The 57,671-nt window shown below is 60.7% G+C and carries 36 protein-coding genes and 12 pseudogenes (1 of these 48 running past the window's edge); 29 read left to right on the forward strand and 19 right to left on the reverse strand.

Annotation, left to right across the window (positions count from 1 at the left end):
* From JFV26_RS07705 to JFV26_RS07720, 4 genes and pseudogenes are all read left to right on the forward strand, one after another.
* Nucleotides 1-739, forward strand: a pseudogene (locus JFV26_RS07705) (metal ABC transporter solute-binding protein, Zn/Mn family) (it extends 199 nt beyond the left edge of the window).
* Between the two features lie 86 nt (nt 740-825).
* Nucleotides 826-1,584, forward strand: coding sequence for a metal ABC transporter ATP-binding protein (locus JFV26_RS07710; RefSeq protein ID WP_201191683.1), 759 nt, complete (start codon nt 826-828; stop codon nt 1,582-1,584).
* Nucleotides 1,584-2,483, forward strand: a complete 900-nt coding sequence (locus JFV26_RS07715) for a metal ABC transporter permease (protein ID WP_201191169.1) — start codon at nt 1,584-1,586, stop codon at nt 2,481-2,483. The genes JFV26_RS07710 and JFV26_RS07715 overlap by 1 nt, the downstream gene beginning before the upstream one ends.
* Nucleotides 2,484-3,464: a metal ABC transporter substrate-binding protein gene (locus tag JFV26_RS07720; protein ID WP_201191177.1), complete on the forward strand. Its 981-nt coding sequence runs from the start codon at nt 2,484-2,486 to the stop codon at nt 3,462-3,464.
* Nucleotides 3,465-3,610: 146 nt separating this feature from the next.
* On the opposite strand, the gene JFV26_RS07725 is transcribed toward JFV26_RS07720, so the two are convergent.
* From JFV26_RS07725 to JFV26_RS07735, 3 genes and pseudogenes are all read right to left on the reverse strand, one after another.
* Entirely contained in the window at nt 3,611-3,838 is a 228-nt protein-coding gene (locus JFV26_RS07725) for an MbtH family protein (protein WP_201191179.1), read from the reverse strand.
* Nucleotides 3,839-3,920: 82 nt separating this feature from the next.
* Nucleotides 3,921-5,332, reverse strand: a pseudogene (locus JFV26_RS07730) (diaminobutyrate--2-oxoglutarate transaminase).
* A gap of 107 nt (nt 5,333-5,439) precedes the next feature.
* Nucleotides 5,440-5,913 (reverse strand): GNAT family N-acetyltransferase, encoded by a 474-nt coding sequence (locus JFV26_RS07735; RefSeq protein WP_342215441.1) that lies wholly within the window; start codon nt 5,911-5,913, stop codon nt 5,440-5,442.
* Here JFV26_RS07735 and JFV26_RS34425 point away from each other — a divergent pair.
* The gene (locus JFV26_RS34425; protein ID WP_342215438.1) at nt 5,800-6,051 is read left to right on the forward strand and encodes a hypothetical protein; all 252 of its coding nucleotides are present in this window, start codon (nt 5,800-5,802) and stop codon (nt 6,049-6,051) included. The genes JFV26_RS07735 and JFV26_RS34425 overlap by 114 nt on opposite strands.
* A gap of 107 nt (nt 6,052-6,158) precedes the next feature.
* On the opposite strand, the pseudogene JFV26_RS07740 reads toward JFV26_RS34425, so the two are convergent.
* Together JFV26_RS07740 and JFV26_RS07745 are read right to left on the reverse strand one after the other, a co-directional pair.
* Nucleotides 6,159-7,480: pseudogene (locus JFV26_RS07740) on the reverse strand (ATP-binding protein).
* Entirely contained in the window at nt 7,480-8,160 is a 681-nt protein-coding gene (locus JFV26_RS07745) for a response regulator (protein WP_201191181.1), read from the reverse strand. Before JFV26_RS07745 ends, JFV26_RS07740 begins: the two are co-directional and overlap by 1 nt.
* A gap of 153 nt (nt 8,161-8,313) precedes the next feature.
* Between JFV26_RS07745 and dsbD the strand changes: the two genes are divergently transcribed.
* The 3 genes from dsbD to dsbG are packed head-to-tail and all read left to right on the forward strand — an operon-like array spanning nt 8,314 to nt 11,662.
* The gene (dsbD, locus tag JFV26_RS07750) at nt 8,314-10,050 is read left to right on the forward strand and encodes a protein-disulfide reductase DsbD (RefSeq protein ID WP_201191190.1); all 1,737 of its coding nucleotides are present in this window, start codon (nt 8,314-8,316) and stop codon (nt 10,048-10,050) included.
* Nucleotides 10,050-10,916: a TlpA family protein disulfide reductase gene (locus JFV26_RS07755; RefSeq protein WP_201191193.1), complete on the forward strand. Its 867-nt coding sequence runs from the start codon at nt 10,050-10,052 to the stop codon at nt 10,914-10,916. Before dsbD ends, JFV26_RS07755 begins: the two co-directional genes overlap by 1 nt.
* On the forward strand, nt 10,892-11,662 hold the full coding sequence (gene dsbG, locus JFV26_RS07760) for a thiol:disulfide interchange protein DsbG (RefSeq protein WP_201191195.1): 771 nt from the start codon (nt 10,892-10,894) through the stop codon (nt 11,660-11,662). The genes JFV26_RS07755 and dsbG overlap by 25 nt, the downstream gene beginning before the upstream one ends.
* Nucleotides 11,663-11,758: 96 nt before the next feature.
* Here dsbG and JFV26_RS07765 read toward each other — a convergent pair whose 3' ends face one another.
* Together JFV26_RS07765 and JFV26_RS07770 are read right to left on the reverse strand one after the other, a co-directional pair.
* The gene (locus JFV26_RS07765; RefSeq protein WP_201191197.1) at nt 11,759-12,571 is read right to left on the reverse strand and encodes an alpha/beta fold hydrolase; all 813 of its coding nucleotides are present in this window, start codon (nt 12,569-12,571) and stop codon (nt 11,759-11,761) included.
* A gap of 167 nt (nt 12,572-12,738) precedes the next feature.
* Nucleotides 12,739-25,720 (reverse strand): annotated as a pseudogene (locus JFV26_RS07770) (non-ribosomal peptide synthetase).
* Nucleotides 25,721-26,090: 370 nt separating this feature from the next.
* Here JFV26_RS07770 and JFV26_RS07775 point away from each other — a divergent pair.
* Nucleotides 26,091-26,639, forward strand: a complete 549-nt coding sequence (locus tag JFV26_RS07775) for an RNA polymerase factor sigma-70 (RefSeq protein WP_133838209.1) — start codon at nt 26,091-26,093, stop codon at nt 26,637-26,639.
* 134 nt (nt 26,640-26,773) lie between these two features.
* Here the strand turns inward: JFV26_RS07775 and JFV26_RS07780 are convergent, their stop codons facing one another.
* From JFV26_RS07780 to JFV26_RS07790, 3 genes are all read right to left on the reverse strand, one after another.
* The gene (locus tag JFV26_RS07780) at nt 26,774-27,787 is read right to left on the reverse strand and encodes a GNAT family N-acetyltransferase (protein WP_201191199.1); all 1,014 of its coding nucleotides are present in this window, start codon (nt 27,785-27,787) and stop codon (nt 26,774-26,776) included.
* 100 nt (nt 27,788-27,887) lie between these two features.
* Nucleotides 27,888-28,682: a substrate-binding periplasmic protein gene (locus tag JFV26_RS07785; protein WP_201191201.1), complete on the reverse strand. Its 795-nt coding sequence runs from the start codon at nt 28,680-28,682 to the stop codon at nt 27,888-27,890.
* 90 nt (nt 28,683-28,772) lie between these two features.
* On the reverse strand, nt 28,773-29,399 hold the full coding sequence (locus JFV26_RS07790; RefSeq protein WP_201191203.1) for a TetR family transcriptional regulator: 627 nt from the start codon (nt 29,397-29,399) through the stop codon (nt 28,773-28,775).
* A gap of 190 nt (nt 29,400-29,589) precedes the next feature.
* On the opposite strand from JFV26_RS07790, the pseudogene JFV26_RS07795 reads away from it, so the two are divergent.
* From JFV26_RS07795 to ppnP, 8 genes and pseudogenes are all read left to right on the forward strand, one after another.
* Nucleotides 29,590-31,378 (forward strand): annotated as a pseudogene (locus JFV26_RS07795) (acyclic terpene utilization AtuA family protein).
* A gap of 12 nt (nt 31,379-31,390) precedes the next feature.
* Nucleotides 31,391-32,259, forward strand: a pseudogene (locus JFV26_RS07800) (SDR family oxidoreductase).
* 3 nt (nt 32,260-32,262) lie between these two features.
* Nucleotides 32,263-33,879, forward strand: a complete 1,617-nt coding sequence (atuC, locus tag JFV26_RS07805; protein WP_201191207.1) for a geranyl-CoA carboxylase subunit beta — start codon at nt 32,263-32,265, stop codon at nt 33,877-33,879.
* 22 nt (nt 33,880-33,901) lie between these two features.
* Entirely contained in the window at nt 33,902-35,059 is a 1,158-nt protein-coding gene (gene atuD, locus JFV26_RS07810; protein ID WP_201191209.1) for a citronellyl-CoA dehydrogenase, read from the forward strand.
* A pseudogene (locus JFV26_RS07815) lies at nt 35,056-35,852 on the forward strand (enoyl-CoA hydratase/isomerase family protein). Before atuD ends, JFV26_RS07815 begins: the two are co-directional and overlap by 4 nt.
* 124 nt (nt 35,853-35,976) lie before the next feature.
* Nucleotides 35,977-37,938 carry an acetyl/propionyl/methylcrotonyl-CoA carboxylase subunit alpha gene (locus JFV26_RS07820; RefSeq protein WP_201191211.1) on the forward strand — a complete coding sequence of 654 codons (1,962 nt, stop codon included), beginning with the start codon at nt 35,977-35,979 and terminating at the stop codon, nt 37,936-37,938.
* A gap of 263 nt (nt 37,939-38,201) precedes the next feature.
* Entirely contained in the window at nt 38,202-38,744 is a 543-nt protein-coding gene (locus JFV26_RS07825) for an exonuclease domain-containing protein (RefSeq protein WP_201191213.1), read from the forward strand.
* A gap of 69 nt (nt 38,745-38,813) precedes the next feature.
* Nucleotides 38,814-39,098 (forward strand): pyrimidine/purine nucleoside phosphorylase, encoded by a 285-nt coding sequence (gene ppnP / locus JFV26_RS07830; RefSeq protein WP_201191215.1) that lies wholly within the window; start codon nt 38,814-38,816, stop codon nt 39,096-39,098.
* 72 nt (nt 39,099-39,170) lie between these two features.
* Here ppnP and JFV26_RS07835 read toward each other — a convergent pair whose 3' ends face one another.
* Together JFV26_RS07835 and JFV26_RS07840 are read right to left on the reverse strand one after the other, a co-directional pair.
* The gene (locus tag JFV26_RS07835; protein WP_201191217.1) at nt 39,171-39,977 is read right to left on the reverse strand and encodes an MOSC domain-containing protein; all 807 of its coding nucleotides are present in this window, start codon (nt 39,975-39,977) and stop codon (nt 39,171-39,173) included.
* 186 nt (nt 39,978-40,163) lie between these two features.
* Nucleotides 40,164-41,099 carry a chemotaxis protein CheV gene (locus JFV26_RS07840; protein ID WP_054052105.1) on the reverse strand — a complete coding sequence of 312 codons (936 nt, stop codon included), beginning with the start codon at nt 41,097-41,099 and terminating at the stop codon, nt 40,164-40,166.
* Between the two features lie 442 nt (nt 41,100-41,541).
* Between JFV26_RS07840 and JFV26_RS07845 the strand changes: the two are divergent.
* The 3 genes and pseudogenes from JFV26_RS07845 (at nt 41,542) to JFV26_RS07855 (ending at nt 44,077) form a co-directional block, all read left to right on the forward strand.
* Nucleotides 41,542-42,011 (forward strand): annotated as a pseudogene (locus JFV26_RS07845) (hypothetical protein).
* A 516-nt stretch (nt 42,012-42,527) separates the two neighbouring features.
* Nucleotides 42,528-43,421, forward strand: a complete 894-nt coding sequence (locus JFV26_RS07850; RefSeq protein WP_201191688.1) for a sensor histidine kinase — start codon at nt 42,528-42,530, stop codon at nt 43,419-43,421.
* Entirely contained in the window at nt 43,418-44,077 is a 660-nt protein-coding gene (locus JFV26_RS07855) for a response regulator (RefSeq protein WP_201191221.1), read from the forward strand. Before JFV26_RS07850 ends, JFV26_RS07855 begins: the two co-directional genes overlap by 4 nt.
* On the opposite strand, the gene yegS is transcribed toward JFV26_RS07855, so the two are convergent.
* Nucleotides 44,061-44,978: a lipid kinase YegS gene (yegS, locus tag JFV26_RS07860; protein ID WP_201191228.1), complete on the reverse strand. Its 918-nt coding sequence runs from the start codon at nt 44,976-44,978 to the stop codon at nt 44,061-44,063. The genes JFV26_RS07855 and yegS overlap by 17 nt on opposite strands.
* 235 nt (nt 44,979-45,213) lie before the next feature.
* Here yegS and JFV26_RS07865 point away from each other — a divergent pair, with 235 nt between their 5' ends.
* Nucleotides 45,214-45,480: a hypothetical protein gene (locus JFV26_RS07865; RefSeq protein ID WP_242487766.1), complete on the forward strand. Its 267-nt coding sequence runs from the start codon at nt 45,214-45,216 to the stop codon at nt 45,478-45,480.
* A 68-nt stretch (nt 45,481-45,548) separates the two neighbouring features.
* Here the strand turns inward: JFV26_RS07865 and JFV26_RS07870 are convergent, their stop codons facing one another.
* Together JFV26_RS07870 and moaB are read right to left on the reverse strand one after the other, a co-directional pair.
* Nucleotides 45,549-46,736, reverse strand: a complete 1,188-nt coding sequence (locus JFV26_RS07870) for a molybdopterin molybdotransferase MoeA (RefSeq protein WP_201191692.1) — start codon at nt 46,734-46,736, stop codon at nt 45,549-45,551.
* A gap of 22 nt (nt 46,737-46,758) precedes the next feature.
* The gene (moaB, locus tag JFV26_RS07875) at nt 46,759-47,298 is read right to left on the reverse strand and encodes a molybdenum cofactor biosynthesis protein B (protein WP_201191230.1); all 540 of its coding nucleotides are present in this window, start codon (nt 47,296-47,298) and stop codon (nt 46,759-46,761) included.
* An 81-nt stretch (nt 47,299-47,379) separates the two neighbouring features.
* Between moaB and mobA the strand changes: the two are divergent.
* Both mobA and JFV26_RS07885 read left to right on the forward strand, forming a co-directional pair.
* Nucleotides 47,380-47,981 (forward strand): annotated as a pseudogene (mobA, locus tag JFV26_RS07880) (molybdenum cofactor guanylyltransferase MobA).
* Between the two features lie 77 nt (nt 47,982-48,058).
* Nucleotides 48,059-48,280: a YgdI/YgdR family lipoprotein gene (locus tag JFV26_RS07885; RefSeq protein WP_201191232.1), complete on the forward strand. Its 222-nt coding sequence runs from the start codon at nt 48,059-48,061 to the stop codon at nt 48,278-48,280.
* Nucleotides 48,281-48,359: 79 nt separating this feature from the next.
* On the opposite strand, the gene JFV26_RS07890 is transcribed toward JFV26_RS07885, so the two are convergent.
* The 3 genes from JFV26_RS07890 to JFV26_RS07900 form a co-directional block, all read right to left on the reverse strand.
* The gene (locus JFV26_RS07890) at nt 48,360-49,250 is read right to left on the reverse strand and encodes a pseudouridine synthase (protein ID WP_201191234.1); all 891 of its coding nucleotides are present in this window, start codon (nt 49,248-49,250) and stop codon (nt 48,360-48,362) included.
* 71 nt (nt 49,251-49,321) lie between these two features.
* A complete protein-coding gene (locus tag JFV26_RS07895) occupies nt 49,322-49,642 on the reverse strand; it encodes a transcriptional regulator (RefSeq protein ID WP_201191236.1) in 321 nt (106 codons plus the stop codon).
* Between the two features lie 152 nt (nt 49,643-49,794).
* Entirely contained in the window at nt 49,795-50,031 is a 237-nt protein-coding gene (locus JFV26_RS07900) for a glutaredoxin family protein (RefSeq protein ID WP_201191238.1), read from the reverse strand.
* A gap of 214 nt (nt 50,032-50,245) precedes the next feature.
* On the opposite strand from JFV26_RS07900, the pseudogene JFV26_RS07905 reads away from it, so the two are divergent.
* Nucleotides 50,246-51,957 (forward strand): annotated as a pseudogene (locus JFV26_RS07905) (cation:proton antiporter).
* On the opposite strand, the pseudogene JFV26_RS07910 reads toward JFV26_RS07905, so the two are convergent.
* A pseudogene (locus tag JFV26_RS07910) lies at nt 51,954-53,161 on the reverse strand (ammonium transporter). The pseudogenes JFV26_RS07905 and JFV26_RS07910 overlap by 4 nt on opposite strands.
* Nucleotides 53,162-53,467: 306 nt before the next feature.
* On the opposite strand from JFV26_RS07910, the gene JFV26_RS07915 reads away from it, so the two are divergent.
* From JFV26_RS07915 to JFV26_RS07935, 5 genes and pseudogenes are all read left to right on the forward strand, one after another.
* Nucleotides 53,468-53,782, forward strand: coding sequence for a DUF883 family protein (locus JFV26_RS07915; protein ID WP_201191240.1), 315 nt, complete (start codon nt 53,468-53,470; stop codon nt 53,780-53,782).
* A gap of 1 nt (nt 53,783) precedes the next feature.
* On the forward strand, nt 53,784-54,173 hold the full coding sequence (locus JFV26_RS07920) for a phage holin family protein (protein WP_201191242.1): 390 nt from the start codon (nt 53,784-53,786) through the stop codon (nt 54,171-54,173).
* Nucleotides 54,170-54,511: a hypothetical protein gene (locus tag JFV26_RS07925; protein WP_201191244.1), complete on the forward strand. Its 342-nt coding sequence runs from the start codon at nt 54,170-54,172 to the stop codon at nt 54,509-54,511. The genes JFV26_RS07920 and JFV26_RS07925 overlap by 4 nt, the downstream gene beginning before the upstream one ends.
* A gap of 122 nt (nt 54,512-54,633) precedes the next feature.
* Nucleotides 54,634-55,796, forward strand: a pseudogene (locus JFV26_RS07930) (EAL domain-containing protein).
* Nucleotides 55,797-55,864: 68 nt separating this feature from the next.
* A complete protein-coding gene (locus tag JFV26_RS07935) occupies nt 55,865-57,196 on the forward strand; it encodes a deoxyguanosinetriphosphate triphosphohydrolase (RefSeq protein WP_201191245.1) in 1,332 nt (443 codons plus the stop codon).
* The last annotated feature ends 475 nt before the right edge of the window (nt 57,197-57,671 follow it).

Below are 57,671 nucleotides of genomic sequence, written 5' to 3' on the forward strand. Positions count from 1 at the left end.
CCGGGTTCAACCCCCACGCTTATGAGCCACGCGCCGAAGATATCAAGCGCATCAGCGGGCTGGATGTGATCGTGCTCAACGGCGTCGGCCATGACGACTTCGCCGATCGCATGATCGCTGCCGGCGAAAAACCGAACATCCCGGTGATCGAGGCCAACGAAAACGTGCCGCTGCTGGCCGCCACCGGGACCGCCGCGCGCGGCGCCGGCAAGGTCGTCAACCCGCACACCTTCCTGTCGATCAGCGCCTCGATTGCCCAGGTTAACAACATCGCCCGGGAACTGGGCAAGCTCGACCCGGACAACGCCAAGACCTACACCCGGAACGCTCGCGCCTACGGTAAACGCCTGCGGCAGATGCGCGCCGAGGCCCTGGCCAAACTGACTCAGGCACCCAACGCCGAACTGCGGGTGGCTACGGTCCACGCGGCCTACGACTACCTGCTGCGCGAATTTGGCCTGGAAGTGACCGCCGTCGTCGAACCGGCCCACGGCATCGAACCGAGCCCGAGCCAGTTGAAAAAACCATCGATCAACTGCGCGAGCTGGACGTGAAGGTGATCTTCTCGGAGATGGATTTCCCGTCCACCTACGTCGAGACCATTCAGCGTGAATCCGGGGTGAAGCTGTACCCGCTGTCGCACATCTCCTACGGCGAATACACCGCCGACAAGTACGAAAAAGAAATGACCGGCAACCTCAACACGGTGGTGCGGGCGATTCAGGAGTCCGGTTCATGACGGCTAAAGAAACCATCAGTTCGACCAACCCCGAATCCCCTGTGGGAGCGGGCTTGCTCGCGAAGGCGGTGGGTCAGTCCACATCAATGTTGAATGATGAACCGCTTTCGCGAGCAAGCCCGCTCCCACAGGTTTCGGGGCCGACTCTGGATTTCGCGGAGGTTAGCCTGACGCTGGGGCGTACGACGATCCTCGACAAGGTGACCTTCCAGGTCCAGCCCGGCAGCGTGCATGCGCTGGTCGGCCCGAACGGCGGCGGCAAGAGTTCGCTGATCAAGACCTTGCTCGGACAGATGCCGCATCAGGGTCGTTTGAGCCTGCAATGGCCGGGTAATCCGGGAACCATCGGCTACGTCCCGCAAGCGCTTGAATTCGACCGTGGCTTGCCGATGACCGTCGATGACTTCATGGCCGCCATGTGTCAGCGGCGCCCGGCGTTTCTCGGTTTGAGCAAGCACTACGCGGCGGCGATTGGCGAAGCGCTGGAGCGGGTCGGCATGCAGGACAAACGCAAGCGCCGCATGGGCGCGCTGTCTGGCGGTGAGCGCCAGCGGGTGTTGCTGGCCCAGGGCCTGATCCCGGCACCGAACCTGCTGGTGCTCGACGAACCGATGTCGGCGCTGGATGAAGCCGGGATTCAGGTGTTCGAGCGACTGCTGGGTGACTGGCGCCAAAGCGGCATCACCGTGCTGTGGATCGAGCATGATCTGGAAGCGGTGGCACGCTTGGCCGATCGGGTCACCGGGCTTAACCGCCGGGTTCTGTTCGATGCCACGCCGAAACAGGCACTGACACCGGAGCGCCTGCTGACCCTGTTCTCGCCCCATCCACGGAGCGCTGCCTGATGAGTTATGAAGCCTTTCGTTTGATGGTCCAGGGCTGGGCCTCTTCGGGTTATTTGCCGGAGGCGCTGGCCTATGGTTTTGTGGTTAACGCGCTAATCGCCGGCCTTTTGATCGGCCCGGTGCTGGGCGGGTTAGGCACGCTGGTGGTGGTCAAGCGCTTCGCGTTTTTCTCCGAAGCGGTGGGTCACGCAGCGCTGACCGGCGTGGCCATCGGCATCCTGCTCGGCGAACCTTATACCGGGCCTTATGGCAGCCTGTTCGGCTACTGCCTGCTGTTCGGCATCCTGCTCAATTACCTGCGCAACCGTACCGGCCTGACGCCCGATACGCTGATTGGGGTGTTCCTCTCCGTGTCGTTGGCCTTGGGCGCCAGCCTGCTGTTGATTCTGGCGGGCAAGATCAACGTGCATATTCTGGAGAACGTGCTGTTCGGTTCGGTACTGACGGTCAACGGTAACGACCTGTTGGTGCTGGCGATTGTCGGTTCGCTGGTCATGGCCCTGGCCCTGCCGCTGTACAACCGCATCATGCTCGCCAGTTTCAACCCGCAACTGGCGGCGGTGCGTGGTGTGGCGGTGAAGACCCTGGATTACCTGTTCGTGATTCTGGTGACGCTGATAACCGTCGCGGCGGTGAAAGTCATCGGCGCGATTCTGGTCGGTGCGCTGCTGGTGATTCCGGCAGCGGCCGCGCGGTTGCTCAGCCAGTCGCTGAAGGGATTCTTCTGGTGTTCGGTGTTGATCGCCACGGTCAGCACGCTGTGCGGCATCCTTGCGCCGATTGTCTTCGACCTGCCGATCCCGTCCGGCGCCGCGATCATCCTGGTCGCCGGTATTGCTTTCGCCCTGTCCGCCATTGCGCGTGGCGTTGTCCCCAGTCTGAAAGGGAATCTCGGATAAATGTCTTCTTCTCTGCGTCAATTGACCCTCGCCATAGCCCTGTGCGGGCTGGCCGTACCTCACGCGTTCGCGGACGACAACTTCGAACCGATGCGCCTGGTGGCCAATCACGGTGTCGGCAATACGCCGCTCTTCGCCTCTTCATCGGCGCACAAAGTCCTGGTGCTCGCGTCGCTGCCGGTGACTTATGGCCTGGGCTCGGTGCTGCTGCAAGGCACCGATGTTGCCATTGCGCGCGCCGCGCCGGCCAACCTGCCCGGCTCCCGGCAGGCCGCCTACTTCACCGGCCGTGGCGCAGCAGAACTGGGCACGCTGGCGACCGACGCCGATGCGGTCATCGGCTTGCGCTCACTGTGGCCGGACGATCCGCTGTACCCGAATGCCCGCCGCGGCAACATCCGCATCATTGAAATCGACGCCGCCCGCCCGGTGGACGGCGCCCTGCCCGGCATCGCCGTGCAGCCGGGCAACAAGGTCGACGGCTTGAACAGTCAGCCCTGGCTGGCGAGCAACAACATGGGGCGCATGGCGGACGTAATGGCCGCGGACCTGGTGCGCCTGGCGCCTGAGGCCAAGCCGAAGATCGAAGCGAACCTGGCGGCACTCAAGCAACGTCTGCTCAAGCTCAGCGCCGACAGCGAAGCGCGGCTGGCCAGCGCCGACAATCTCACGGTGATGAGCCTGAGTGATCACTTCGGCTACCTGATCGGTGGGCTCAACCTGGAACTGGTCGGCCTCGATGCACGGCCGGATGCCGAGTGGACGCCGCAAGCACTGAAGCATTTGGGCGCGACGCTCAAGGCCAATGATGTGGCGGTGGTGTTGCATCATCGTCAGCCATCGGAGGCGTTGAAAGCGGTGATTACCGAGGCTGGGAGTCGGTTGGTGGTGTTGAGTACCGATGCAGAAGATCCGGTGGCCGAATTGGAGGGGAATGTGGATTTGCTGATCAAGGGGTTGAGCGGCGGGCCTTCGGCCTAAGATCAAAAGATCGCAGCCTTCGGCAGCTCCTACAGGGGAATGCGGTCGGCGTAGGAGCTGCCGCAGGCTGCGATCTTTTGATGTTCAACGCCAACAAAAAGCCCGTTGACCTTACCGGCTCAACGGGCTTCTTATTACACGGTGACTTACTGAGCCACAGCCGCCTGTTCTTCCATCTTCTGCCGCAAGCTCAGCGGACGCATGTCGGTCCAGGTCTCTTCGATGTAGGCCAGGCATTCCTTCTTCAGCCCGCTCTTGCCCACGGTGCGCCAGCCTTGCGGTACGGCTTTGTAGTCGGGCCAGATTGAGTATTGCTCTTCGTGGTTGACCACGACCTGAAAGAGGATGTCCTCGCGGTCGAATACTGACGTCATGCTATGTCTCCATCGCTATAGGGGTGGGCTGCACCGCGGGTGCAGCCGGTATGTAGAAGGAACGTTCGAGTCGCTGAAAAATTTAGAGGCTGGCAGTAGCAGCCGCCAACGCCCGGCTGAAAATCTCCGCGACCTGGTCGATTTCAGCGGCGGTGATCACCAACGGCGGCAGGAAACGCACCACCGCGCCATGGCGGCCGCCCAGCTCGAGGATCAAACCGCGCTTGAGGCATTCACGCTGAACCAGCGGTGCCAGGCAACCGAACGCCGGTGGATGACCTTGCACGTCCGGCGCGCCGCTCGGGTCGACCAATTCGACGCCGAGCATCAAGCCGCGACCCCGAATGTCACCCAACTGCGGGAAATCCCGCTGCAGGATTTTCAGGTGTTCGCTCAAGCGTTCGCCCATGGCCGCAGCGTGCGCACAGACATCGTTTTCAACCAGGTAGCGCATTACCGCCGAACCGGCGGCCATGGCCATCTGATTGCCACGAAAGGTCCCGGCGTGAGCACCCGGCAACCAGGTGTCGAGCCAGTCGCGATACACCACCACCGCCAACGGCAGGCTGCCGCCGATGGCCTTGGACAGCACCACCACGTCCGGAATGATCCCGGCATGTTCAAAGGCGAACATCTTGCCGGTGCGGGCAAAACCGCTCTGGATTTCATCAACGATCAGCGCCACCCCAGCCTGCTCGGTAATACGCCGCAAGCCGCGCAGCCGGTCGAGATCCGCCGGGATCACCCCGCCCTCGCCCTGCACCACTTCGACAATCACCGCCGCCGGCAATTGCACGCCTGCCTCGGGGTCCTTGAGCAGGTTGTCCAGGTAATTGAGGTTGACCTGAACCCCTTGCGCACCGCCGAGTCCGAACGGGCAGCGGTAGTCGTAAGGGTACGGCATGAACTGCACGCCATTGCTGAGCAAGGCGCCCAACGGTTTTTCGGCCCCAGGCTGCCCATCAGGCTCAGCGCGCCCTGACTCATGCCGTGGTAACCGCCCTGGAACGACAACACGGTGCTGCGCCCGGTGGCGGTACGCACCAGTTTCAACGCCGCTTCCACGGCGTCGGTACCGGTGGGGCCACAGAACTGGATTTTCGCTTCAGCGGCCAGGGCCGGTGGAAGCAGGCCAAACAGGTCCTGGACGAATTGATCCTTGACCGGCGTCGTCAGGTCGAGAGTGTGCAGCGGCAACTCATCGGTCAGCACTTGCTGGATCGCTTCAATCACCACCGGGTGGTTATGCCCCAGCGCGAGCGTCCCGGCGCCGGCCAGGCAATCGATAAAACGGCGGCCCTCGACATCTTCGACATAAATGCCCTTGGCACGCTTGAGCGCCAGGGGAATCCGTCGCGGGTAGCTGCGGGCATTCGATTCCTGCTGGCTCTGCCGGACCAGCAATGGCGATTCGTTGAACTGGTAAAGCGTCTCGGCAGGCGCCGGGGTGACCCGGGCCGGCTGATCTTCGATAAGGCTGGTAGCGACTGACATCTTTCGACCCCTCAATACGCTGTTGATAGTGACCAAAACTGCACACCGGACAGGTGCGCGTTCCGGTCACGGGGCGCACTTGCAGGTTTTCCTGTTCTGGAAACGCATCAAGGCCTTGAGGATTTAGACCCGCGATCAGCTTTCCATGATGGTGGCGTCAGTGCCTTGTGCATCGGAATGGCTTGTAGCCCCGCCACGCTGAAGGTTTCGGCGCTGGGGCGATAACCCAGGTGCCGATAAAAGGCTTCGCTGGTGCGGGTGCTGTTGAGTCGCGCCTGGTGCAGGCCCTGATCAAGCAACCAGGCTTCCAGGTTGTGAATCAGGGCCTGCCCGGCGCCGCGTCGAAACCATTCCGGTTGCACGTAGCAGAAAGCGACCTGGCCGCTGAGCGCTGCCATGGCGACGCCGACTGGTTTGTCCTGAAGCAAGGCAATGTTCAGGTACAAGCGCTGGTCGGTGAGCCAGGTGTGAACGTGTTCGGCGGTTTTGTTGTGGGTCCAGGCGGCGACGATTTTCGCGTCGTTGCGGTGATCGAGCGCGCAACCGACCCGAATCGAGCGTTCGACGATCCGGCTGATAATGCCGGCGTCGGCAGGCGTTGCCTTACAGATGTGCAGGGGGCATCCATGGCGCTGTTACCTCAATCCATTGAGTCAAAGCTGCGGGGGACGATAGCGCTGGCACGGGCAGGAATGCCAATGGAGAGAGGTTACATTTAGTGTACGACGCAGCTCCCATGTAGGCGCTGCCGAAGGCTGCGATCTGTTGATCTTCATGTGTAGAAGCCAGATCAAAAGATCGCAGCCTTGGGCAGCTCCTACAGGGATTAGGCCGGTTGCAACGGCATGGTCAGCTCGACCCGCAACCCGTCCGGGCGACTGTCGAAACGCAAGGTGCAGGCGCAACGCTGAACAATTGCCTGAACAATCGCCAGCCCCAGGCCGCAACCGGTGCTCTGGCCATTGCGCCAGAAGCGTTGGGTCAGGTGCTGCAGATCATCTTCAGCAATTCCCGGCCCATGGTCGCGCACCACGAACCGCACACGGTTATCGGTGGTTTCAAGGCTCAGTTCCACGGCCCCGTCGCTCGGCGTATGACGCAAGGCGTTGTCCAGCAAGTTGCGCAGCGCTGCAATCGACAACACTGCGGGCATTTGCACCGGGGCGGCCGAGACTTTCGTCGGTACTTGGAACCTGATGCGCTGGCGATCACCGCTGGCGGCATCCTGAATCGCCAGTTTCGCCACTTGCTCGGCGCTGCACTGAACGCCGTCATCGAACGACAGACTGCCCTCGACCCGCGCCAGCAACAGCAATTGTTCAAGGGTGCGGTGCAGACGGTCGGCGCCCTCCTCGGCCCGAGCCAGGGATTGATCCCGGCTGCGCCGTCGGTCATGCGAGCCACTTGCAGGTGGGTCTTGATCGCGGTCAAAGGGCTGCGCAACTCGTGAGCCGCATCGCCGGTCAGGCGTCGCTCACGTTCGATGGTCCGGCCGATGCGCTGGAACAGCTGATTCTGGGTATCCAGCAAGGGTTGCAACTCGCTGGGTAGCGGCTGGATCTGTAACGGCTCAAGGGAATCGGCACTGCGGCGCATCAAGGCATCGCGCATGCGATTGAGCGGCGCCAGCCCCTGGCCGATGCCCAGCCAAAGCAGGCACAGGCAACCGAGCAAGGCCACGCCCACCGGCACCGACGCGGCCAACAGGATCGACATGTTCAGCGCCTCGCGCTCGATCTGCCGATCCGCCGTGGTAATCCGCAGATCACCACGCGCCAGGGTAAAACTGCGCCACGGCGCGCCATCAATCATCTGGTCGTGGAAACCCATTTTCTCGGCTTCCAGGGTTTGTTGCGGGTCGGTGTGACTACGGGCGAGGATTTCGCCACGCAACGAACTGACCTGACAGGCCATGCCTCCGGGGACGTTCAATTGCTCGGCACTGAAATGGGTGCCCTCACCCTTGGTCGGCAGCGCCGGCAATTGCTCCATCAACCCGGCGACCATCCGTGCCGACGCCACCAGCCGCTGATCAAGGGAAAACATCATCTGGTTTCGCAGGTCGCTGAGCATCCAGGCGGCTGCCAGCGCCCAGATCAGCGCAAAAGCGGCGCCGAGGGTCAGGCTCAGGCGCAAACGCAGGCTCATCACTTCGATTGATCTCCGCCATCCGCCGGCCCCAGGCGATAGCCCAGTCCGCGCACCGTCTCGACGATGCCATTGCCGAGTTTACGCCGCAGGTGATGGATATGGACGTTGAGGGCATTACTTTCCAGTTCATCGTTGAAACCGTAGACGCTGTCCTTCAACTGCTCGGTGGACAGCACCCGGCCACGGTTGTGCAACAGGGCCTGCAGCAGCGATTGCTCGCGGCGCGACAGGTCAACCGGCTGGCCGCCGAGCATGGTTTCGCGGCTGCTTGGGTCGTAAGTCAGCACGCCATGTTCGATCAGGTTGACGCTGCGCCCGGCCACTCGCCGCAGCAACGTGTGCAGGCGCGCGGCGAGTTCACGCAGGTCGAAGGGTTTGAGCAGATAGTCGTCAGCACCGGCTTGCAGGCCGTCGACGCGGTCGGTGACCGAATCCCGGGCGGTGAGAATCAGTACCGGGATCTCCAGACCGCCATTGCGCAGCTGTTGAAGCAGCTTGAGGCCGTCTTCGTCCGGCAGGCCAAGATCGAGCACCATGACATCGAATTCGGCGACCTTGAGCATCGCCCGCGCAGCAGAAGCGGTGGCGACGTGTTCCACGGTCAGGCCCTGGGCGGTGAGGCCGGCGACGATGCCGCTGGCGATCAGCTCATCGTCTTCGCAAACCAGTACGTGCATATAAAGCCCCGTAGAAAAAAGCTGATTAGGCCGGTGGCCGATTAAGCGGACATTATGCTCCGATCGTCGGAGCCACAAGACCGTGATGGTTAATCATCGGTTAATCGCCGCGCACCATTGTGCAACTCACTTGCACAGGGATAAGGCTTACCCATGCGTCGACTGTTTCTATTCTTTGTTTTCTTGATCTCGGGTGCCGCCCAGGCAGGGACCAATCCGTTCGATACCAAACCCGAGTTTCTTCCAGTCGAGAAGGCGTTCATCTTTACCTCCGAACGCCTGGAGTCCGGTGAAACCCAACTGTATTGGCAAATCGCCGACGGTTATTACCTGTATCAGAAGCGCCTTAAATTCGACGATCTCGCCCCGGAGCAGCATCCCGCGTTGCCTGAGGGCGAGTCGCACAGCGATGAGTTCTTCGGTGAGCAGCCCGTCTATCGCCAGGGACTTGAGCTGAAGATCCCGGCCGGGGTCACGGGCCAGGTCAAAGTTGGCTTCCAGGGCTGCGCCGATGCCGGTTTGTGTTATCCGCCGCAGACTCAGGTGGTCGACCTGGGCAATGGCAACAGGGCGAACATGACCAACGAAGCACCCGACCAAACCCTGGCCAGTAACCTGCAACAGCGGGCACTGGGCTGGAGTTTGCTGGTGTTCTTTGGCTTGGGTCTGCTGCTGGCCTTCACCCCCTGCACCTTGCCGATGCTACCGATTCTGGGCGGTTTGATCGTTGGCAGCGGCGCCACGCCCAAACGTGGTTTCGCGCTGGCCGGCAGCTATGTGATCTGCATGGCGCTGGTGTATGCGGCGATGGGCGTTTTGGCGTCTCTGCTTGGGGCCAACCTTCAGGCGCTGCTGCAAAACCCCTGGTTGCTGGGCAGTTTCGCGGCGGTGTTTGTATTGCTGGCGCTGCCGATGTTCGGTTTCTTTGAGCTGCAATTGCCGGTGGCCGTACGTGATCGACTGGAAAACGTCTCACGCAATCAACGCGGCGGCAGCCTGATCGGGGCCGGTGTGCTGGGGGCCCTGTCCGGTCTGTTGGTCGGTCCTTGCATGACCGCGCCACTGGCTGGCGCCCTGCTCTACATCGCCCAGAGCGGCAATGCATTGCACGGCGGGCTGATTCTGTTCGCCATGGGCATCGGCATCGGTGTGCCGCTGTTGTTACTGGTGACGGTCGGCAACCGCTTCCTGCCCAAGCCCGGCGCCTGGATGAACCTGCTTAAAGGCGTGTTCGGCTTCCTCTTCCTCGCGACCGCGCTGCTGATGCTGCGCCCGGTGCTGGACGAGTCGCTGTGGGTCGGTCTGTGCGGCGCCTTGCTGTTGATCGCCGCCTACAGCGCCTGGAAACAGTCGGAAGGCTTTGGTCGCGTCGCCCATGTGTTCGGCGCCGGTTCGCTGTTGCTGGGGATATGGGGCAGCCTGTTGATGATCGGTGCCGCGGGTGGCAGCGATGATCTGTTCAAGCCGTTGCAGGTTTATGCCGGTTCCAGTTCCAGCAATACCGCCAACCCGGTCGGCCATGATGCGTTCACCACGATCGAGGACCCCGCGATGCTGCAACGGGAGTTGGATGCCGCACAGGCGCAGGGCCAATGGGTGTTGCTGGACTATTACGCCGACTGGTGCGTGTCGTGCAAAGTCATGGAAAAACAGGTCTTCGCCAAACCTCAGGTGCTTGAAGCCCTGAGCGATGTACGCTTGCTACGGCTGGACGTCACCGCCGACAATGCCGCCAGCCGCGAACTACTGCGCCGTTATAAAGTGCCCGGGCCGCCAAGCCTGCTGTGGATCGGGGCCGACGGCGTCGAGCGCCGCAGCCAGCGCATCACCGGCGAGGTCGATGCCGACACCTTCCTGCAACGCTGGACCACCACCCGAGATGCCCGTTAATGCTGACCTTTACCCTCGGCACCTTTGCCATCGCGCTTAATCACCTGCTGCTGATCAGTGCCCTGGCGCTGGCCACCTTTGTCGGCTGGCGAGTGGCCAAGCGCGGCGGCGAGAATCCCGAGTCGGTGCTGTTCAGCCTGTTTTTGCTGGGCATGCTGGCGGCGCGGATTAGTTTCGTGGTCACCTACTGGGCGCAGTATCGCAACGATGCCTGGCAGATCATCGACCTGCGCGATGGCGGCTTTCTCGCCTGGCCGGGCGTGATCGTGCTGGTGCTCGCCGCGTTGTATCGCGGTTGGCGCCGACCGGGTTTGCGCCGGCCACTGGGTTTCGGTGTCGGCAGCGGCCTGCTGTTCTGGTTGCTGGCGACCTTCTCTTTGAGTCTTTACGAACAAGGCACACGCCTGCCGGAAATCACCTTGCGCAATGCCTCCGGCGAAATTGTGCAACTGGCCGACTATCAGGGTGGCCCGCTGGTCATCAACCTCTGGGCCACTTGGTGCCCGCCGTGCCGCCGGGAGATGCCGGTGCTGGAAAATGCCCAGCAACAGCGCCCGGACCTGACCTTCCTGTTCGTCAACCAGGCCGAAAGCATGCAAAGCGTCAGCACTTTCCTGGAAACCCAGGGCCTGAGCCTGTCCAACGTGCTGTTCGATGGCAGCGGTCGACTGGGTCAGGCCGTCGGCTCCATGGCCTTGCCGACTACGCTGTTTTATAGCCACGACGGTCGCCTGCTGGGCAGCCATCTGGGCGAATTGTCGCAAGCCAGCCTGGCCCGTGCCCTGGAAAACTTCGACTCCCCTAATCCTGCCGCACCGGCTACCTCTGCAAGGAAATTACCATGCCTCGCCTCCGCCACCTGCTGACGCTGACCCTGGGCGCGGCCCTGCTACACCTGCCGTCGGTACAGGCTGCTGAAGAACTGCCCGACGCGATCAAGAAGATCGAAGCCAAAGGCGCAAAAATTGTCGGCCAATTCGATGCACCGGACGGTTTGCGCGGTTATGCGGCGCAATACCAGAACCGCGGCATGGCGCTGTACCTGACCCCGGATGGCAAGCACGTGCTGCTCGGTAACCTGTACGACGCCGACGGCAATGACCTGAGCAGCGCGCCGCTGCAGAAGCTGGTCTACGCGCCGATGGCCAAGGAAGTCTGGGGCAAGATGGAAGCGAGCAACTGGATCGGCGACGGTAACAAGGACGCACCGCGCGTCGTGTACCTGTTCAGCGACCCGAACTGCCCTTACTGCAACATGTTCTGGGAACAGGCGCGGCCGTGGGTCAAGGCTGGCAAGGTGCAATTGCGGCACATCATGGTCGGGATTATCCGCGAAGACAGCCCGGGCAAATCCGCCGCGCTGCTGGCCGCCAAGGACCCAGGCAAAGCCCTGGAAGAACATGAGAAATCCGGCAAGGCCAGTACACTCAAGGCCCTGAAAGAGGTGCCACCGGCGATTCAGGCGAAACTCGCGGCGAACATGAAATTGATGGAAGACCTGGAGTTGTCAGCGACCCCGGCGATTTTCTACATGGATGACAAGGGCGAGTTGCAACAACAGCAAGGCGCGCCATCGCCGGACAAATTGTTGTCGATTCTTGGGCCGAAGTAACCCCACCGGCCTCTTCGCGGGCAAGCCTCGCTCCTACAGGGGTATGCAATCTTCTGTAGGAGCGAGGCTTGCCCGCGAAGGCGTCCGCGAGATCGACTAATTTCTGTCAGCCAAAAACGCCAGCAACGCCGCCGTCACAAACCCCGGGTTCTCCAGATTGGAGATATGCCCCGCCTCCGGCACCAACACACAGGGGCAACCCATCAGCTCGGCCATCTCTCGGGCCTCGGACGGCGGCCGTGGCTTGTCCTGATCACCGCACATCACCAACGTGGTTTCAGGATTCAACTCGGCCAGACGCGGCAACAGATCATCCCGACCAAAGGTAATCCGCCCCATCGGCACGATACTCTCGCGCAGACGTCCAGCGGGCAACGCCGCCAGCGACGCACGGAACTGCTGATACAGCGCCGACTGCGGATCGATGCCCGGACGGAAGAAGATCGGCACCACGATGTCCAACAACTGCGGCGAGATCACGCCGGTGTCTTCGATCTGTTTGAACAGCGAAAAATAATATTGGCGAGTCGGTTCGGGTTCGACACCGACGTAGGTGTCCATCAGCACCAGGCCGTTGAGCCGCTGAGGTGCCGACAGCGCCAGACGCACGCCCCACATGCCACCGACCGACAAACCGACCAGCGTGACACGATCGATGTCCAGATGATCGAGCAGCGTCAATGCCTGACGTGCAATGTCATCCAGTGACGTTGTGCCTTCGGGCAGCCGTCCGGATTCACCGTGGCCCCAGAGGTCCAGGGCAATCACCCGATACTGCTGCGACAGCGCTGCAATCTGCGGCGCCCACATGGCCTGGTCCCACAGGTAGCTGCCAGCCAGCAGCACTGCCGGGCCAGTACCTTGGTCAAAGTAGTGAAGGGGTTGTCCGTCTATTGTTGCGAAGGGCATCGACTGTCTCCTTTGTGAAGGGGTCTACCGAAAAAGCCTTGGCAGGCTGAACTGCATGGATTTCACAGTCAACCTTGTTGAAGATCAAAAGATCGCAGGCTGCGCCAGCTCCTACAGAGGTTCGGCGTATACCTGTAGGAGCTGGCGCAGCCTGCGATCTTTTGACTTTAAAGCCCCTCCAACTCCGCCATCAGGTCATTCAAGCGATTGACCTTCTCTTCGGTGATGTCACTCGCCGCCAGCCCATCGATGTATTCGGCCAGCTCTTGCACCGTGCTGCACTCGAACATCGCCCGCAGCGGCACGTTGCGTTGCAGGGTTTTTTGCACCCGCGAGGCGATTTGTGTCGCCAGCAGCGAATGACCGCCCAGCTCGAAGAAGTTGTCGTGAATGCCGACCGGCTCCACCTTCAACACTTCAGCCCAGATATCGGCCAGGGTCTGCTCCAGTTCATTGCGCGGGGCTCGATAATCCTGGCTCTGCAACTGGCCGATCTCCAGCGCCGGAAGCGCCTTGCGATCCAGTTTGCCGTTGGTATTGAGCGGCATTTTGTCGAGCCACAACCAGTGCAGCGGCACCATGTACTCCGGCAGTTCGGCGCGCAGGCGCTGCTTGATACGTTCCAGTCGTTCACTCGGGTCAAGCGCCGAATCCGCTGCGACCAGATAGCCGACCAAGTGCTTGCCGCTCACACCTTCTTGCACGCCAACCGCCGCAGCGCGGACTTGCGGCTGTTCGTGCAGGCGCGCTTCAATTTCCCCCAACTCGATGCGGTAACCGCGAATCTTCACCTGATGGTCGATGCGGCCAACGTATTCCAACACGCCGTCACTGCGCCGACGGGCCAGGTCGCCGGTGCGATACAACCTGTCACCGGGCTCGCCAAACGGGTTCGGCACAAACACCTGGGCGGTGCGCAGCGGATCGCTGACATAACCGCGACCGACGCCGGCCCCCGAGACACACAACTCACCCACCGCACCCAGCGGGACCAGTTCCAGCGCGCCATCGAGCAGGTACAAACGGTTGTTGTCGGTCGGCGTACCAATCGGCAAGTAGCTGCCGCGGGTCGAGGCCATGTCGACGCGGAAGAACGCCACGTCGTCCGAGCATTCCGCCGGGCCATAAGCATTGACCAGCCCAATCTCCGGGTAACGCAACAGCCATTGGTGCGCCAGTTCCGGAGGCATGGCTTCACCGGTCGGCAGCATCCAGCGCAGACCGTCGAGGCTCATGCGGTCCTCGGCGAGCATGCCCTGGATCAGCGACGGCACGCTTTCGAGCACGGTGATGCCCTGGCTCTGAACGTGGGCCAGCAAACCCTGCGGATCGTGGGCGATGGTGTTCGGCACGATGTCCACCCGTGCACCGAACAGCGGTGCGGCGAGGAACTGCCAGACCGAGATGTCGAAGCTTTGCGAAGCGGTTTGCGCGATCACATCCGCAGCGCTCAGGTTCAGGTACGGCACCTTGCTCAACTGGTTATTGAGCATGCCGCGCTGTTCGACCATCACGCCTTTCGGCAACCCGGTGGAACCCGAGGTGTAGATCACGTAGGCCAGGTTATCCGGGGCACTGTAGATGCCGGGTTTTGTGCCGACACATCGCTCGCCTGCACGTCTTCCCAGACCAGCAACTTGGGTCTATTGGCACAGGCAAACTCGTCCAGCAACGCGACTGCCTGTTCACGGCAAGCCTGAGTGCAAACCAGCAACGGCGTACGGCTGAGGTCGATGATCCGGCCCAGACGCTGACTCGGCAGCGCCGGGTCCAGCGGCAGGTAACCGGCACCGGCCTTGAAGCTGCCGATGATCATGCCGAGCAGATCAAGGTTACGTTCCGCCAGCAACGCCACCGGTTGATCCAGCCCGATGCCAGCGGCGATCAACGCGTGACCGAGACGGTTACTGCACTGGTTCAGCTCGACGTAACTGTGCAGCCGGTCAAGGCAACTGGCGGCGATGCGCTGCGGATGCTGTGCGACCTGGGCTTCGAACAGCTCGACGTAGCTTTGCTCCAGCGGGTAGTCGTGCTCACTCTGGTTGCAGCCATGGACCAGAAAGTCCTGTTCCTCGGCGCCCAGCAGCGGCAAGTCGGCCATGTCGCCATGGAAGCCTTCGACCAGCGCCAGCAGCAAACGCTTGAACTCACCGAGCATGCACTCGACCGTGGACTCGTCGAAGTAACGCTGGTCGTAGGACAGGTGCAAACCGAGGTCATCGCCCGGATAGCAGACCGCTGTCAGCGGGAAGTTGGTGTGGGTGCGGCCCGAATCCGAGGTCGCGTTGAGGTTTTGCGCCCGATCCAGCACCGAGACTTCCACCGGGGCGTTCTCGAACACGAACAGACTGTCGAACAACGGCTGGCCTTTCGGCAGTTCACTGTTTTCCTGGATGCTCACCAGCGGCAGGTATTCGTACTCGCGCAGTTGCATGTTGCTGTCGAGCAAGCCGCTGAGCCACTGACGAACGCTGCAACGCTGATCGTCTTCGGGCATTTTCACCCGCAGCGCGATGCTGTTGATGAACAGCCCGACCGTGCGTTGCATCTGCGGCATGTCCACCGGACGCCCGGCCACCGTGACGCCGAACAGCACGTCGCGATCACCGCTCAAGCGTCGCAAAACCAAGGCCCACGCCGCTTGGGCGAACGTGTTGATAGTGAGTTGATGGGCCTGGGCCAGCTCACGCAATTGCGCACCGTCCCGAGCATCGAGTCGGGTGTAGCGATCGCCCACCACCATGCCGCCGCTGTCACCGGCGTGTTCCCGCAGGAACGGTCGGTCACTCGGAATCGGCGTGGTCCGCTCGAAGCCTTGCAGGTTGGTTTTCCACCACTGCCGCGCCTCGGCCAGGCTTTGGCGTTGCAGCCAGCCGATGTAGTCGCGGTAGCGCGGCGGCACGGCCAATTGCGCATCCCGACCTTCGCCCAGCGCCATGTAGATTTCGAAGAAGTCGTTCATCAGCAGCGAGCGGCACCAGGCATCGATCAGGATGTGGTGGTTACTCATCATGAACCAGTAGCGCGCCGCGCCGACCTTGATCAGGCGCAGGTGGAACGGTGCCTGGTTGAGCAGATCGAACCCGGCTTCGCGCTCGTTTTTCAGCAACGCTTGCAGCTTCGGTTCTTGCTTATTTTCGGCAATCGCGGTCCAGTCGAGGTACTCGATCGGCGTGCTGCCCGGTTTGTGGATCACTTGCAGCATGTCTTCGCCGACGTTCCAGCAGAACGACGCACGCAGGGCTTCGTGACGGGCGATCACCGCTTGCCAGGCCTGGGCGAAACGCTGCGGGTCGAGCTCGCTGTTGATGCGGTAGCGGTCCTGCATGTAGTAGAGGCCGGTACCCGGTTCCAGCAAGGTGTGCAGCAGCATGCCTTCCTGCATCGGGGTCAGCGGGTAGACGTCTTCGATGACGGCGGCCGGGATCGGCAGCGCATCGAGTTGCGGCTGGGTCAATTTCGCCAACGGGAAGTCCGACGGCGTCAGGCCACCGGCCTCGTCGTGCAGGCAATGCTCGATCAGGCTTTGCAACTCGCCGACGTAGTCCTGCGCCAGATCGCTGATGGTTTGCCGGTCGTGGCGTTCGGTGCTGAAGGTCCAGCGAAATACCAATTCGCCGCCGTAGACCTGGCTGTCGACGCTCAACTCGTTCGGCAGTGGTGCGTGTGGATCGTGAGCGGCGCCAACCGGCTCATCGAGTGGGCGGAACAACGCGTGCGCGCCGAAGCTCTGGTCGAACTGGCCGAGGTAGTTGAAGGTAATCGGCGCCACTGGCAACGCGGCCAGGGTCTGGCGGCACAGATCATCGGCCAGGTAACGCAGCACGCCATAACCCAGACCTTTATGCGGCACGACGCGCAGTTGTTCCTTGATCGCCTTGATCGAAGCGCCCTGTCCGTCCATTGGCACCAGACGCAGCGGATAAGCGCTGGTGAACCAGCCGACGGTGCGGGTCAGGTCGATCTCGTCGAACAGGGTTTCACGACCATGACCTTCGAGTTGGATCAACACCGATTCATGACCGCTCCAGCGGCACATGACTCGGGCCAACGCAGTCAGCAGCAGATCATTGACCTGGGTGCGATAGGCGGCCGGGGCCTGTTGCAGCAATTGCCGGGTGCGTTCGGCATCCAGTCGCACGCTGACGGTTTGCGCATGACGATTCTGTTGACCGCCCTGAGGACGATCACACGGCAGCACAGCGCTTGGACCGGCCAGTTGCGACTGCCACCAGCTCAGTTCTTCGCGCAGGGATTCGCTGCCGGCATAGGCCTGCAAGCGTGCGGCCCAGTCCTTGAAGGCGCTGGTTTTCGCCGGCAGGTTGACCGACTGCCGAGCTTCGAGCTGACGGTAAACCGTTTGCAGATCGTCCAGCAGCACCCGCCAGGACACACCGTCCACCACCAAGTGGTGAATAGCAATGAACAGACGTTGTTGGCCTTCAGGACCGTCGACCAGCAAGGCTCGGATCAACGGCCCTTGTTCGAGGTCGAGGCTGCGTTGGGCATCGGCGAACAGCGCGGTGCATTTGTCCATCGATGCAACGCGAACCTGCCACAACACCGGGGTGTCATTGACGGTTTGGTGTTCGGCGCGCCATTGCGCATCGACTTGAGAGAAGCGCAGGCGCAAGGCGTCGTGTTGTTCGATCACCGCCAGCAACGCTTGCTCCAGGCGATGGGGTTCCAGCGCCACGCTCGGTTCCAGCAGTAACGCCTGGTTCCAGTGCTGACGCTCGGCGATATCGGTATCGAAGAACCAATGCTGGATCGGCGTCAAACGCGATTCGCCGGTGAGCAAACCTTGCTCGGCGGTGACCTGCTCGGTGCGGGTTGCCACGGCGGCGAGGGTTTGCACCGTCTGGTGCTGGAACAGATCACGCGGGCTGAAATGAATGCCCTGCTGCCGCGCGCGGCTGACCACTTGAATGGACAGGATCGAGTCGCCGCCCAGTTCGAAGAAGTTGTCGTTGAGGCCAACCTGCACGACGTTCAGCACTTCGCACCAGATGCCGGCCAATGTCAGCTCAAGCTCGTTGCTCGGCGCCACGTAGTGCTGGCGGTTGAGCTCCGGGTCCGGCGCCGGCAGTGCGCGGCGGTCGAGTTTGCCGTTGGCGGTCAGTGGCATGCTCGCCAGCAGAATCAGGTGCGTCGGCACCATGTAGTCCGGCAGTTGGGATTTGAGGCGAGCCTTCAGTGCTTCGCGCAGGGCGGCTTGTTGCGCTTCGTCCTGTTCGGCGACGTCAGTGACCAGGTAGCCAGCCAGTTGTTTGCCGCCTGGCGCATCCAACGCCAGAACCACGGCTTCACGGATCGACTCATGTTCCAGCAGACGGGTTTCAATCTCACCCAGTTCAATGCGGAAGCCGCGAATTTTCACTTGATGGTCGATACGCCCAAGGTACTCGACCAAGCCATCGGCACGCTGACGCACCAGGTCGCCAGTGCGATAGATGCGCCCGCCGTTGTCGGCAAAGGGATCCGCCACAAAACGCTCGGCCGTCATGCCCGCCCGCTCGTGATAACCCTGGGCCAGGCCGGTACCGCCGACGTACAATTCACCGGTCGCACCTTGCGGCACCAAAGCCAGGTCGGCATCAAGGATGTACGCCACCCGCGCGCCGATCACGCTGCCGATTGGCACGCTGCCGAGCCCTTCTTCCAACATTTGCGGGGCAAGACTGGCCAGCGGCATGACCACCGTTTCAGTTGGGCCGTAAGCGTTAAAGAACACGCTCGGTTTGAACGCCGCGCGAATCCTCGCCAAGTGTTCACCGGTCAGGGCCTCACCACCCGTGATGCACATGCGCACCGGCAGGGTTTCACCCTGGGTCGCCAGCCACTGCGCCAACTGGCTGCCGTAGCTTGGGGTGAAGCCGAGGATGTTGATCTGGTGCTGACGTATCAGGCCGCAGATTTCTTCGGCATCCCACTGCCCTTGAGCGCGCAACACCACTTGGGCACCGCTCAACAGCGGCACCAAAAGACGCTCGGTGGCGGCGTCGAAGTTGATCGAATAGAAGTGCAGTTCGCAATCGTCCGGGCGCATGCCGAAGCGTTCGATCACGGCTTGGCAGTGCATGGCGATTTCGCCGTGGGACACCACCACGCCTTTCGGTTTGCCGGTGGAGCCGGAGGTGTAAATCAGGTAGGCCTGATGCTGCGCCAGGCTGATAAACGGCAACTCGCTGGCCGGGTAATTGGCCAGTTCGGCGGCGTCCTCTTCGAGACACCAACGGGCCACGGTTGATGGCAATTCACCGAGGGCTTTGAACATCGCCGTATCGCTGAGCAGCAGGCCGATGCCGCTGTCTTCGATCATGTAGTGCAGGCGATCGAGCGGGTATTCCGGGTCCAGCGGCACGTAGGCGCCGCCAGCCTTGAGGATCGCCAACAGGCCGATGACCATTTCCAGCGACCGCTCCAGCGCCAGGCCGACGCGCACTTGCGGGCCGACACCGCGCTCGCGCAGCACCCAGGCCAGGCGATTGGCACGGCTCTCGAGTTCGGCGTAGCTCAGGGTTTGTCCGGCGAAGGTCAGGGCCGGCGCGTCTTTGCGGGCCAGCGCCTGTTCGCGGAACAGCTGATGAATGCACTGGTCCAGACGGTGCTCGCCCGGCTCGATGCCGAGGCTGTTCAGCAGGTTTTTTGCTCGGTGGTTTCGAGCAACGGCAGTTCACTGAGACGTTGTTGCGGATCGGCCAGCAAGGCTTCCAGCAGATTGCGCCAGTGCCCGGCCATCCGCGCAATACGCGGTTCATCAAACAAATCGGTGCTGTAAGTCAGGCAGCAACCGAGGCGATGATCGAGGTCGGTGACTTCCAGGTTGAGGTCGAACTTGGTCGCCCGGGCATCGTTGGCCAGGTATTCAACGGTCATGCCCGCCAGTGTCCGGCGCTGCTGGAATTCCCAGCGCTGGACGTTGCACATCACCTGGAATAACGGGTTGTAGGCCGCGCTGCGCGGTGGCTGCAAGGCTTCCACCAGGTGATCGAACGGCAGGTCCTGATGGGACTGGCCTTCGATCACGGTGTGGCGAACCTGCTCGAACAACTCACCGACGGACATCTGCCCGTCGAGCTGGCAACGCAGCACTTGGGTGTTGAGAAACGCGCCGATCAGCCCTTCGCTTTCCGGACGAATGCGGTTGGCCACCGGCGCGCCGATGCGCAGATCAGTCTGGCCGCTGTAGCGGTAAAGCAGCACAGCCAGGGCGGCGGTGATGGTCATGAACAGGGTCAGACCGTTTTGCGCATTGAAGGCACGAACGCGGGCGGCGAGGTCATCGCTCAGATCGAATCGGAACAGTTCACCCTGGTGGCTTTGTACCGGTGGACGCGGACGGTCAGCGGGCAATTCCAGCAACGGATGCTCTCGGCCCAGTTGCCCGGTCCAGTAGTCGAGTTGGCGTTGACGCTCGCCGGATTCCAGCCACTGACGCTGCCAGACGCTGTAATCCAGATACTGCACCGGCAACGGTTCCAGCGGCGATTCGCGGTCATCGACAAAAGCTTCGTAGAGCGCGCTCAGTTCACGGGCGAAAATGTCCATCGCCCAGCCTTCGGTGACGATGTGGTGCAAGGTCAGCACCAGGTAGTGTTCCTGCTCGCCGGTCTTGACCAGACAGGCGCGCAGCAGCGGGCCGGTGTCCAGGTCGAACGGCTTGTGCGCCTCATCGTCAGCCAGTTGCTGGACTTGCCACTCACGGCCATCGGCATCGAGCGCGGTGAAGTCCTTCCAATCCATGCGCATGCCGGTCTCGGCATGCACCTGTTGCCGGGCCACGCCGCCAACGCTCGGGAACGTGGTGCGCAGGGTTTCGTGGCGAATGATCAACGCCTGCAACGCCGCTTCGAAACGCCCGACATCCAGCACCCCGCGTAGCCGTGCCATGCCGCCGACGTTATAGGCCGGGCTGTCCGGCTCCATTTGCCAGAGGAACCACATGCGCTGCTGGGAATAGGACAGCGGCACCGGTTGGCTGCGATCGACTTTCTCGATTGGCGGCTGCTGGTTGGTGCTACCGCTGGCCTGGATCAACCGGACCTGTTCGGCGAACGCGACCAGCTCACTGTTTTCGAACAGCGCGCGCAACGGCAATTCGACGTCGCAGGCCTGGCGGGTGCGGGAAATGATTTGTGTGGCCAACAGCGAATGACCACCGAGGGCGAAGAAGTCGTCGCGCAGACCGATTTGGCTTTGGCCCAGAACTTCGCGCCAGATACCGGCGATTTGCTGCTCGAGCACGGTAACCGGTTCGACGTGTTCGCAAACCTGCCACTGCGGTTCCGGCAAGGCCCGGCGGTCGAGTTTTCCGCTCGGGCTCAGGGGCATTTCATCCAAGCGCATCAGCTGCGCCGGGACCATGTATTCCGGCAGTTCAGCGGCCAGCGCGATTTTCAGGCGCGCGGACTGTGTGTCTTCAGTTTCGGTTGAATCGGTGGCGGTGTAGTAACCGATCAACTGGCCACCGGCCGCCGTCTCGCGCACCAGCACCACGGCTTGAGCAATGCCGTCCTGGGCCAGCAACCGCGCTTCGATTTCTTCAGGCTCCACCCGGAAACCGCGCAGTTTGACCTGCTGATCGAGGCGCCCGAGGTATTCGATCACGCCATCAGTTGTCCAGCACGCCCGGTCGCCGGTGCGGTACAGCCGCGCGCCCTGCTCGCCCAATGGATCGACGACAAAACGTTCGGCGGTCAGGGACGGACGACCGAGATAGCCTCGGGCCAAGCCAATACCGCTGATGCACAGTTCACCCGGCACACCGGCCGGCAGCGGATTGAGGTCGCCGTCGAGCACACGGCAAACCACATTGCCCACCGGCCGGCCAATCGGCGAGCGTTCGCCATCGGCCATGGTGCAATGCCAATGGGTGACGTTGATCGCGGTTTCGGTCGGACCGTAGCGGTTGTGCAGTTGCACTGCCGGCAATTGCTCGAGCACGCGCTTGCGCAGTTCGGCGGGCAAGGCTTCGCCGCCGGAGAACACCCGGCGCAGGCTGGTGCATTCGGCGGTCAGCGGTTCTTCGATAAACAGCGCCAACAGTGGCGGGACGAAGTGCAGCGTGGTCACGCCGTACTGCTGAACCAGTTGCGCGATGCGATGCGGGTCGCGGTGTTCGCCGGGCCCGGCAATCAACAAACGCGCGCCTGTGATCAGCGGCCAGAAGCACTCCCACACCGACACGTCGAAACTGATCGGGGCTTTTTGCATCAGCACGTCGGTTTCATTCAGACGATAAGTGGTCTGCATCCATTGCAGGCGTTCAGCGAGGGCAACGTGGGTGTTACCGACCCCTTTCGGCTGACCGGTGGAGCCCGAGGTGTAAATCACGTAGGCCAGGTTGTCGCCGTGCAGGTGCAGGCCCGGTGCCTGGCTCGGCCAGTTTTCCAGGTGCAGGGCGTCCATGGCGATCACGCTGACGCCATCGGTGGCCGGCAAGCGGTCGAGCAATTCGGTCTGGGTCAGCAGTAATTCGACGCCGCTGTCGCTGAGCATGTAGGCCAGGCGTTCGGCCGGGTAATCCGGGTCCAGCGGCACGTAGGCGCCGCCAGCCTTGATGATCGCCAGCAGGCCGATCAATAGCTGCGCCGAACGCTCGGCGGCGATGGCCACGCAGACGTCCGGGCCGACGCCTTTGTCGCGCAGGTAATGGGCCAGACGGTTGGCCTGGGCGTGCAGTTCGGCGAAGTCCAGTTGACCGCCATCCCAGATCAGCGCCGTGTGTTCCGGGGTCTGGCACAGTTGTTCATTGAGCAGGTCTGGCAGCCATTGGTTGGCTGGCGTACACGGTGCAGCGCTCCATAATGCGTGCTGGCCGTGCTCGCACGGGGTCAGCAGTTGCAGATCAGCGATGGCCTGTTGCGGCCGTTCGCAAACGTCGCGCAGCAAGTTAGTGAAGTGCTCGGCAAGGCGCTCGATGGTCTCGGCATCGAACAGTTCGCTGGCGTAATCGAAGGACAGGCTCAGGCGACCATTACGGTCTTCTTCGCTGTGCAGTTGCAGGTCGAACTTGGCTTCGCGGCTGTGCCACGGCAGCTCTTCCGCCAGCAGCCCCGGCAGACGACGCAACGCGCTCAAGTCCCGCTGCTGGTGGTTGAACATGACCTGGAACAGACCGGATTCCCGAGCCTGCGGGAACGCTTCGAGCAGTTGCTCGAACGGCAGGTCCTGATGCGCTTGGGCGCCCAACGTGGCTTGGCGGGTTTGCGCCAGCAGCTCGACGAACGGCCGCTGTGAATCGACCTCGGCGCGCAGCACCTGGGTGTTGATAAAGAAGCCGATCAGCCCCTGGGTTTCCAGGCGCGGACGGTTGGCATTCGGCACGCCGATGCGGATGTCACGCTGACCGCTGTAGCGGTGCAGCAGGCTCTGGAACACCGTGAGCAACAGCATGAACGGCGTGGCCTGGTGGGCCTGGGCAATCTGGTGGATCGCCTCGCTCAAGCTCACGCCCAAACGTACGGTATGCCGGGCAGCGCTGTGTGTCTGTTGCGCAGAACGTGGATGATCCGTGGCCAGGCTCAGCACCGGATGTTCATCGCCCAGCTGGTTTTTCCAGTAGGCCAGTTGTCGCTCGCCCTCGCCTTGCGCCAGCCATTGGCGCTGCCAACTGCCGTAATCGGCATATTGGGTTGGCAATGCCGCGAGTGTGGTTTTTTGTCCTTGTGAAGCCGCGGCGTACAGGCGCGAGAACTCGTCGACCAGCACGTTCAGCGACCAACCGTCGGCGATGATGTGGTGCATCGTCACCAGCAGTTGATGGTCCTCATCGTCGAGGCGCACCAGCATCACCCACAGCAACGGGCCATTCTCCAGATCGAACTGGGTACGGGCTTCGTCCTCACGGATTTGTTGTGCACGGGCTTCGTGTTCAGCGAGCGGCAGGTCGCTGATGTCGATCAGTCGCAGGTTGAATTCGCCGGCCACATCGACCTGTTGCAGGGCCACGCCGTCCCGCTCGAAGAAGCGTGTGCGCAAGGATTCGTGGCGTTCGATCAACTGTTGGAAACTGGCGCGCAGCGCGTCTTCGTCCAGCCCGCCGCGCAGACGCAAGGCGCCGGGAATATTGTAGGCGCTGCTTTGCGGGTTGAGTTGCCAGGTGATCCACAGACGGTTTTGCGCCAAAGATTGCGGCATCGCGTCGATACGCGACAGTGCAGTGATCTCGCCTTGGGCAAGGCCACCGTCCTGTTGCAGTCGAGCGACGGCATCGGCGAAGGCGCCGAGGGTCGGCGCTTCGAACAACAGGCGCAGGTTCAGCTCCAGGCCGAGTTCTGCGCGCAAACGTGCAACCACTTGAGTGGCGGCGATGGAGTTGCCGCCGAGCAGGAAGAAGTGATCGTCGGCGTTGATCTGTTTGAGGTTGAGCTGCTCGCCCCAGATCGTGGCGATCAGGCTTTGCAGTTCGCAAGCGGATTGAGCGGTGAATTTACTTTCAACGTTTGCCGACGGGAACAGCGCGTAGCTGTCGAGGCTGCCATCCGCCAGGCGATTGCGGCATGCCGAGCGTTGCAGTTTGCCGCTGGAGGTCTTCGGCAACGCCCCCGGATTGAGCAACACCACCACGCCCGGCGCTTCCTGATACGCCTCGGCCACCGCCTGGCGGATGGACTTGATCAGCGCCTCGGGCGCAAGGATTTTCTGCACGCTGCGGCTGATTTCCGCAGCGATGGCGATACCTTCCTGGCCGTCGATATTGACGGCGAACGCAGCAACGCGACCTTTGCGCACCACTTCCACTTCGCGCTCGACGGTTTGCTCGATGTCTTGCGGATAAAGGTTGTGGCCGCGAACGATCAGCAGGTCTTTCAGACGCCCGGTGATGAACAGTTCACCGTCACGCATAAAGCCCAGGTCGCCAGTACGCAACCAGGTACGGCCGGCGTGCTGGACGAAGGTCTTGGCGCTGGCCTCGGGGTTGCGCCAGTAGCCGTGGCCGATGCTCGGCCCGGTGGCCCAGACTTCACCGACGGCGTTGTCGGCCAGCTCGGCGAGCGCAAGCGGATCGATAATCAGCACCGCGTGATCCGGCTGGCTGACGCCGCAACTCATGATCGCCGCCCCCTCGCCCGGCTCGGCACGGTTTTGTGCCAATGCCTGATCATCCACCCGCAGATTGCCGATGCCTTGACCGCGAGGCGTGCCGGCTACGAACAACGTGGCTTCCGCCAGGCCATAGGACGCCATGAAGCTGTCCGGGGTGAAGCCGCACGCTGCGAACTTCTCGGCGAAGCGTTCCAGAGTATCGAGGCGAATCGGCTCGGAACCGGAATACGCGACGCGCCAGCCGCTCAGGTCGAGGCGTTCCAGCGCCGATTCGCTGACTCGCTCACTGCACAGCCGATAGGCGAAGTCCGGCCCGCCGCTGATGGTGCCGCCGTATTCGCTGATCGCTTCGAGCCAGCGCAACGGCCGGCCGAGGAAGTACGCCGGCGACATCAACACGCACGGCACGCCGCTGAAAATTGGCTGCAACAGACCGCCGATCAGGCCCATGTCGTGGTACAGCGGCAACCAGCTGACGATCACGTCGTCCGGGTTCAGATCAATGCCGAAACCATGTCGAATCAGCAGTTCGTTGGCCACCAGGTTGCCGTGACTGACCTGCACACCTTTAGGCAACGCGGTGGAACCGGAGGTGTATTGCAGGAAGGCGATGTGGTCGTCTTCAAGGTCCGGCGCGATCCAGCCATCAGCCAGCGCAGCGTCGAGGGTATCGACACAGAGCAACGGTGGTGCCCCGTCGATGTGCAACAAGGCATCGCGCAGGCCGGCGCTGGTCAGCAGCAGACGCGGCTCGGCATCGCTGATGATCGACAGCAGTCGTTCCTGGTGATGACGCTTGGTCGACTCCGGCGGATAGGCCGGCACCGCGATCACCCCGGCATAAAGGCAACCCAGAAACGCCGCGACGTAATCCGGGCCGCTGGGAAACAGCAGCACCGCGCGATCACCCAACGCAGCCTCGGCCTGCAGCGCGCCGGCAATGGTTCGCGCCCGCTGATCCAGCTCCCGATAACTGAGTACCACAGCCTGATCCGGGGTTTGGGCAAGAAACCGCAAAGCCACGCGGTCCGGCGTCAGGGCCGCGCGGCGCTGAAGGGCTTGGACCAGTGTGCTGGGGAGTTCGAACGCGTCGGTCATGAGGTTTCCTGCCTGAATTCGGCTTGCCAGTTGGAATCGGTTTTCGTACGTCACGCTCATTTAGATGGCGTGCAGGACGCAGTCTTCGCCGACCGCGCAAGGCTTGGGAGTGCTGTTTTGGCCGGGACGTATCCGCAACCATTCACCAATGAGAACGGTTGACGTCTTGCAATAATTAGTCGGCCGGCTTGAACCCCAACCGGGCCGGGCTTGCCTGCGTGTCGCAGTTCGCACTCTGCACTTTTGTGGAGCATTAATTCTCTTTCTCAATTGACAATCATTATCATTCAACCTAATTTGTCGCTCGATGTGTAGGACGGCTCCGAAACGTTTTCCGTCCCACAACCCTATTTGCAGCAAGGTGATTTCCATGACGGAACAAGTATCCACAAGCAGGTGCGATTCACCGCTACTTCAGGCTTTTGTCGACAACCGACTGATTCTGGTCAAAATTGCAGCCCGCATTACCGGCTGCCGGTCGCGCGCTGAAGACGTAGTGCAAGATGCGTTCTTCCGACTGCAATCGGCGCCTCAGATCACCTCTTCGTTCAAGGCTCAGCTGAGCTACCTGTTCCAGATCGTGCGTAACCTGGCCATCGACCACTATCGCAAGCAGGCGCTGGAACTGAAGTACTCGGGCCCTGAAGAGGAAGGCCTGAACGTGGTGATTCAGGGCGCTTCGCCGGAAACCTCGCACATCAACTTCTCGACGCTGGAACACATCGCCGACGCGCTGACCGAGCTGCCGAGCCGCACGCGCTACGCCTTCGAGATGTACCGTCTGCACGGCGTGCCGCAAAAGGACATCGCCAAGGAACTCGGCGTCTCGCCGACCTTGGTGAACTTCATGATTCGGGATGCGCTGGTGCATTGCCGCAAAGTGTCGGGCAGTCGCGCGGATACCTTCGCCCGTCGTTAAAAGCTTCGCGGGCAAGCCTCGCTCCTACAGGTTTGGTGTTAATCGCGTCATCGTCGTTTGACGCAAAACCTGTAGGAGTGAGGCTTGCCCACGAAGGCTGACCCAAGACCGCAACGAATCTTGAGCCTTGCGCTTCACGCCAGTTTGCACCGATCAAAAAACCGCTCACGCCCCAACACCATCAGCGCCGCGCGCTTGTGCGGGAAGTCGAACTCTTTTTCGCAGTGGAAACACTGGTTGTGCAGATACCCGATCATCTTCGCGTTGTCGGCGCGAGGTTCGGCGACCACGCGCCGGGTGCGCGGATCGTCGAGAAACAGGTAATGCACCAGCGCCGATAACCAACTCGCGACTTTATGCGGGCCGCGATGCGCCTCTTCTCCCACCAACATGTGAATGCCGCGGTCGTAATCGTCGGCGTCATAGAACGGCGCAATGCGATCTTCCTTGGCCCAGTAGGCTTCAAAGTAAGCGAATGGCTGATCATCAAAACATCCGATCAGCGTCAGGGTGTGCGGGTCGGCGTCAAGTTTGCTCAAGTACTCGCGATGCTTCTGGAGGCTACCCTCCTCTTCCCAGAAGCTCGCCACTCGCGGGTTGTTCTGCCAACGATTGAATCGGGTCAGGTCATTTTCTATTTCCACTGTGCGCAAGGAAACCCACGCACCGAGTCGCGCATCGAAACGCCGATAGACCTCGCCGCGCGGTTTGGCCGGGCGTAATGGATGACGCTTGCCACCGCTGATGACCCTCTGCTGTGGATAGCTGCCAGTCGTTGATTGGCTCAACCACGGCTGCGGCAACTGCCAGAACAAGGTGCGCTCGCAACGATACTCGCCAGCCACGTCGGTCGGAATCAGTAGACCGCTGAGCAAGGCTTCGGTCGGTGCTTCTTCCAGACGCCAGGTTAACTGCTGACAGCTCGGGTCACGGGCAAACAGCCAATAACAAGCGGCCCAGGATGCCTGACTGGCAGGCAAGCCGAAGCGCTCATCGACTTCGAGGTGCAACTCGGGCTCGCGGATCAGACGCAAGCGGATCAGCGGCTGCCCTTCCAGGCTGAGGCTCAGGCGGCTTTCGGTTTCATCGGCTACAAGACTGTGCCCTGACGGCAAGGCCAGGGCAGTCAGGTCATTCAGGTTGGACATGGGTCGGGCTCACGGTAATCGTCGACAGTTCAACGATGTGACGTGAGCCGGGGCGGGAAATTTAAGTGAAGTCGTTGAATCCGCGACCTGCGGCACGCTTTCAGGACTTGGGCACCGGCACCAGAGAGATTTTGTATGGCTCAAAAATCTTCAGCATCTGGCCGTTGTCGCGCAAGCCTTGCAGCAACTTGCCAAACGCTTCACCACTGATCGGTGCAGCCGGACTGAGCAGTGCATAGTGGTGGTAAACCTGATCGATGCGCTGGGACACCAGCAACTGATCGGCGACCTTCTCGTTGCGCAACAGATAATCGAACAGGTAGGAACGCGTCACCAGGGCGATGTCCGCGCGCCCGCGTAGCACCATCAGCAGGTTGCTATCGTGGGAATAGGTCAGCGTGGCGTTGTAGTTCTGCGTGAGGAATTTAGGGTCGGCATTGAAGTTGGCGAATTCGTAGTGGTAGCCGCTGAACAGAGCCAGGCGTTTGCCGGTGAGATCGGCAAAGTAACTTTCACGACGATCGGGTTCGCGTTGCGCGACAAAAATCTCGGCGTCTTCCAGGCCCATGTCGACAGTGGTGTGAGGAATCTCCTTCCAGCCCCAATCCGGGTTCTCGAAGATCGCCATGTCGACGCGACCTTGCTTGAAATCACCAAACCGCCGGGGAATGGAGGTGGGCACCAGGACAAACTGGTAATCGGTTTGCAACTGGTTCAAGGCTTCCACCAATTGCGGCAGCAGTCCGGTGTCGGCGCCGGACTCCGGGCGTACGGTGTAAGGCGGGAAATGCGCCGCACCGACCCGCACCTGTTGCGCAGCCTGGGCCGGCATTACCCAGACCACCGCAAGTGCCGCCAGCAATAACCGCGAGACCGTCCAAATTGGCGAAGACATCAAAAAACCCCACTCCCCGAAAATACGCATCAATGCAATCAAACTAGGCGGTTTCGCCTGTTTATCCAGTTTCTTGTTGAGATAGACGTCTCAAGGCTTCTCTTCAAGCACCAAAATCAACGCCTCATCGGCCAATTGATCGAGGCTCATGCTGCCACCGGCGCGAAACCAGGTGGTGGTCCAGGACAATGCGCCCGTCAGGAACCGTCGAGTAATGAACACATCACCGCGAATAAAACCGGCGTCCTTGGCCTCGCCCAACACGTGCAGCCAAATCTCTTCATAGATGTCCCGCAGCGCCAGCACCTGGGCCTGCCCGTCTTCGGATAACGACCGCCATTCGTAGACCAGCACCGCCATGGCTTCGCCGCTGCCCCCCATGATCGACTGCAATTCACAACGAATCAGCGCCAGCACCCGTTCCCGCACATTAGCCGCCTCGGCCAGGGCCGCGCGCATCAGCGCGGTGTTGTAGCGAATGGTTTCCTCCATCACGGCGCGCAGGATTTCGTCCTTGCTTTTGAAGTGATGAAAAATACTGCCCGACTGAATACCCACCGCGCCGGCCAGATCGCGCACCGTGGTGCGTTCATAGCCTTTGTTGCGGAACAGGTGAGCCGCCACTTGCAGCAGTTTGCCGCGGGCACTGTCCGGGTCGGTCAATTGGCCATTGTCGACCAATTCGCGCATCACCCTCAGGGCTTTTTGCTCGTCCACCCGTTCTCTCCTACAGTCGATCAGTCAAATACGCCGCTCGCCGCTAAAACAGCGGGGTTGCGCGGGCAATTTAAGCCGGCCGGGGCGACCAAGCAAGCGCTTGGGAAGAAGATATTTCAGGCGTTTACAAACCAAGCGCTTGCTTGGTAGTCTCAAACCACTTCTGTCGGAGATGACCATGGAGTTGAGCGTGCCAAAAACTATCCGCATCGGTTGTGCCAGTGCCTTCTGGGGCGACACCTCGACCGCCGCCGCGCAATTGGTGCAAACCGGGCGCCTGGACTACCTGGTGTTCGATTATTTGGCCGAAATCACCCTGTCGATCATGGCCGGCACACGGATGAAAAATCCCCAGGCCGGTTACGCCAGTGATTTCATTGAAGTGCTCAGCCCCCTCCTCACTCAACTTGCCGAACAGAAAATTCGCGTCATCAGCAATGCTGGCGGGGTTAATCCGCAAGCCTGTGCGGCGGCTCTGCAAGCGGCATGCGACAAGGCCGGTGTGGCGCTGAAAATCGCCCTGCTGTTGGGTGATGACCTGCAACCGCAATTCAAACAGCTGAGCAGTCAAGGCATTCACGAAATGTTCAGCAACGCGCCATTGCCGCCAAGGTGCGTGTCCACCAACGCCTACCTCGGCGCACCGGGCATCGTCGAAGCCTTGCGTTTGGGCGCGGACATTGTGATCACCGGGCGGGTGGTCGACAGCGCCGTGGTCAGCGCTGCGCTGGTGCATGAATTCGGCTGGTCCTGGCACGACTACGACAAACTGGCCCAGGCCGCACTGGCCGGGCACATCATCGAATGCGGCGCCCAGTGCACCGGCGGCAACTTCACCGATTGGCGCGAGGTGCCGGACTACGAGCACATCGGTTTCCCCATCGTCGAAGTCAGCGCCGACAGCCAGTTCATTGTCAGTAAACCCGAAGGCTCCGGTGGGCTGGTCACACCACTGACCGTCGGCGAACAGATGCTCTATGAAATCGGCGACCCGCGGGCCTATCTGCTGCCGGACGTGGTCTGCGACTTCAGTCAGGTCAAACTTCAGCAACAGGGTAAAAATGCGGTTCAGGTGCACGGCGCCAAAGGCTTGCCGCCCACCGATCAGTACAAGGTCAGCGCCACTTACCCGGACGGTTTCCGCTGCACCGCCAGTTGCCTGATCGCCGGTATCGATGCGGTGGACAAGGCTCGGCGGGTCAGCGAAGCAATCATCAACAAGACTTCAGAAATCTTCAGTCAGCGTGGTTGGGCGCCCTACAGCGAAGTGAACATCGAACTGCTCGGCAGCGAGGCCACCTACGGGCCCCACGGCCAGCGCCAGGGCAGTCGCGAAGTGGTGATCAAACTCGCCGTGCGCCATCCGGACAAACAGGCCTTGATTGTGTTCTCCGGAAATCGCCCAGGCCGCCACTGGCATGGCACCGGGGCTGACCGGGATCGTCGGCGGGCGGCCGACGGTGTATCCGCTGATCCGACTGTTTTCGTTCCTGATCGACAAAAGTACCTGCACGCTGGACATTGATCTGCAGGGGCAGCGCCATCCCTGCGCCTTGCCGACGCTTGATCCGCTGGACACCAACGCCCTGCCCGGCCCTCACGAACTGCCCAAACCCCAGGGCCGGGCCGATGCCAGCGTTGCACTGGTCAAACTCGCGGTGGCCCGCTCCGGCGACAAGGGCAATCACAGCAACATCGGGGTCATGGCGCGCCAGCCGCAGTTCCTGCCATGGATTGCCGAAGCGCTGACGCCGGAGGTGATCGTCGACTGGATGAGCCACGTGCTCGACCCGGTCCACGGGCGTGTCGAGCGCTGGTACCTGCCCGGTACCCACAGTTTGAATTTTCTGCTGGAAAACGCCCTCGGCGGTGGCGGCGTGGCCAGTCTGCGGATCGACCCGCAAGGCAAGGCCTTCGCCCAGCAACTGCTGGAGATCCAGATTCCGGTGCCCCAGAGCATCGCCGACCAGGTCAATTAGAGGACCGCTGCCATGGCTTACGACTCGATTTTCAAACCCGACCTGTTCGCCGGCCAAACCATCATTATCACTGGCGGCGGCAGCGGCATCGGCCGTTGCACCGCCCATGAACTGGCAGCCCTCGGAGCCCATGTGCTGCTGGTGGGGCGCAAGGCCGAGAAACTCAAAAGCGTTGCCATCGAGATTATCGAAGACGGCGGCAAGGCCGACTGGAAGGTCTGCGACATTCGTGAGGAAGACGCGGTCAAGCATCTGGTCAGCGAGCTGATCCAACAATACGGACCGATTCACGGCCTGGTCAACAATGCCGGCGGGCAGTTCCCGTCGGCCTTGGCCTCGATCAACCAGAAGGGTTTCGAAACCGTGATGCGCACCAATTTGGTGGGCGGTTTCCTGATGGCCCGGAAGTCTTCAACCAATCCATGAGCAAGCACGGCGGCAGCATCGTCAACATGCTCGCCGACATGTGGGGCGGCATGCCCGGCATGGGCCACTCGGGCGCGGCGCGCTCCGGCATGGACAACCTGACCAAGACTGCTGCGTTCGAATGGGGTTATGCCGGGGTGCGGGTCAATGCCGTGGCGCCGGGCTGGATCGCATCCAGCGGCATGGACACTTACGAAGGCGCGTTCAAGGCCGTGATCCCGACGCTGCGCGAACATGTACCACTCAAGCGCATCGGCACCGAATCGGAAGTCAGTGCGGCGATTGTTTTTCTACTCAGCCCCGCAGCGGCGTTTGTCAGCGGCAGCACCTTGCGCATCGACGGTGCCGCGAGCCTCGGCGGTCGGGCGTGGCCGATCCATAAGGCGCAGAACAGCGAGTCGTACAATGGCTTTCACCGGGCGTATTTGCCGGACGTGCTCAAGGACAAGGAGTAAGCCATGCCGGTTATCCAGTCGCAAATCGACCCGTTCAGTGAACAGTTCGCCCGTAATCGCGCGGCGATGCTGGTCGGCATCGAGCACGTCCGCCAGCTCGAACAGAACCTGCTGAACAAGGCCGCCGAAGCCAGGGAAAAATTCGACAAGCGTGGCCAGTTGCTGCCCCGTGAACGCCTCAATCTGCTGCTCGACCCCGGCGCACCGTTCCTCGAATTGGCGAGTCTGGCCGGCTACAAATTGCACGACGACAAGGACGGCAGTTCCGCCGGCGGCGGCCTGATTGCCGGGATCGGCTACGTCTCCGGCGTGCGGGTGCTGGTGGTGGCGAACAACAGTGCGATCAAGGGCGGGACCATTTCCCCCAGCGGTTTGAAAAAGTCCCTGCGCCTGCAACAGATCGCCATGGAAAACAAACTGCCGGTGATCACCCTCGCCGAGAGCGGTGGCGCCAATCTCAATTACGCCGCCGAGATTTTTGTCGAAGGCGCCCGCAGCTTTGCCAATCAGGCGCGGATGTCGGCCATGGGGTTGCCGCAGATCACCGTGGTCCATGGCTCGGCCACCGCGGGCGGTGCGTATCAGCCGGGGTTGTCGGATTACGTAGTGGTGGTGCGCGGCAAAGCCAAGCTGTTTCTCGCTGGGCCGCCGTTGCTCAAGGCCGCCACCGGTGAAGTCGCCAGCGATGAAGAACTGGGTGGCGCCGAGATGCACGCGCAAACCGCCGGCACCGCCGAATACCTGGCCGAGAACGATGCCGACGGCGTGCGCCAGGCGCGCGAGATTCTCAGCCTGTTGCCGTGGAACGATCAACGGCAATGGTTACCCGAACGTCAGTGGAAAGAACCGCTCTACCCCATCGACGAACTGTTGGGGCTGATCCCGGATGATCCGAAAAAACCCTACGACGTGCGTGAAATCATCGCGCGGATTGCTGACAGCTCGAACTTCCTCGAATTCAAGGGTGAGTTCGATCAGCAGACTGTGTGCGGGCACCTGCACATTCAGGGCCGCGCCTGCGGCTTTATCGGTAACAACGGTCCCATCACACCCAAGGGTGCGAGCAAAGCGGCGCAGTTCATTCAGCTCTGCGACCAGAGCCAGACGCCGCTGCTGTTTTTCCACAACACCACCGGGTTTATGGTCGGCACCGAATCGGAACAGCAGGGGGTGATCAAGCACGGCGCGAAGATGATCCAGGCGGTGGCCAATGCCCGAGTGCCAAAACTGACCATCGTCGTCGGCGGCTCCTACGGTGCCGGCAACTACGCAATGTGCGGCCGTGGCCTCGATCCGCGTTTCATCTTCGCCTGGCCCAACAGCCGCACTGCAGTCATGGGCGGCGTCCAGGCCGGCAAGGTGCTGCGGATCGTCACCGAGGCCAAGCAGCTAAAGGATGGCCTGGTGCCGGACCCGAAAATGCTCGACATGCTGGAACAGGTCACCGCGCAAAAACTCGACAGCCAATCCACCGCGCTCTACGGCAGCGCCAGTTTGTGGGACGACGGGCTGATCGATCCGCGGGATACCCGCACCTTGCTCGGGTATTTGCTGGATATCTGCCAGGAGGCCGAGGTTCGGCCGCTGCAAGCCAACAGTTTTGGTGTAGCCCGCTTCTAGGGCGTTCAGGAGAACAATAAAAATGATCTTCACCCAGGAACACGAAGCACTGCGCCGCACCATTCGCCAATTTGTCGATCACGAAATCAACCCGCACGTCGAGGAATGGGAAAAGGCCGGGCGCTTTCCTGTCCACGAGATCTTCCGCAAGGCCGGCGATCTTGGCCTGCTGGGCATTTCCAAACCGGAAAAATTCGGTGGAATGGGCCTCGACTACAGCTATTCGATCGTCGCCGCCGAAGAGTTCGGCACAATCCATTGCGGCGGGATTCCGATGTCCATCGGCGTGCAGACCGACATGTGCACCCCGGCCCTCGCCCGCTTTGGTTCCGATGAATTGCGTGAAGCGTTTTTAAGACCGGCGATCACCGGCGAGCAAGTCGGCTGCATCGGCGTCTCGGAAGTCGGCGCCGGTTCCGATGTCGCCGGTTTGAAAACCACCGCCCGAAAGGATGGCGACGACTACGTGATCAACGGCAGCAAGATGTGGATCACCAATTCACCGAGCGCCGACTTCATTTGTCTGCTGGCCAACACCTCGGACGACAAACCGCACATCAACAAGTCGCTGATCATGGTGCCGATGAACGCGCCCGGCATCAGCCTCAGTTCGCACCTGGACAAGCTCGGCATGCGCAGTTCGGAAACCGCCCAGGTGTTTTTCGACAACGTGCGCGTGCCGCAACGCAACCGCATCGGCCATGAAGGCGCGGGGTTCATGATGCAGATGTTGCAGTTCCAGGAGGAACGGTTGTTCGGCGCAGCGAACATGATCAAGGGCCTGGAATACTGCATCGACAGCACCATCGAGTATTGCAAGGAACGCAAGACGTTCGGCAATGCACTGATCGACAACCAGGTCATTCACTTCCGCCTGGCCGAATTGCAAACCGAAATCGAATGCCTGCGCGCATTGGTTTACCAAGCCACTGAGCAGTACATCAAAGGCCAGGACGTCACCCGCCTGGCCTCGATGGCCAAACTCAAGGCTGGCCGGCTCGGCCGGGAAGTCAGTGACAGCTGCCTGCAATACTGGGGCGGCATGGGCTTCATGTGGGCCAACCCGGTGGCCCGCGCCTACCGCGATGTGCGGCTGGTGTCGATTGGCGGTGGCGCCGACGAAATCATGCTCGGGATCATCTGCAAACTCATGGGCACCCTGCCCGGTAAAAAGAAATGAACAACCTGCCGGTTTGCCAGACGCTGCTGCTCGAGTCCCACAACGGCGTGCTGCACATCACCCTCAATCGCCCGGAAAGCCGCAACGCCATGAGCTTGCAGATGGTCGCTGAACTGCGCGCGGTGCTGGCGGCAGTGAGCGATGACCGAACCGTTCGAGCCTTGGTGATCGGCGGTGCCGGCGGGCACTTTTGCGCGGGCGGCGACATCAAGGACATGGCCAGCGCCGGGCTCAAGGCCCTGAGGCCTATCGCGATTTGAACCGGGCGTTCGGTGCGCTGCTGCAAGAGGTGCAACACGCACCGCAAGTGGTGATCACGGTGCTGCAAGGTGCCGTGCTGGGCGGTGGATTAGGGCTGGCCTGTGTCAGCGACGTTGCGCTGGCCGATCATCAAGCGCAGTTCGGCCTGCCGGAAACCAGCCTCGGCCTGCTACCGGCGCAGATCGCACCGTTCGTGGTCCAGCGCATCGGCCTGACCCAGGCCCGAAGACTGGCCCTGACCGCGGCGCGATTCGACGGCACCCACGCCCGGCGAATGGGCCTGGTGCATTTTGTCGAGCATGACGCGCAAGCCCTGGCCGAGCGCCTCGATGAAGTGCTGGCCCATGTATTGTGCTGCGCACCGGGGGCGAACGCGCTGACCAAAAAGCTCTTGCTGGCGAGTGCCGGGCAGACTTGCGACTCGCTGCTGGATCAAGCGGCCGAGTGGTTCAGCGAAGCGGTGACCGGAGCCGAGGGGATCGAGGGGACCATGGCTTTTGTGCAAAAGCGTAAGCCGGGGTGGGCCTCCTAAAAGCATCGCGGGCAAGCCTTGCTCCTACAGGTTTGCTGTCATGCCCAACATTTGCCCCCGGTAGGAGCAAGGCTCGCCCGCGATGAGGCCCTGAAATTCACCGCAAAAACCAAGGGAACGCCCCATGCCCGGATTCCGCAAAATCCTGATCGCCAACCGCGGTGAAATCGCCTGCCGCATCCAGCGCACCGCCCAGGCCCTGGGTTACCGCACCGTCGCCGTCTTCAGCGACGCCGACGCCGACGCCCTGCACGTGCGGATGGCCGACGAAGCCGTGAATATTGGCCCGCCCCCTGTGCAGCAGTCGTACCTGAACATCCCGGCAATTATCGATGCCGCCCGCCGCACTGGCGCCGATGCAATACACCCCGGCTACGGCTTCCTCTCGGAAAACGCCGGATTCGCCCTCGCCTGCCAGCAAGCCGACATCACCTTCATCGGACCCAGCCCCGACGCCATCGAACTGATGGGCAGCAAGCGCTTGTCCAAACTCGCCATGATCGACGCGGGCGTACCCTGCATCAAAGGCTATCAGGGCGCCGAACAGGATGACGCAACCCTCAGCCGCGAAGCCGAACGCATCGGCTATCCGTTGATGATCAAGGCCAGCGCCGGCGGTGGCGGGCGTGGCATGCGCCTGGTACACGACACGGGTGACTTGCTGGAACAACTGCGCACCGCACGCTCCGAAGCCCTGCACGGGTTTGGCAGCGATGAACTGATCCTCGAACAAGCGCTGATTGATCCGCGTCACGTTGAGGTTCAGGTGTTCGGTGATCAGCACGGCAACCTGATCTACCTCGGTGAGCGCGACTGTTCGATTCAGCGTCGGCATCAGAAAGTCATCGAGGAAGCGCCCTGCCCGGTGATGACTGCCGAACTGCGCCAGGCCATGGGCGAAGCGGCGCTCAAGGCCGGGCGTGCGGTGAATTATGTCGGCGCCGGCACGGTGGAGTTCCTGCTCGATGCTCGCGGCCAGTTTTACTTTCTGGAGATGAATACCCGACTGCAGGTGGAACACCCGGTGACCGAGCTGATCACCGGCCTGGACCTGGTCGCCTGGCAGTTGCACGTCGCCGAAGGCCTGCCGCTGCCGCTGCGTCAGGATCAGGTGCAGCTCAATGGGCATGCCATTGAAGTGCGCCTGTACGCCGAAGATCCTGCTCAAGGCTTCCTGCCGCAGACCGGGCGTATCGACGCCTGGGAGCCGGCGTTGCAACACGGCGTGCGAATCGACCATGGCTTGATCGAAAGCCAACAGGTCAGCGCCTTCTATGACCCGATGCTGGGCAAGCTCATCGCCCACGGCGCCACCCGCGAAGAGGCCCGGCGCAAGTTACTGCGGGCAGTGCAGGACAGTGTGTTGCTGGGCGTACAAAGCAATCAACGCCTGCTCGCCAGCCTGCTGGAACACCCACAATTTATCAGCGGCGAATTCGGCACCGGGTTTATCCCGATGCATTTTTCCGACCACCCTTGCCTGCATGCCCACGTCCCGAGCACCGAAGAGCTGGCCATCGCGGCGGCGTTGCTTTATCAGGCGTCAGCGCAACATCACGCCGCGCCGTTGGCCGGTTGGCGCAACAACGCCAGCGTGCCATTGCACTATCGCATCGGTGTAGAGGATCAGGACTGGACCGTGGAGTTGAACGCGATTTCGGGCGAACCCTACCGACTTCAGATCGGCGACCGGACGCTCGAATTGAAGCTCATCCACAGCGACAGCCGTTGGGCCACCCTGGAAATCGACGGCATCCGCCAGCGTCACGCCTATCGCCTCGACGCCGGGCAACTCTGTCTGTTCACCCGCCCCGGCAGCCTGCGGCTGGTGAATCGCACTCAGTTGCCGGTCAGCAGCCAGGCCAGTGTCAGCACCGGTACGCTCAAGGCACCGATGGACGGGGCGATCGTCGACGTATTGGTCAGTGAGGGCAGCACGGTCAGCAAGGGGCAATTACTGGTGGTGCTGGAGGCCATGAAAATGGAGCATCCGCTCAAATCCGGGATCGACGGTGTGCTCAAACGCTTGCAGGTCAGGGTGGGCGATCAGGTTAAAAATCGTCAAATTTTGTTGGAGGTCGAATAAGGTGCCAGGGGGCGTTCTCAATTAGTTTCCACGCCGCGTTGTCGCCTTAAAGCGGGCCAGGCAAGGCGCAGGCCGCTAATGGTCGTTCCCTTTCCAAGGCCTGCAACGCAGGCTGGCCCGCTTTAAGGCACAACCCGAAGGGCCGGGCCTGCTGTTGTGCAGGGCTGCGTTGCTCGAAGCTTATTTGGAATGCCCCCTAGGCGGATCCGCCGGGTTTGGCTACGCTCAAGCCCTATCGGGACGCGGATACCAGGAACCCTGCGATGCCTCACTGGTTGGTCATTGATCTGGAAGCCACCACCGATGAGGGTGGCTGGCCAGTCACAGAAATGGAAATCATCGAAATCGGCGCCACCCTGGTGGACCGAAAAGGTCGAGAACTGGATCAGTTCCAGCGTTTCGTACGCCCGACGCGCCGGCCTTTGCTGACGCAGTTTTGCCGGGAACTGACCCACATCACCCAGCCCAACATCGATGCGGCGCAGCCGTTGGTCGAGGTCTGGGAAGCATTCGAGCGCTGGCTCACCCAGCATCACTCGCGCCTGGAAGGCTGGGCCAGTTGGGGCGATTACGACCGCCAACAATTGGTCCAGGAGTGGCAGCGCCTGCAACTCGACAGCTTTTTGAGTCATGTACCACATATGAATCTCAAGCAGCGGTTCGCCAAGGCACGTCGACTGGATCGCCCGCTGGGACTCAACGGCGCACTGCAACTGGCGGGCATGCAGTTCAATGGCCAGCAGCATCGGGCACTGGAAGACGCCCGCAATACGGCGCGGTTATTACCGCTGATTCTGCCCATCTAGGAAGGTGACGGCGCAAGGGGCGTTGTGCATACTGGCCGGCCCTTTTAAGCCCTTTTCGAGGAATCGCCCATGTTTAAAGTCAACGAGTACTTCGACGGCACCGTCAAGTCGATCGCCTTTGGCACCGCAGAAGGTCCGGCGACCATCGGCGTCATGGCGCCGGGCGAATACGAATTCGGTACCAGCCAGCGTGAAATCATGCACGTGGTGACCGGCGCCCTGACCGTCAAACTGCCAGACGCCAACGACTGGGAAACCTTCGCCGCCGGCAGCCAGTTCAATGTGCCCGCCAACAGCAAGTTCCAGTTGAAAGTGGCCGTCGACACCGCTTACCTGTGCGAATACCGCGGCTAAAACCCTGGGTTTTCACAACGACAAAAAAATGCCCGTGTCTGACGACGCGGGCATTTTTCGTTTGAAGGCTTTTTACTCGAGAATGGTCACCGGCATACCGACCTCAAGTCGACCAGTGCTGTCGTTGACCAGGTTCTGGCCGAACATCGCACCATCTTCCTCTGCCCGATACTTCTGCAACGTGGCGAGTGGCTCACGATCATCGCTGCGTAAACCGGTCTGCGGATCGATGGTGGTCAGGATGCAGCGCGAGCACGACTTGACCACCCGGAACTCGACGTCGCCGATGCGGATGCGCTTCCAGCCGTCTTCAGCAAATGCTTCGCTGCCTTCAATCACCAGATTGGGCCGGAAGCGCAGCATCTCCAGCGGACGACCCACCTTGAGCGACAGGTCTTCCAGCGAGGCCTGGCCGATCAGCAACAGCGGGAAACCATCGGCGAACGCGACCTGATCGTCGTCCTTGCCGTAGCCGGCCGCGGTGGTGCGCGCGCGATCCAGCGGCACTTGTACCAGTCGTGTCGGTTTACCAATGAATCGGCTGACCCAGGCACCCGCCGCATCACCGGCATCGGGCACCCGCAGGGTGTCGCGCCAAATGGTCACGCCATGCAGTTCGGCGTCGCTGCCGGGCAAGGCAATATCGATCGGTGAATGGCCAGGTGCAGTGAGGGTCAAGCCACCGTCGGCATTCCACAGCGCCGACAGCTGACTCATCTGCGCCACTGCGCGCTGGGTCAGGAAGCGTCCGCTGGCCTCGTCCACCAACATCCAACGTCGATCTCCGTCCAGGCCCAGTTTGTCGAGGCTGACCTGTTGCAGGGGCTCGCCCTTGCCGGATTTCAACGGATAACGATAAAGCGCGCTAAGACGCAGCATGGCCAGCTCCCTGGTAGGCAAAAACGCCACCCTATACGAGCTTGATCGCCGAATCAAAGGCTGAGAACACTACACACCTAGTGGGAGCGGGCTTGCTCGCGAAAGCGGTGTGTCAGTCAACATTGATATCGACTGACACGGCCTCTTCGCGAGCAAGCCCGCTCCCACAGGTAGACCAAGTCGTTATCAGGCCGGCACTTCGTCGAGCATCAGGCGTTGGCGCACCACGTCGACGAGCTTGTCTGGCTGGAACTTGGAAAGGAAGTTGTCGCAGCCGACCTTCTTGACCATCGAATCGTTGAAACTGCCGGATAGCGAGGTGTGCAGGACCACATAAAGGCCACGCAGGCGCGGGTCGTTACGGATTTCGGTGGTCAGGCGATAGCCATCCATTTCCGGCATTTCCGCATCGGTGAAGATCATCAGCAGTTTGTCGGTCATGACAACGCCGGTATCGGCCCAGGCTTTAAGCATGTTCAGGGCCTTCAGGCCGTCGCTGGCGATGTGCATCTTCACGCCCAACTGTCCGAGGGTGTCGCGCAATTGCGAGAGCGCCACATTGGAGTCGTCCACCAGCAGCACTTCACGGCCACGGGCACGTTCCAGAACCGGATCATCCAGTTTGTCCTTGGACACCTTGGCGTTGTACGGAACGATTTCGGCCAGGACTTTTTCCACGTCGATGATCTCCACCAACTGGTCATCGACCTTGCTGATGGCGGTCAGGTAATGCTGGCGACCGGCGCTGGTCGGCGGCGGCAGAATGGCTTCCCAGTTCATGTTGACGATGCGGTCCACGCCACCGACCAGGAACGCCTGCACCGAACGGTTGTACTCGGTGACGATGATGGTACTGGTGGGGCTTGGCACCAGTGGACGCATGCCGATGGCCTGGGACAGGTCGATGACCGGCAGGGTCTGGCCACGCAGGTTGACCACGCCGCAGACAAACGGATGGCGCTGGGGCATCAGGGTCAGTTTCGGCAGTTGCAGCACTTCCTGAACCTTGAACACGTTGATCGCGAACAATTGCCGCCCGGCCAACCGGAACATGAGAATTTCCAGGCGATTCTCACCCACCAGTTGCGTGCGTTGGTCTACCGTGTCGAGAATGCCGGCCATTAATGACTCCTGGGCTTGTTCTGATGAATTTACTAAAGAGGGTTATCGGCTGTTATTGCCGGACCTTGACCCTCAGACAAAATGCCATGCCCAGCCATTGATGCCACATTAACATCATGCTTTACTGACCCCGTATTTTTCATCACACCTGACTCCTGCGGCGCGACCTCGGTTTGCACGTTAGGTTCCCCTGTGTAAGGGATTCCCCTAGTAACAATCAGGCCCAACCTGATATTCGCAATATCCAATAGCCATTAATGTGACGCCATTCTCATTGCATGAACGGAGTCAGGCTTTTGTGTGCGATCGCAGGTCAGTGGCCCTCCACCCTCTCGAGTTCTCCAGCGTGTGCAATAGCCTGCCGGGGTGCGTTCGCGCAAAAACTCGTGATTATCGACACACACGACATTCCCTCACCTGACATGAAGTTGTGGAGATAAGCATGCCGTACGACCATAAAGAGGGCGCTCAACGGCTTCCCGAGTTTCTCGTCGAGGCTGAAACACTCCTGGCTAAATCCGAGGAATGTCTCAGTCATCTGCAACTGATCAGCAATGACACCGACGCCATTGACTGCATGCTCAGCTCCCTCCTGAAGCTGGCAAACAAGGCTGATGCCCTGGCACTGGAAGCGGTTTCAGAATTTTCGCTGCATATTCATGGCTTGTTGAATCACGCCCAACACCACCTGGCCCTGAACGATCAAGCCCTCGATGCGCTGAAAGATTGCTTTACGCTGATGGCCTGGCAACTTGAACTTATCGATCAGAAAACCGGACAGTTAACCCTCGATGACAGAGAGCAGACGTCTTTGATTGAGGCGTTTGCCTTTCAACTCGGGCAAAACCGTTTTCAGCCCCCGTCCACGCCAAGCCACTTACCCTCGTGGCCTTCTCGGAACGGCAAGCCTAGATTTGCCGGCCAACTGGCGACGCCTGGTTGTCTTATTGCCCAGACCCCACTCAATAACTCGAGCGCGCCTGTCGCAATTGAAACTTTCATACCTGTCAGCGACAGCACTAAACAAATAACTGTTTCTGTCGCGCAAGGACTATTGCTCTAGCACTCAGGTAATACCTGAGCATAAAAATAAATCGCCAATTACCTTCGGCACCCTCGTGTGACAATAACCACACTTTTTCCATTATGGAACTAACGTCCAGAACAGCCAAATTCCTGACTGTCTGGACATATATGCCAAACGCGACCAACGGTATCTTAAGTGGTATTATGCCGCCCATTAGTTGGCTTCAATTAATGGCATCGTGATTCCAGACGAAAGCGGCCCGATAAACTTCAAGGCCCGATTTCAACCACTGGTTTCACCCGTTGAAGTCGGTGTTTCACCCAATAGTTTTTTTCAGACAGAGATCCGTCAGGCCCCCTGACCGATCTGCCCGCAGCGAATATCCATTGGCTCCATCCGCTATGTACGCCAGCCTCAAGTCAATCACCACGTGGCCACCTTCCCGAGAAAACGCGCGTCGGTTCACTCTGTTGCTGTGTACTTGCTCAGCACTTGGCAGCGCGTTGGTCTATGGCTTGTCCACTCACCTGCCGGCGGGTCTGCTGGTGCTCAATATGGCAGCACTTGCCTGCGTCTGGGTCGGGCATCGCCTCTCTCGCAAATCAATAAAGTTTCAGCCACAAGAGCTGGCCGACCGGCTTCTGCAAGTACAGGAAAACGAACGCCATCGGCTCAGCCGGGAGTTGCACGACGACATCGGCCAGTTACTGACGGCAGCGAAACTTCAAAGTGAATGGCTCAAACGTCGGCTGCCCGAAGACCTGCAGGACCACTGCTCGACGCTCTGCGATACCCTGGAAGAAACATTGACCAAGGTGCGTGATGTGTCGGCCATCCTCAATCCTCGGCAACTGACCAGTCTTGGGCTGGAAGCCAGTTTGCGGGCACACTTGCTCAAGACCCTGGCCAATACGTCGGTGCACTGGAGCCTGGAGTGTCATCAGCGCCTGACCGGGATCCCGGAGGAAATGGCCCTGGCGGCCTTCCGGATTACTCAGGAAGCGGTGACCAATATCCTGCGCCACGCCGAGGCCAGGAATTTGTTGGTACGCCTGCAACGCCTGCCTCAGGGCCTGACACTGCTGATCAGCGACGACGGCCAGGGCTTTGCGCCCGCGGTAAACCCCGGGCGTGAAGGGCAGCGCGGAATGGCCGGGATGTCGGAACGGATCGATCAATTGGGCGGGACCTTGAGCGTGACCAGCGAGCCGGGCAAAGGCACTCAAATCGAAGCACTTTTCCCCTGGGCACCCCGCGCGCTCGAGCGGGCCAGCACGAATAAGGTTCTGCGTTGACTTGTAACTTACTTCTGGTGGATGACCACTCGCTTATCCGGGCAGGCGTGCGCGCTCTGGTGCTGGATATTCCCGGCTACGCGGTCGTTGGCGAGGCCAGTGACGGCTCGCAACTGCTGGAGATGGTCGAGCAACTGTCGCCGGACATCGTCCTGTTGGATATTTCCATGAAGGAAACCGGCGGCCTCGAAGCCTTGCAGCGACTTAAAAGAGTTCGCCCGCAAAGCAAGGTACTGATTCTGTCGATGCACACCGACCCGACACTGATCATGCAAGCGTTGGAGTCCGGCGCCCACGGTTACTTGCTCAAGGACACCACGGCCACCGAGCTCGAACACGCACTGGACGCCTTGCGCAACAACGAACGCTATCTGAGCCCGGCCATTGCCCACACGGTGATCAACCAGGCACTGACGCGCACTCAGAAAAACCAGCCGACTATTGCGGACTCTCACAACCTGACGGCCCGTCAGCTGGAAATCCTGCGCCTGATCGTTCGCGGCAAATCCACCCGGGAAATCGCCAACGGTCTGGGCCTGAGTATCAAGACGGTCGAAACCCACCGCGCGCAGATCATGAAACGCTTGCAGATCTACGACGTGGCAGGCCTGGTGCTGTTTGCCGTGCGCGAACAGATCATCAGCCTGGATGATTGACCGCCGGCGATGAACCCAGCAGCGGCGAGTTCGGCGGTAAATGCACACGCAATGCCGCCTCACGCGCCTCGAAACGCAAGCTGTCGCCCTCCAGAGGCTCACCATCGAGGTTGATGTGCAGGCCTTCCGCGACTTTGATCTCGACCCACGGCAAACGGGCTCGCACGAACATGTTGTCGATGCCGAAGCCATCGGCCAGCAGGTTTTTCAAAGTGCCGACCAGCTCCTGCGGCGCCGGCAGAATGCTGATATCCAGCAATCCATCGTCAACCAGCGCTTGCGGGCACAGCACACGACCACCACCGGCCTGTCGGCCATTTCCGATACCTAATGCCAACAGCTCGCCACGCCAGTAAAAGTCCGGTCCCTGCAATTCGCCATAGGCCGCATGCAATTCACTGAAGCGCGATAAACCGGTGAACAGGTACGCCGCCCCACCCAGAACCTTTTTCAGTTCCTCCGACGTATTGGCGGTGACATTACTGCCAAAACCGCCAGTGGCCATATTCAGAAACACTTGTCCGCCTACCTCGCCCAGGTCGATAGAGACCGGGACGCTGTCCAGAAGCTCCAGTGCCCGGGCAGGCTCCAGAGAGATGCCTGCTGCGCGCGCAAAATCATTAGCGGTTCCCAATGGCATCAACACCAGGCTGGACTCGTTCGAATGCGCGGCCATGGCCTCGGCGATATCGCGAAAGGTGCCATCGCCGCCGCCGGCAATAATCTGCGTATAACCCGCTGCCTGCGCTTCACCCACCAGACGCAGGGCGTCGCCCGCCTCCCAGGTCAGCCGAACGGCCAGCTTCCAGCCCTCCTTGCGCTTGCCTTCGACGGCCGCGCGCACGTCTTCGTTGAGTGCCTGCTTGCCATGCAGAATCAACAGCGCCTTGCGCTCATCCATTGCTGTCACTCCCCATGATTGGAATCCGTATGGGAGATGTTGACCTCGCAGGCACCGGAAAAAGTCAGCAGAACTTGAATTAATTCAGTTCTCGGGCGCCTCTCGCCCTATAGAGCGGGATATTTTCTTACAAAACGTGAGGAATCGGCTCAATTGACCGAGCCCGGTGATTGGTACACCTTGGGGGCTTGGGGTTTCAATCACCCAAATACATACACACAAGGATGTGCACGCAATGAATGCAAACGCCTTAAGGGCTCATCAGGCTCAATTCAAAAGCAGCGCAAAACCCACTGGAGAAGTTGATATGGACCCTGGCGTCATTGCACTGGAGACACACCTCAAGTGCATCCGCAGGGAAATGGATGAGGTGCGTGGTGACGTGAGATCCATCAAACACCGACTGGCTTACTCCACCGGTGCAACCGCCGTGATCCTGGGACTTCTGGGGTGGGTCGCCCACAGCCGGTTCGAACAGGTCGTAACGCTCCTGGTGCATTAAGCGCCACGGATGCACGCAAGACCCGGCTCAAGCTACCGGGGCCTGCGTGGGTCAGCCAATAGCTGGCATCAGCTCAAGACTTCACTCAGGGGAATGAAATTGACGTATTCACCCTCGATCAGCGTCCGGTCCTCCAGCACTTCAACCAGGCCCTCAGCCCAAGCGGCGCTGCGTAATACCCCGGAACTCTGGTTCCTGTAGATGATCGCCCGACCCTTCTCGAGACGCCCGCGCAGGTACTCGCGTCGGTTGCCTGCCTTGGGCCAGACAAACCCTGCCGGCACAGGAAATTTGAGCGGTTCGACGTCTTTGACGCCTTGACGGCGAAAGAGATAAGGCCGCGCCAGTAAGGCAAAAGTCACCAGCGTCGACGCCGGGTTACCCGGCAAACCAATCACCGGCACACCACGAAAATGCCCGAACGTCAGCGGTTTTCCGGGCTTGATGGCGAGCTTCCAAAGCGTCAGTTCGCCCTCTTCGCGCAGGGCCATGCCGAGGAAATCGGCTTCGCCCACGGAGACACCTCCCGTGGACAAAATCAGGTCGACATCCGTCAGTTCGCTTAAACGAGCGCGAGTTATTTCCAGATCATCCACCAGGATGCCCGCGTCAAAGACCTCGCAACCCAAACGCTGCAACCAGCTACAGAGCAACACGCGATTACTGTTGTAGATCTGCCCCGGGCCCAGGGCCTGACCGGGTTCGACCAGTTCATCGCCGGTGGATAGCACCGCGACGCGAACCTTGCGCACCACATCAAGCTCGGCACAGCCCAGTGAAGCCGCCAAGCCCTGCTCGATCGGCCCCAGACGCGTGCCCGCCGACAAGACCAACTCGCCGACAGTGGTTTCCTGGCCTTGCGGGCGAATGTTTTGACCCACCGTCATGGCCTCGGTGAACACGACGCGCTCGTCTGCCTGAACCTCAGCGTTCTCCTGCATTTCCACGCAGTCCGCACCCTCGGGCACCGGCGCACCGGTGAAGATTCGTGCGCAAGTCCCAGGCTGCAAGGGCTGCGGTGCCTGGCCAGCAAAAATTCTCTGGCTGACCACCAGCGGTTCGCCGGTCCAATCGGCCAGACGCAAGGCATAACCGTCCATGGCACTGTTGGGCCAGGGCGGCAAATCCAGTGTCGAGATCAGATCGTCCGCCAGCACTCGTCCCTGAACCTGCGCCAGCGGCAGGCGTTCACGTTCAAGAATCGGCGCCGCTTCAGCCATTTCCAGCAAACGCGCGAGCGCTACCTCGACCGGCATCAAACTGCCCGTCTTGCCAGGCTTACCCGCGGGATTCACAGGGCGCCGCCTGTTTCAGATGAGGGACGAAATTGCACGGACGGTGCCGCGAATCCAGTTGCTCAGCGAGAATGCCATCCCAACCGGTGCGCACGGCATTGGTCGAACCTGGCAAGCAGCAGACCAGCGTGCCGTTGGCCAGACCGGCCAAGGCTCGGGACTGCACGGTCGAGGTACCGATGTCTGCCACCGAAATCTGCCGGAACAGCTCGCCAAAACCATCAACCCGTTTATCCAGCAGGCAACTCACCGCTTCCGGCGTGCTGTCGCGGCCGGTGAACCCGGTACCGCCAGTGATCAGCACCACCTGCACGACATCGTCGGCAATCCAGGTGGCGACTTGCGCACGAATTTTGTAGAGATCATCTTTAAGCAGCACCCGCGCCGCGAGGTTATGACCGGCAGCGCTCAGGCGGTCGACGAACACCTGGCCTGAAGTGTCGGTTTCCAGGGTACGGGTATCACTGACAGTCAGCACCGCGATGTTAAGCGGCGCGAAAGGTACATCAGCCTTGGTTTTCATAGGCTCGTCCAGTTGTAGGGTAAACAGCCCGGTGTTATATCACAGCGCCTCATTTTTTCGCCGCCCCCACGGAGAGTTGCCATGACATCAAATACACCACTGTCGCCGTGTTCCATTCTGCTCCTGGCGGGAGGGCGCGGCCAACGCATGGGCGGCCAGGACAAGGGTTTGATCGAATGGCATGGCGAACCGCTGATTGCACACCTGCACCGCAAGACCCGTGCACTCAGCGATGACCTGATCATCTCCTGCAATAGAAACCAGGAAAAATATGCGCCGTATGCCGACCGATTGGTCGTTGATGATCTCGCCGATTTCCCGGGCCACTGGCCGGTATTCGTGCTGGCCTGAAGGCCGCTCGCCATCCACATCTGCTGGTGTTGCCCTGTGATGTGCCGCGGATTGATGATGCACTGCTTCAAAGCATGCGCGAAACGGCCGGGCTTCATCCGGACAAACCGCTAATGCTGCGCCACGGCGAACATTGGGAGCCGTTGCTGTGCATTATCCCCGTCGCCCTTCTGGATGCGTTCGAAAACGCCTGGAGCGAGGGTGAACGCAGCCCGGGCCGGATCATGCGCCAGCTCGGCGCCACTGCCCTGCAATGCCCTGACAATGACCCTCGCCTGGCCAACCTGAACACCCCCGAACTGTTAAGTGCACATACCACTGTGTCAGACTGACACGAGAAGGAACTTGCGCACGTTGCATACGTCTACAAGCTCAGTAACCAAAAGAATTCATATTCGGAGACACGCTCATGACTCAACGGACCCTCGCCACATTCATGCTCGCGCTGGGCCTTGCCACCCTCGCCGGTTGCGCATCGCCAACAGTGATCACCTTGAATGACGGTCGTGAAATCCAGGCCGTCGACCAGCCTAAATTCGATTCCGAGTCGGGTTTCTACGAGTTCGAACAGTTGGACGGCAAGCACACTCGCATCAACAAGGATCAGGTTCGTACTGTTAAAGAGTTGTAATCTTTGCGGTGATAACCGGATACAGAAAAGCCCGCTAAATGCGGGCTTTTTCGTGGGCCAAACATCGTGCGACGAGCGATCACCACTGCAAGGTGATGGTGCTTTCGAAGGCTCGTTCCTGACCTGTGACCGGGTCCACAAAGCGCAGCCCCTGGGCCAGCAACTTCAAGGGATTGGTATAGTCATCCTCGACATCCTTGAGCACCTGCGGATAGAACGGATCATTGCAGATACTCGCGCCTAACGCTGTCATGTGCACCCGTAACTGATGCTTTTTACCGGTGACCGGATAGAGCCCGTAACGCCAGAGCTCGCCGTTTTTCTCCCTGACCTCGACCGCCGTCTCGGTGTTGCTGACGCCCGGACCTTCCTGCATGCGGAAGAAAGGTTCGCCATCGACAAGCCGGCTTTTATGGACCAACGGAAAGGCCAGTTCAGGCAATGCCGGCGCAATGGCCTCGTAGCGTTTTTCGATTTGCCGCGTCGGGAACAACGACTGATACGCCGAACGCGTCTGAGGATTGGCTGAAAACAGCACAAGCCCCGCGGTATGCCGGTCAATGCGGTGCAAAGGCACCAGGTGGGGATTATCCAGGCGGTGGATCAGCCGCCGCAGCAGGGTTTGCTCCACGTATTCGCCAGCCGGTGTTACGGGCAGAAAGTGCGGTTTGTCCGCGACTACCAGATGTTCGTCGGCGTACAGGATCGACTCGATCACCGGAATCGGCTTTTCGTCCGGCACCTCACGGAAATAGTGAATCCGCAGACCTTCCTTGTAGGGCAGATCAAGGGCGATCGGCAGGCCTTGACCGTCAAGGACGCGCCCGCGAGCGATCCGGTCCAGCCACTGCTCACGACCAATGGCGCGAAAGTGCTCGCACAGGCAATCGAGTACGGTCTGCCACGGGCCTGGCGGCAAGTAGAGGGTGCTGGCCTGGCTGTGTGCAGCCGAAAAAGATGAAGTGGACATACGAAAGCTCTAACCCTCAATGCAGGGCGGCATTATCCAACAGTGGCTGAAGCGAACCTAGCGAAGAATCCTCAGGCCGGAATCGACGCGGACCGCGCGGCCGCTTCCGTGAACTCCTTGAGCCAGCGCAGCACATCCACCGCCTCCCAGCGGCCGGGATCGTAAAGCGCATACATCAAGCCCTGATAACCCACCACATCCAGTTGCCGGTGATAGCCTGCGCGCTGGAACAAGGCTTCGATTTCGGCGAAACAGGTGTTGAAATGCAGCTTGTTGAACGGGGTTTTACCTTCGGTGACCAAGCCATCCAGACGCAATTCTAGGACTGCCTCGCGCACTACGTCGGCCGACATCCGGTTCACGCTGTTCTTCAATTGTTCGACATTGACCACGGTTCATCCCTCTGACTCACGGGATCACCTGGCCAACTCCGAAAGAGAAGGATGCAGGGCAGGCAATCCGAATAACTGTACGGACATACAGTAACCGAATAACCTGTTTTGCGCCAATGGATGAACGCAACACCTCGACGGGTGGGGGGCGCTCAGCGCAAGAACGCCACGACCTGCTCGGCATCGAAGGGCCAATCGAGTTCAGCGCCACTATCAAGACGCCGCAACACCGGGATACGCAGGCCATAGTCCTCGACCCAATCTTCGTTTTCCGCGATATCGACCAACTCCACCAACAAACCGTGCTCGACCAAGGGCATCAGTTCTTCTTCGGCAAGTTCACACAGATGGCAACCCAGGGTGCCAAAAAGCTGACATTCAGGAGGCATGACAAACAGACCAGGCAAAGTGAGGTTTCATTCTAGGCCCACCTAAGCTCTCGAGCCAATTTCCGTAAGGTCTGGAGACATCCCCTTCGGTCAATTTCAAAAGATTTCGGCAATCGCCTGATGCATATCATTTGCGCCGAATGCCATTTGCGCGATGCTCTCGACTTTTTTGCCTCTACGCTTGGGTAGCCCGAAGTCGTCGCCGGAGTTTTTTGTGTTTGCCAATCTGTTAATCATCCTCGCCTCCTCCCTGGTGGTCATTGCCCTGTTCCGGCGCCTGCGCTTGCCGCCGGTGCTGGGCTACCTCTGCGTGGGACTGATGATTGGGCCTACGGCACTTGACTGGGTGAACGAAAGCGACGAGTTACCTGACCTCGCCGAGCTGGGCGTGGTGTTCCTGCTGTTCTCCCTGGGGCTGGAGTTTTCCCTGTCGAAAATGCTCGCGCTGCGCCAAGTCGTGTTCGGCCTCGGCAGCCTGCAAGTGCTGGGCTCCGGGATGCTGCTGGGGGCTTTGCTGATGCTGTTTGGTATGTCCGTCACACCGGCATTGTTGCTCGGTGCCGGCCTGGCGTTGTCTTCCACGGCGATTGTCAGCAAGGAGCTTGGCAGCCTGGGCGAGATTTTCAGCAGTCACGGCCAGAATGCCATCGGCGTGCTGCTGTTCCAGGACGTAGTGGCGGTGGTGCTGCTGACCCTGGTGCCGGTGTTTGCCGGCAGCAGCGCTCAAGCCTGGTATTGGGCACTCCCCCTCACACTGGCCAAGACCGTGCTGCTGTTTGTAGGCCTGCTGCTGGCCAGTCGCTGGTTGCTGCCCCGATTGTTCCATGAGGTGGCCGCGTCCCGTTCTGCGGAACTGTTCGTGCTACTGGCCCTGGTCATTGTGCTGCTGACTGCCTGGCTGACGCACCTGCTAGGCCTCTCCCCGCCCTCGGCGCATTTCTGGCTGGCATGTTGCTGGGGGAAAGTCATTACCGGCATCAGATCGAGGCCGATATCCGGCCGTTCCGCGACATCCTCCTCGGGTTGTTTTTCGTCAGTATCGGCATGTTGATCGACTTGCGGCTGTTTGCCAGCCACGGCCTGCTCATTCTCGGCTTGACCCTCGGCCTGCTCTTGATCAAGGGCAGCGTGGTGGCCCTGCTGGTCAAATGGCGTGGTAGCGACGGCGAGACGGCGTGGCGTAGCGGCTTGGCATTGTCTCAAGGTGGTGAGTTCTGCTTTGCCTTGATGGCGCAGATGCAGCAGCACAAACTGATGCCCGCCGACCTCGGCGGCCTGCTGCTGGCCACAACGTTCTGTTCGATGCTGGTCACGCCGCTGTTGCTGCGGGCCGCGCCACGGATTGCCGCACGCCTGCACCGCAAACCCAATGACGAAGCAAAACTCGAGGAAATCAGTGCGCTCAACGCCGGGCTGCAAGGCCATGTGGTGATTTGCGGTTACGGTCGCGTGGGACAATCCATCGGACGCTTTCTGCACAACGCGCAACAACCTTATATCGCCCTGGATAACGACCCCGTGCGGGTCCAGGAAGCCGCTGCCGGTGAAAGCAGCGTGCATTACGGCGACTCTCGTCGCGGCGAGTTGCTGGCCGCCGTCGGGTTTGAACGGGCCAGGTTGCTGGTGATCGCGGTGGACAAGACCGACATTGCACTACTGATCTTGAAGGAAGCACGCCGACTCAACCCGAGCGTGCCGATCCTGGTGCGCACCCGGGACGACAGTCAGTGGGCCGAATTGAAAGCAGCCGGTGCCAATGAAGTCGTTCCGGAACTGCTGGAGTCGAGCCTGATGCTCGCCTCCCATGCGCTGATCATGCTGGGTTTGCCAGCGCATCAGGTCCAGGAGCGTGTCGATCAGGTGCGCCACGATCGCTATCGCCTGCTGCACCGGTTTTACCCCGGTGCAGAAGATGAGGAAAACTAGTCCTGGCTCACGGCGCCGATCTTGTGCACCGACAGGTCCGCGCCGTAATACTCCTCTTCCTGACTCAGGCGCAGCCCGTGGAACGCCTTGATCGTGCCATACACCGCAAAGCCACCGGCCAGTGCCACGACCACACCCAACGAAGTCCCGAGCAACTGGCTGATCAGGCTCACCCCGCCCAAACCGCCCAAGGCAGTCTGACCGAAGATGCCGCAAGCAATCCCGCCCCACACGCCGCACAGGCCATGCAATGGCCAGACACCCAGCACATCGTCGATGCGCCATTTGCCTTGGGCAGCGGTGAAGCACCAGACGAACAACGCCCCGGCAATCGCCCCGGTCACCAGTGCACCCACCGGATGCATCAGGTCGGAACCGGCACAAATCGCCACCAGCCCGGCCAGCGGGCCGTTATGCAGAAAGCCCGGGTCATTGCGCCCGACGATCAACGCCGCCACGGTGCCACCGACCATGGCCATCAGCGAATTCACCGCCACCAGCCCGCTGACGCCTTGCAACGTCTGTGCGCTCATGACATTAAAGCCGAACCAGCCAACGATCAGAATCCACGACCCCAAGGCCAGGAAGGGAATGCTCGACGGCGCAAACGCCACCAGTCGACCGTCGCGATAACGCCCCTGCCGTGGCCCGAGCAACAATACCGCTGCCAGCGCCAACCAACCGCCCATGGCGTGGACCACCACGGAACCGGCGAAATCATGGAAACTGGCGCCAAAATGCTCCAGCAACCAGGCTTGAAAACCGAAGTTACCGTTCCAGATCATACCCTCGAAAAACGGATAGATGAACGCCACGATCAGCGCAGTCGCGCACAACTGCGGAACGAAGCGTGCACGTTCGGCAATACCGCCGGAAATGATCGCCGGGATCGCCGCGGCAAACGTCAGCAGAAAAAGAACTTCACCAGCGCGTAACCATGATCGGCATTGATCACCGCCGCCGGTTGCATGAAAGTGACGCCGTAGGAAATCCAGTAGCCTATAAAGAAGTAGGCCAGCGTCGAAATGGCGAAGTCACTGAGGATCTTCGACAAGGCATTGACCTGGTTCTTTTGTCGAACCGTGCCGACCTCCAGAAACGCGAAACCGGCGTGCATGGCCAACACCATGACTGCACCGATCAGAATGAACAACGTGTTGGAGCTGTGGACCAGACTGTCCACAGCGCTTTGCAGATTTTCCATGGGGTTGGCAGACCTGAAGGCTAAAAAAGCACCAAAGCAGTTCACGCAGGCAATCCATGCACCAAGTTGCGCCTTATCGCAACCAACGTATTGATTCCAATGAACCGCTTTGGCGCACAAGGCCGGAACCTTTGCGCGGGTTTTGATTATTTGAGTTATGGTTTTGCTCAAATCATGCCCAGCAACAGCGCAATGGCGCGAGCTGACGCACCACGACGTAGCAAAAGTTGTACCAGTCATTTGTACTGAACCTTCACCCAAGGCTCATACTCGAACGCATCAGAAGCCACCTACGGAGATCTACCCATGGCCAGCATCAAGGCAAAGACTGCTCAAGAAATCCTGATGAACGATTTTCAAACCCTGGTCAGCGATACCGAACGGTTGCTGGAACACACCGCGTCCCTGGCCGGCGATCAAGCCGATGAGTTGCGCGACCAGATCCACGACAGTCTGCTGCGCGCCCGCGAAACCTTGAAGCTGACCGAGGAATCCTTGCGTGATCGCGGTCAGGCAGCAGTCACCGCCACCGAGGATTACGTTCAGGCCAACCCATGGCAATCGGTCGGTATCGCCGCCGGCGTGGGTTTCCTCATCGGCCTGCTAGCCACGCGTCGCTGATATGTCTATCGGCGAATCCGGCTCGTCCGCGACGGGCACCAGTGCTACAACGCGGCGCCTGGGTGCCGCATTTCTAGGGTTGCTGCACAGCCATGTCGAACTGTTCGGCATCGAATTGCAGGAACAGAAAGCACGCACCGTCAGCCTGTTGCTGTTTGCAGGCCTGGCGCTGGTCTTTGCCTTGCTGTTGCTGGTGGGGTTATCGACGCTGGTGATGATCCTGTTTTGGGACACCTACCGCCTGGCTGCGATCATCGGGCTTTGCGTGTTCTACACCCTGGCTGCGATATTTTGCGGGATGCGGCTCAAGGCTGCGGTCTTCGATGAGTCCTCACCCTTCCATGGCACCTTGGAAGAATTGGCCAACGACCGGGAGCGCCTGCTGCCATGAGCCTGCCTGAATTGCCTCACAACTGCTCCCGCGCCGAAATGCGCAAGGCGCTGATCCGCTTGCGCATGGAAATGCACCGCCAGGAAATTCGCCAGGAATCCCGGCAACTGCTGCAACCCTTGCAGCGAGTACGCGGGATGACGCAAAACCTGCAGGACGGTTTCGGCATCAAGCATGCTCCGCTCTGGGGCATGGCCGCTGTGACCCTGCTCGGTTTTCTCACCGGCAAGGGCGCCAAAAACGGTGGCGTCAGCAGCCTGACTCGCCTGGTTCAACTCGGCGCCAGCCTGGGGCCGCTGATCAAACTGGTCATGCAGGGCTCCTCACGTAAACCCTGATCAGCCGCTATCTGGCTGCATTCTTGCAATACCACCGGGATGAACCTCTTTATCGAGGGGTTCGATCCTGCCTACCCGGTGACCAGGTTTATCCAAAAACAAGACCTTACTAAGGAGGCCTCGTGATCGACGGGCAACCGCTCGCCTGCTTTCAGCCGTTCATCGATACCGCGACCGGCCGTATCGCCGGCGTCGAGGCGCTGGGTCGACTGCGTCAGGCCGATGGTCATTTGACCTCTGTCGGCCCGTTGTTCGCCGACCCGCGAACCCCGGCCATCGCTCTGCGCCGTCTCGACCGACAGATCCGCGATAACGCCCTGAGTCGTTTGCATGAGGCCCCTGCGGACTGGTTTCTGAGCCTGAACATGTCACCGCGCTGGATCAGTCGCTTGCGCCCGGACCAAGCGCTGCCAAGCCTCAAGCAATTGGCCAGGCATGGCGTCGATCCGCAACGCATTGTCTTCGAGATCACTGAGCTGGGGGCGACAGCCAACGCCTGGCCGAAGTGGTGGCGCGCTACCGCCAGGCCGGCGCACGGATCGCGATCGATGACTTCGGTGCCGGTTACTCGCAACTCGATCGTGTGCTGGCCCTGCAACCGGACATTCTCAAGCTCGACATGCGCCTGTTTCAGGCCGCCGCCTTGGGCGGTCCGAGCAGCGAAGTGGTCAAGGCCCTGGCGCAAATGGCCGAGAAAACCGGGTGCTGGATCATCGCCGAAGGGGTGGAAACCGAGGCCCAGCTTAATTTCGCACTGGAGTGCGGTTCACGCTATGTGCAGGGATTTCTGTTCGCCCGGGCGCAAACCGGTTTCTTTACCACCGATGCCTTTGTCGAACAGTTCGCGCAACTGCGCCAACGTTATGTTCAGCGCAAGCTGACGGAACGCGGCCGGCTGATGATCATGCGCCGGCAACTCACCGAGCTGATGGCGATCCTGCAAGACTGGGCTCAGGCCCGCGCGCCCCTCAGCGCCTTGCCGCAGCTTGATGCTTTTCCCTGGCTGCTGCGCTTCTACCAGTGCGACCGTCACGGCACACAACTGACGCCCAACCTTGAGTGGCGCAACAACTGCTGGAAGGCCGACAACCGCTACCTGGGCCACAACTGGTCATGGCGCCCGTACTTCTATCACTTGCTGGCCGAGGGTTGGGATGAGCGTCGACTGACCCTTTCCAATACCTACCGCGATGCCACCAGTAACCAGTATTGCCTCACTGCCGGGCAGTTTTTCGACAATGGCGAGCGACTGCTGCTCATCGATATCGACGCCGCCGGGTTGTAGTTCTGCTTGCAGGCACTGGTGCGAGTAAGGACACTGGGCCATCAGTCACTTGACGGAGAGACCCAGCCTTGGATTGGCAAACCCTGCTCACCCGAGAACGCCTCGGAAAGCCGCTGTACAGCCCGGAAGAACTCGGCCGCAGCCCTTTTCACAAAGACCACGACCGTATCATTTTCTCTGGCGCGTTCCGCCGCCTGGGGCGCAAGACTCAGGTCCATCCGGTCTCCAGCAACGATCACATCCACACGCGCCTGACCCACTCGCTGGAAGTCAGTTGCGTCGGCCGCTCCCTTGGGATGCGCGTCGGCGAAACCATCCGCAGTGCCCTGCCCGACTGGTGCGAACCCAGCGACCTGGGCATGGTCGTGCAATCGGCTTGCCTGGCCCATGACATCGGCAATCCGCCCTTCGGTCACTCCGGCGAAGACGCAATCCGTCACTGGTTCCAACAAGCTGCCGGACGTGGCTGGCTGGACGCAATGAGCGAGGTCGAACGCAACGACTTCCTCAACTTCGAAGGCAATGCCCAGGGCTTTCGGGTGCTCACGCAACTGGAGTATCACCAGTTTGATGGCGGCACCCGGCTGACCTACGCCACCCTCGGCACTTATCTGAAATACCCGTGGACAGCCAGGCACGCCGATGCTCTGGGCTACAAGAAGCACAAGTTCGGCTGCTACCAGAGCGAACTGCCGCTGCTGGAACAGATCGCGCACAAACTTGGCCTGCCGCAACTGGAAGAACAGCGCTGGGCCCGTCATCCGCTGGTGTACCTGATGGAAGCCGCCGATGACATTTGCTACGCGCTGATCGATCTTGAAGATGGCCTGGAGATGGACCTGCTGGAATACGCCGAAGTCGAATCCCTGCTGCTGGACCTGGTGGACGACGATATACCGGAAACCTATCGCCTGCTCGGCCCGCAGGATTCGCGCCGACGCAAACTGGCGATCCTGCGGGGCAAGGCCATCGAACACCTGACCAACGCCGCCGCGCGGGCCTTCGTTGAGCAACAGGACGCATTGCTGGCGGGTACGTTGCCTGGCGACCTGGTGGAGCACATGCACGGCCCGGCCAAGCGCTGCGTGCTGAATGCCAAGGACATGGCGCGTAAAAAGATCTTCCAGGACAAGCGCAAGACGCTGCATGAAATCGGCGCCTACACCACTCTGGAAATCCTGCTCAACGCCTTCTGCGGCGCGGCACTGGAACAGCACAACGGTCGCACACCGTCCTTCAAGAGCCGCCGCGTACTCGACCTGTTAGGTAACAACGCGCCCGATCCCCACGGCCCTTTGCATACTTCATTCTTGCGCATGATTGATTTCATCGCCGGCATGACCGACAGCTATGCCAGCGAAATGGCCCAGGAAATGACCGGCCGCTCGGTCCACGGATAAAAAGCGCTAAATCAGCCGTGTCGGATTCTTCTGACCGGCTGATTGAAGTGGCTTGCCCTTCAACCGCGTTTCAACGCGCGCAGAATGCGCCCTGCATGTTGCGCCGAGCAAACTGATCGATAGCCCGGCCGACTCGCGGAATAATCAGGCAAGCGATACAGCTGAACAGCCTGATGTTCCTTGGGTTGGAAGGACTTGAACAGCAGGCCTGCGAGCACCGATCACCCATGCCGGGTACTTGGCCACGTCGCTGAAACAATCCGATTCTAGAAACTTATTGACCTTGGCCTTAACATAAATCCGCACAAACTCCCGACACTCTAATTACAATCGACCACACGATGTAATTTTCAATCTAAACATCCTCACTTCCTGATTACACAATCAAAGCTTTCACATCGAAAACCTAGTTGATACGTAGCCCAATTCCTAATCAGATGTAGGAAACCTCCTATATTGCCGCTATAGGCCCGTC

Source organism: Pseudomonas sp. TH31 (assembly GCF_016650815.1).
Taxonomy (GTDB): domain Bacteria; phylum Pseudomonadota; class Gammaproteobacteria; order Pseudomonadales; family Pseudomonadaceae; genus Aquipseudomonas.

Excerpts from the sequence above, each read along its gene's own strand:
- JFV26_RS07745 (WP_201191181.1), bottom strand. The coding sequence starts at position 8,160 with ATGCACGTACTGGTTTGCGAAGACGATGAGCTGATCGCCAGCGGCATC.
- JFV26_RS07715 (WP_201191169.1), top strand. The coding sequence starts at position 1,584 with ATGAGTTATGAAGCCTTTCGTTTGATGGTCCAGGGCTGGGCCTCTTCG.
- atuC (WP_201191207.1), top strand. The coding sequence starts at position 32,263 with ATGCCGGTTATCCAGTCGCAAATCGACCCGTTCAGTGAACAGTTCGCC.
- JFV26_RS07775 (WP_133838209.1), top strand. The coding sequence starts at position 26,091 with ATGACGGAACAAGTATCCACAAGCAGGTGCGATTCACCGCTACTTCAG.
- JFV26_RS07720 (WP_201191177.1), top strand. The coding sequence starts at position 2,484 with ATGTCTTCTTCTCTGCGTCAATTGACCCTCGCCATAGCCCTGTGCGGG.
- JFV26_RS07890 (WP_201191234.1), bottom strand. The coding sequence starts at position 49,250 with ATGTCCACTTCATCTTTTTCGGCTGCACACAGCCAGGCCAGCACCCTC.
- JFV26_RS07865 (WP_242487766.1), top strand. The coding sequence starts at position 45,214 with ATGAATGCAAACGCCTTAAGGGCTCATCAGGCTCAATTCAAAAGCAGC.
- moaB (WP_201191230.1), bottom strand. The coding sequence starts at position 47,298 with ATGAAAACCAAGGCTGATGTACCTTTCGCGCCGCTTAACATCGCGGTG.
- JFV26_RS07900 (WP_201191238.1), bottom strand. The coding sequence starts at position 50,031 with ATGCCTCCTGAATGTCAGCTTTTTGGCACCCTGGGTTGCCATCTGTGT.
- JFV26_RS07850 (WP_201191688.1), top strand. The coding sequence starts at position 42,528 with ATGTACGCCAGCCTCAAGTCAATCACCACGTGGCCACCTTCCCGAGAA.
- dsbD (WP_201191190.1), top strand. The coding sequence starts at position 8,314 with ATGCGTCGACTGTTTCTATTCTTTGTTTTCTTGATCTCGGGTGCCGCC.
- JFV26_RS07825 (WP_201191213.1), top strand. The coding sequence starts at position 38,202 with ATGCCTCACTGGTTGGTCATTGATCTGGAAGCCACCACCGATGAGGGT.
- JFV26_RS07840 (WP_054052105.1), bottom strand. The coding sequence starts at position 41,099 with ATGGCCGGCATTCTCGACACGGTAGACCAACGCACGCAACTGGTGGGT.
- JFV26_RS07820 (WP_201191211.1), top strand. The coding sequence starts at position 35,977 with ATGCCCGGATTCCGCAAAATCCTGATCGCCAACCGCGGTGAAATCGCC.
- JFV26_RS07870 (WP_201191692.1), bottom strand. The coding sequence starts at position 46,736 with ATGCCGGTCGAGGTAGCGCTCGCGCGTTTGCTGGAAATGGCTGAAGCG.
- atuD (WP_201191209.1), top strand. The coding sequence starts at position 33,902 with ATGATCTTCACCCAGGAACACGAAGCACTGCGCCGCACCATTCGCCAA.
- JFV26_RS07785 (WP_201191201.1), bottom strand. The coding sequence starts at position 28,682 with ATGTCTTCGCCAATTTGGACGGTCTCGCGGTTATTGCTGGCGGCACTT.
- ppnP (WP_201191215.1), top strand. The coding sequence starts at position 38,814 with ATGTTTAAAGTCAACGAGTACTTCGACGGCACCGTCAAGTCGATCGCC.
- JFV26_RS07755 (WP_201191193.1), top strand. The coding sequence starts at position 10,050 with ATGCTGACCTTTACCCTCGGCACCTTTGCCATCGCGCTTAATCACCTG.
- JFV26_RS07780 (WP_201191199.1), bottom strand. The coding sequence starts at position 27,787 with ATGTCCAACCTGAATGACCTGACTGCCCTGGCCTTGCCGTCAGGGCAC.
- JFV26_RS07885 (WP_201191232.1), top strand. The coding sequence starts at position 48,059 with ATGACTCAACGGACCCTCGCCACATTCATGCTCGCGCTGGGCCTTGCC.
- yegS (WP_201191228.1), bottom strand. The coding sequence starts at position 44,978 with ATGGATGAGCGCAAGGCGCTGTTGATTCTGCATGGCAAGCAGGCACTC.
- JFV26_RS07725 (WP_201191179.1), bottom strand. The coding sequence starts at position 3,838 with ATGACGTCAGTATTCGACCGCGAGGACATCCTCTTTCAGGTCGTGGTC.
- JFV26_RS07835 (WP_201191217.1), bottom strand. The coding sequence starts at position 39,977 with ATGCTGCGTCTTAGCGCGCTTTATCGTTATCCGTTGAAATCCGGCAAG.
- JFV26_RS07765 (WP_201191197.1), bottom strand. The coding sequence starts at position 12,571 with ATGCCCTTCGCAACAATAGACGGACAACCCCTTCACTACTTTGACCAA.
- JFV26_RS07915 (WP_201191240.1), top strand. The coding sequence starts at position 53,468 with ATGGCCAGCATCAAGGCAAAGACTGCTCAAGAAATCCTGATGAACGAT.
- JFV26_RS07925 (WP_201191244.1), top strand. The coding sequence starts at position 54,170 with ATGAGCCTGCCTGAATTGCCTCACAACTGCTCCCGCGCCGAAATGCGC.
- JFV26_RS07920 (WP_201191242.1), top strand. The coding sequence starts at position 53,784 with ATGTCTATCGGCGAATCCGGCTCGTCCGCGACGGGCACCAGTGCTACA.
- dsbG (WP_201191195.1), top strand. The coding sequence starts at position 10,892 with ATGCCTCGCCTCCGCCACCTGCTGACGCTGACCCTGGGCGCGGCCCTG.
- JFV26_RS07710 (WP_201191683.1), top strand. The coding sequence starts at position 826 with ATGTTGAATGATGAACCGCTTTCGCGAGCAAGCCCGCTCCCACAGGTT.